Origin of the sequence: Chryseobacterium jejuense, from assembly GCF_017877355.1 — a bacterium.
In the GTDB taxonomy this organism is placed as follows: Bacteria; Bacteroidota; Bacteroidia; order Flavobacteriales; family Weeksellaceae; genus Chryseobacterium; species Chryseobacterium jejuense_A.
On record NZ_JAGIPR010000010.1, the window covers coordinates 57,672 to 115,342 of the forward strand.

Consider the following 57,671-nt stretch of genomic DNA (forward strand, 5'->3'; position numbering starts at 1 on the left):
TGGAGATATTATTATTTCTATAGGTCTTATCATGATTACTTTTTTATGGTTGTTTCTGATAATGATTGAAGGAAAGATAGCACGATTCGGGAATGTTTTGAAAAAAATTATTGCCCTTGTATTTATCATCCTCACCTTAATAGTTAGTTTTTTTTATGTATTCAGCGGGAAAGGTGCAGGCGTTGAATATTTTTATTTTTCACTTCTATTTGCTATTCCTTTCTTTTTTAATTATAAGGAAGATTATTTTTTTATATTTCTAATTGTAACATTCATAACAATCAATTTTATTGGTTCTATGTATTTTGAAATAGACTTTCTACCTAAAAGTAAGTTTATTAAACAGGAAGATTTTAAAGTGATAAAGCTTCTTAATATCCTTTTTGTGATTACTACATTTATAATTGACATTTATTTTATTTCACAAAAGAATAACCTTATCTATGGTCTGATGAAAGAAACCGAGATTAAGGATAGTACCATTGGAGCTCTTCAGAAAGTGAATCATGAATTGATGAAACAACAGATCATTACTAATAATTTGACAGAAGATAATATAACAGAAATTATAGAACTTGCCGAAAATGATTCTCCATTTTTTTTTGAAAAATTTCAGCTGTATTTTCCTGATTTCATTCCCAACATCTTAAATATTAATTCTAATCTTATATATTCTGAATTATATATCTGTGCTTTAATGAGGCTGAATTTTGATACCAAAAAAATAGCGTCATGTATAAACTGTAGTGTAAGAGCTGTAGAGAGTCGGAAATACAGAATTCGTAAAAAATTAGGAATTAGTTCCGATATTAATATTAATAACTTTATCCTTAAAATATAGTATTATCCTAATATTTTGCGAGTTTTAATACTCATGAGTAGTATTGCGTATGAATATTTTTTTGTTATAGGAATTTATTTGATATTTTTGCTTATATGATATGTTTTATTTAATTTTATGATAAATATATTGTCATAATTGGTTTTCACTATTTAATGAATAATTTTAGAACAAATAAAAATTGAATACACTATGAAAAAAAATGGAATAGTTCCCATGATATTTTTATCATGTAGTAGCATTGCTTTTGGTCAGACTATAACGGCCGGAAGCGTAGGGATTGGAATAACCGAGCCAAAATCTACCCTTCATATTGAAGGTAAAGCAGGATCTGCCTCAGTCCCTGATGGGTTAACGGTACCTAGACTAACCAGAGCACAACTTTCAGCAAAAAACAACGTTTACACTAGTGACCAAAATGGTACACTTGTTTTTGTTACAACATTGGACGGTGCTGCTATAGATAAAGTGGTAAATGTGACATCAGTGGGACTATATTTCTATGATGCACCAACAAATAAATGGTACAACGTGCGATATTCTTCTTTTGGCGTTGTAGAAAGTCTTAAAGTAATTACAGGTACCTATTCACCTGCAGCTCCTTATGTGGTACAACCTGATGATTATATTTTGCTATTGAGGTTTTCTACAGCTTCGACAGGAGGAAATTCTACAGCTAATATTAATAATACAGCTCCTTTTATTAATACTACTTCAAATTTACAATTGCCAGATCCGACAACTTGCCCAGGCAGGGTTTTGCACTTTATTAATGATAGTGATAGATTTGGAACAAATACAGGAGCTAACGTTTATACAAATTATCCCATGATTAGCAACGGTTCTGGTTCCGAACCTAATGCGTATAATATAAGAAGTAATAATAATAACTATCAGATTCTGTATGGATTGAATTATTCGCAGTGGAAAATCATAAGTGATGGAACACGATGGATAAGCTTACAGGTAGTTATTGTTTAAGTTATATTGTATTTAGGCCTGAAATAGAAAATTGATAATAGATAATAGATTTATCAACCTTAAAAACACTGATGATATAGAAATATAACATTGGTGTTTTTTTACAATTACAAACAGATGAATTTAAGTAATGTATTCCATATTTTTTTGGATCAAATCATGAAAAAAGAAAATAGATTTATCCTTTAATATACGGTTTTACTTCATCCAGTAAGCTCAATATGAATTCTACTGGTAAATCCTCTTCCACATCAATTAAAAGAATCTTAAACTTCTTCCTTCCATCTTGTGTAAGTTCCGGATAATCCAGCTTATCACCATGATAAAAACTCAGGTAGTGTTTTTTATATTTTTTGCTGTAATAAAAATAGCACAGCATTTTCTTTTTGTATTTGATGAAGGGAAGTCCAAAGCTGAAGGTTTCTGTAATATTTTCAGGATCTGAAGCCAGAATGGTTTCCCGTAAAAAAAGAAGAGTACTTCTTTCAGGCTCTTCGATTCTGTAGAAATACTCTTGTATAGGATTCATTTTTATAATGATTTAAAAATAATTAGTCAAAGTTTTGAAGTTCAACCAGTTTGTTGTACATGCCTTTTTTAGCAATAAGGTCATGGTGGGTTCCCTGTTCTACGATGGTTCCTTTTTCCATGACTACAATCCAGTCTGCTTTTTGGATGGTTGAAAGTCTATGGGCAATCACAAGTGAAGTTCTATTCTCCATCATTTTTTCCAAGGCGTCCTGTACAAATCTTTCAGACTCTGTATCTAACGCTGAAGTGGCTTCATCCAGGATCATAATCGGTGGATTTTTCAATACAGCTCTTGCAATGGAAACCCTTTGTTTCTGGCCTCCGGAAAGTTTATTTCCATCATCTCCAATATTGGTATCATACCCTTCAGAAAGTCCCGTAATGAATGCATCTGCATTAGCGATTTTCGCCGCTGCAATCACTTCTTCTCTGGTAGCATCAGGTTTACCCATCAGGATATTATTGTAAACAGAGTCGTTAAACAATACAGATTCCTGAGTTACCATTCCCAGAAGCTGGCGGTATTCCTGCAATTTTAAATGTTTAATGTCTACACCATCAATAAGAATTTGTCCTTCAGAAACATCATAGAATCTTGCTAAAAGGTTAGCAATAGTAGTTTTTCCGCTACCACTCTGTCCTACCAATGCAACAGTTTTCCCTTTAGGAATCGTTAAATCAAAGTTTTTAAGAATCAGATTGGCTTTATCATAGTAGAATCCAATATTTTTGAACTCAATATTTCTGTTAAGGGTTGAAATAGAAACCGGCTCAGCAATTTCTTCAATTTTTACATCAGCATCAAGGATTTCCAATACTCTTTTCAAAGAAGCTTCACCTTTTTGTACATTGGAAATGGATGTTGATAAGGTTTTTGCCGGAGGTAAGATCTGGAAGAACATTCCTAAGAATACCAGAAAACCTGCAGGAGATAAACTTTGGTCAACAATAATTTGTTTTCCTCCATACCATGCAATAATCAAGAAGGTAATAGAACCTAGAAATTCACTCATTGGCGATGCTAATTCTTTCTTTCTTCCCAAACTCATTGAGCTTGAAATCCATCTTCCCATAGATTGCATAAAACGGTTATCCATGATCTTCTCAGCATTAAATATCTTGATAACTTTTGAAGATTTCAGTGTTTCATCTACAATAGAAAAAATAGTTCCCAATTCATGCTGTGCTTCATGAGAGTCTTTTTTAAGACTTTTCCCAATCAGGGCGATCATTGTTCCCATTACAGGCAGTACCAGTAATGAGAAAAGAGTCATTTCTGGGCTTACAATAAATAAAGAGATCAAAGTACTGATCAACATAAAAGGAGCATTGATTAGCTCAACTAAGCTACCTAGAATGTTTCCTTCAACTTCTCCCACATCATTAGACATACGGGACATCATATCTCCTTTTCTGCTTTCTGTAAAAAATGAAACAGGCAGTGATAGTATTTTTCTATACATTGCACCACGTAGATCTTTGGTAACGCCTACACGGTAATTGATCAAAAGTAATGCTCCTAAATATCTGAAAATATTTCTTAAAAGGAACATAAAGGCTGTAATGATACACAACCAGGCAAGAACTTTCAGAGAACCATGCTCAGCAACTAAAGATTGTATATAGTAAGTGGAATATTCTTTTGCATAAGAGAAGAAATTTATGATCTCACCGGAATAAACAGGTTCTGTCTCTTGTTTTTCTGATCCGATAGTGCCGAAAAGCATTCCTAAAACCGGTAAAATAGTCCCCAGGGAAGCAATCTGAAATAAAGAATATAGAATATTGAAAAATAAACTTCCGTAGATATATTTTTGATGAGGCTTAGCGAACCTCAGAATTTTTTTATACTCATTCATTCAATGAAAAATTTGGATAGCAAAATTACGTAAAATTAGAAGATAAGACGTTCTTAATCCTGTTTTACTTTAATTGATAAGTTTCAAAATGAAGGTTTTTGTTACAACATGCTGAAATAAAGTGGAAAAGAAGTGCAAAACACTACAAATTTGAAGAATAAAGACATCAGAATTTCAGATAAAGTCAAAATAAAACCGCCAAATAGGCGGTTGTTGTATGAAGGTCAAAAATTAATTGAATTTTACCTGATCGTTATATTGGGGAGCAAAATTTTTAGGATCTAGTTTCTCCAATGTCTTTCCAAAATTATTGATGATTTGGGTCATATTATCTACATCCACAATGTTGATGTCATCATTTACGTGGTGATAGTGAGTTGCTTTAGTCATATCAACCGTTGAAAATGAATGAGCAATGATTTTCTTTTTTACAAAGCTGACATTATCTGAACGATAGAAGAGTTGCTGCTTTGCATACGGATCAGTATTGATTTTTAAACCATTTACAGCATATGTATTGAAGAGTTCATCAAGATCCGAAAAGCCGTCTCCAGTCATATATAATGCATTTTTTCCCCATTGTGATTCTGTGGCAACCATTTCAAAATTGAAAAGAGCCGTCATGTTTTTGTATATTTTGTCAAGATTTTTATCCTCAGAGATAGCTTTTGACCCAAGCATTCCTTTTTCTTCTCCATTGAAAGCCATGAAAGCCATAGAAAACTCAGGATCTTTATCTTTGAAATAATCTGCGATGCCTACTAATGTGGTAATTCCGCTGGCATCATCATCAGCGCCATTATAAATATTGTCACCACTTTTTTTGTTGGTTCCGATATGGTCAAAATGTCCTGAAAATCCGAGAGTTTTATCAGATTTACCTTTTTTTATACCACAAACATTATAAACTGTTTTACCATTATAGTCAAAAGGAATCAGGTACGAATTTCCTGTACAGTATTTAAGATTATTTTCTTTAAAAAGAGTGGCAATATAATTAGCTGCATTTTCATTTTCAGGAGTTCCGATTTCACGGCCTTTCATCTCATCAGAGGCCAAAGTGGAAATAACGGTTTTTACCCTTTCTTTTGAAATTTCCTGTGCAAAAACAGATATAGAGAATAGTGATAAAGTAAGATACGTTAGCTTTTTCATAGTTTTTAATTAAAAGTTATTGGATCTGTCGTCTTTTTTATTAAAATGTTGCAGGGAAGTTACATAAATTAATTCATCTGAGTAGATTACTGTTTGGAATAGCAGAATACAAATGGGTACAAATAAAAAACAGCTCCTAAAAGGAACTGTTCTCACTCAAAAAATCGTTGTAAGGTTATCGAAGTCTGTCTACAGATTTCACGAGCCTCTCATCTTTACGGATGTATACATTTGCTATAAGCAGACATATCATCGCGATTAATGGGAAAATCGGCTCAATACCCTTCTCAGGAAACTGAATTCCTCCGGATAAGCTTAGCAGCCAGTACGCCAATACACCAATCAACAAAGCGTTTATAATGATGCTGATGGTATTCAGCAAAATTTGTCTTTTTCTGTTTTTAAAACTGAAAATACTTAATGATCCAATAATGACAAGGATAATGCATCCTATATTAAGTACAGGAATACTGTCGGAAATCACAACATCCTGTCCTGTTATAAAAAGGAAAACAGCAGCTAAAACTGCTAATAAGGTCCATATAGTTTGTATTCTCTGTAGCATTGAATATTAAATTCTTGGCAAAAATAACATAAATTTTGCACAATTCAAAAATAAGTGTAGATTTGCATTATACAATGTACTTGAAAACCAAAGTCACCGGACTTACTTTTCTTACTCACAATTAATTACATTTTTACATTAAATATGTTTAACATAGAAACGTTAAGGTCAAAATCCGTAACGGAACTGACTAAAATCTTGAAGGATTTGGGCGTTAAAGTTGCAAGAAATAGCAATGATAATGACAAAATCTTTGCAATTCTTGACTTTCAGGCTTCCAACCCTAAAGTTGCAAAAGATTATTTCAACGCCACGGAAACCAGCTCCAATACTGAAGAAGCCCCAGCAGAAAAAACGGCAAAGGCTCCTGTAAAAAAAGCTGCTCCAAAGAAAGCCCCGGCAAAGCCTAAGGTAACTGCTAAAGTTCCGGAAGAACCGAAAGTAGAGGAAAAAGTAGAAGAAACAATGCCGGTTGCTGAAGAAGTAAAAGCAGAAGAACCTGAAGCTGAAGCAGTAATAGCAACAACAAATGAAGAAGCATCTGCAGCTAACTCAGCTAAGAAGAAAAGAAAAAGAGTTTCTCCCAATACAGGAAACATAGAAACTTCCCAGGAAAAACCTGAAGCTCCTAAAAACACAGAACCTCAAGAGCCTGTACAGGCAGAAGAAAAGCCTCATAACCCTCAACAACAACCACAGGCTAACAGACCTCAAAAGGGACACAACCATCCACAGAACAGTGGAAACCAGCATAAAAATCAAAACCAGCACCAGAATCCTAACCAAAATCAGAATCAAAACAGACATTCTGAAAAGGCAGAGGAACATCAAGACCATAAGAAGGAGTTCAACTTCGACGGAATGGTAAGCATTGAAGGAGTGTTGGAAATTTTACCTGATAACTACGGGTTTTTACGTTCTTCAGACTTTAGTTATATCTCTTCTCCTGACGATGTGTACGTTTCTACAGCACAGATCAGAAACTTTGGGTTAAAAACCGGAGATACTGTAAAAGGTATTGTAAGGCTTCCAAAAGAAGGTGAGAAGTATTTTTCATTATTAAAACCTACAGAAGTAAACGGACGTGACCTTGCATTCATCAAGGACCGTGTAGCTTTTGAATATCTTACTCCGCTTTTCCCTGAAGAGAAATTTAATCTAGCGGGAAGTGATTCTACAATTTCTACAAGAATTGTAGATTTATTTGCTCCTATTGGAAAAGGACAGAGAGCAATGATTGTTGCACAACCTAAAACAGGTAAGACGATGTTGCTTAAAGATATTGCTAATTCTATTGCAGCCAATCACCCGGAAGTATACATGATGGTTCTTCTTATTGATGAGCGTCCGGAAGAGGTTACTGATATGGAAAGAAGCGTAAATGCAGAAGTAATTGCTTCTACATTTGATGAAGCTGCTGAAAAACATGTGAAAGTAGCTAACCTTGTTCTGGCAAAAGCACAGAGAATGGTTGAATGTGGGCATGACGTAGTTATTTTACTGGATTCAATCACTAGATTAGCAAGAGCATACAACACCGTTACTCCTGCCTCAGGTAAAGTTCTTTCTGGGGGGGTGGATGCTAATGCACTTCACAAGCCGAAAAGATTTTTCGGAGCAGCAAGAAAGATTGAAGGAGGTGGTTCTTTAACGATTATTGCAACTGCACTTATTGATACAGGTTCTAAAATGGATGAAGTGATCTTTGAAGAATTCAAAGGTACAGGTAACATGGAACTTCAGCTAGACAGAAAAATTGCCAACAGAAGAATCTATCCTGCAATTGACTTAATTTCCTCAAGTACCCGTAGAGATGATCTTCTTTTGGATGAAGTAACTTCTCAGAGAATGTGGATCTTTAGAAAATATCTTTCTGAAATGAACCCAATAGAAGCAATGGAATTTGTAAGTAAAAACATCAAAGGAACTCTTAACAATGAAGAATTCCTGATGTCTATGAATAAATAAATTTAATATTGTTAAATAGAAAGCACGAGTCTCAGGATTCGTGCTTTTTAGTTTTAATAATTTACATGGTGAAAAAAAATAGAATTTAATTCATTCTAAATCAATATATCAATGTTAAAGATTTATTAAAGTAATCCCCAATCTTTGATAATACCTTAAATATTGGCTAATTTTGAAGTATAACATTAAAAATAAAGATTATGTCATTTGAATTACCAAAATTAGGATATGCATACGATGCATTAGAACCTACAATAGATGCAAGAACTATGGAGATCCACTATACGAAGCATCACCAAGCGTATATTGACAATTTAAATAAAGCAATTGAAGGAACTGATCTAGCAGGAAAAACTATTGAAGAAATCTGCAAGACTGGAACTGATAAACCAGCGGTAAGAAACAATGGAGGAGGACACTTCAACCACTCTTTATTCTGGGAAATTTTAACTCCTGGTGGAAGCAATGAGCCGGTAGGAAACGTAAAAGCTGCTATCGAAAACTACGGTGGTTTTGAAAAATTTAAAACTGATTTCTCTGATGCTGCTAAAACAAGATTCGGTTCAGGATGGGCTTGGTTAGTAAAAAATGCTGACGGATCTGTATCTGTTTCTTCAACTCCAAACCAGGATAACCCATTAATGCCTGTAGCAGACGTTAAAGGAACTCCGGTTCTAGGATTAGATGTTTGGGAGCACGCTTATTACTTAAACTACCAAAACAGAAGACCTGACTATGTTTCTGCATTCTTCTCTGTAGTAAACTGGGATAAAGTAGAAGAATTATTCAACAAATAATTTTCAGCTATTATAAAAATAAAAGGTTCAGAAAATTCTGAACCTTTTTTAGTTTGATATTTTTAAAATTTATCTTTTTATCATTTTCTGTGTGAACACTTCGTTCCCTGAATTTACTTTTACAATGTATGTATTAGATGGTAATGAGTGAATATCAACAGCTATTTCTTTTTCATTGCTAAAAGTCTTTTCAAAGACTACCTTACCATTGATGTCATTAATGTGTAATGATCCTGAACGTACTTTGTCAAGCGATACTATAAATACCCCATCGTTAGGATTCGGTGAAACCTGGATGTTTTTCTGCTGAACTTTTTCTTTAAGCATGGATTTCGTATTGTTAGGATCTGCATTAAGATCAATATGATACTCTTTATCTTTTGGTTTTGCAAATTTAGCTGCAGGATTGGAAATATTTGTGTTAGTACGCAAATTCTCACAGTACATGAAATCATATGAAGAGTTGATGCTGTTTTCGGCATGAACACCATCATTATTACCTCCCAAGGAATAAACAAACTCAATGATAAATTTATATTGCCCTGAAGGTGGGTTGGTAAGATCTGCCTGATTTACGGTAAATTCAAACTCATTAGGATTAGGGAAATTAACCGCAGCAGATGTTGGATAAACAGCACTTGTTGCGATATCTAAAAGTGATAATTGAAAGTTCACAATACTTGCTCCTTGTGGAATGGCATAATTCCCATTTACATGTAACGGAAAGCCCATAGGCTCTTTACAAGAGCGGGTCTGATAGGTGAAATCAACATAAGCTGTGTTCATTTTGCAGATGCTATTGCTTAGTTCTGCTATTTCTGTGTTAGTTAAAGTGAAATTTGTCTTATTCAGGTAAAATCTAGGGAGTAGATTATGGTCCGGGTCATCATTATACTGTTCAATAGGTCCGTTATATGAACCTCCGCGGCTTGCAATATTGGCTGCTGCTTCTATGTATGGTGAATAATCGCTTACGTGTACTACAATAAACTTCGCATTTCTGTCCATTTTAAACTTTGTAAAGGTTGCAAAAGCATTATCTTCATGTAGTCCGTTTGGAGGATTGAAATTAACCAGATAAGAACCACTGCTTAAGTTACCATTAGCTCTTTCAGCATCAGAGAACAAGACGATCACTAATGGTCTCTCACGATGTTTATCCAGGGTTTTTTGTGGGCTTACAATATCAGGATGAGGGTAATGATCAAGAGCTGCTCCTATTAAGTTAACCGCATCATGAAAATGATCGCCGTTTTTTAATCTTCTTGAGAACGCTTGGGCTGTTGCCAGATCACTGGTGAAATTAGATTCTATATAGATTCGTGGAAGAGAAGGACTCATGTCCATATAGTCTGTTCCATAATGAACAACAGAAACCCGATTATCACGATTGCACTTTAAAACCTGTTCCATAAGTTTCATGGTAGAAACAGTCATTTGATTGAAAGCTACGTCACTTATGGAACCACTGTTGTCCAGGCAGAAAATGATATCACTTCCTGTTTGTGAGTAGAGAGGTTTCCAGGATAATAGAATTGAAAACAGGATAAGTTTAATTGTATTTCTCATATTTCATTGATTTTAGCATTGTTAATTTGAGAATTGATTAAATCGCTTATCCGGTGATTTGATGTTTACAGAGTAAAATGTCTGTAGGATAGAACATGGCATGGCTGAAAAGCATGCGGTGCAAGATGTTTTTCTCATGGTTTTAAATTTTGTTATGGTTAGTAGACACTGAAATATAAAAATTCAGTGGTATACAAATATATTAAAACCTGAATAGAATGTTAAAAATATTTTTAAAAATTAAATAATTAGAGAATTTATTTTTGTTTTTCTTTTTAAATGAGCTTTTTTGTTAATATGTTTTGTTTTTGTATTAGAAGGATTGGTTTATCATCTTACCTCGCTTCCGGACAATCCATTCATTTTTAATCCATATTTCCAGCTTACGTAAGAAAATACTTGGTAAAGCTTGTACTCGAATTTTATCCCGTAATTTTCTCTGGGATTATAATCTATTCCGGATTCTATGATATTTCTATATTTTCCGGTGTTGTAATAGCTGTTCCATTCATTTACCAGGAAGGTATTTTTTGTTTTCAGAAAAGATTCTGAATATTGGCTGATAGGTTTAGCTATGGCATTGAGAAAATAATCAAATTGGGTATCCATAACAGTAAGATCCCATTCTCCGTCATCATTTTTAGACGGTTTCATCTCATGCTGTTCTTTATCCTTTTTAGAATTGTTTTGCTGTGAAAGACAACTGAAAGGAATAAGAGCAATAAACAGTAGTAGAATAAAATTTCTCATGACTCAATTATTTATTAAAAAAGCACTCCAATAAGAGTGCCTTTCTGTGTTATTTTTTAATATATTCTTTCTGAATTACGGAAACCGCAGGGAAGTGGTCACTGTATCCACCGGTGAATCTATCACCATCCCAAGAACGTAAAGGATATCCTTTCCATTGTCCTTCTTTGTTTACCAGGTAAGCCGGAGCATAGATCTCAGCTTTGAAAATAGTATAAGTAGGAGTAATTTTTTCAGGAGAATAAAGGTTTTTTGAAACAACAATCTGGTCAAACAAGTTTGGAGCATCTCTATAAGCAAGAGAAGCAACACCAGCCTTATATAATTTATACATTAAGTTATAATAAGGCGTTTTATCAGATAATTCACTTGGATCACCCACGGCTGCCAAATGTTTTTTCAAACTTGGGCTTACCGGGTCGTCATTATAGTCACCCATTGAGAATAATTTAATACCAGGGTTTTCAGCCGTTACCTTGTCCATTTCTTCTTTCAATACAGTAGCCGCTGTATTTCTTTTAGCAAGGGAAATAGCTTCTCCGCCTCTTCTGGACGGCCAGTGGTTCATAAAGAGTCCTACTTTTTCTCCATCTAATAATCCGATAGCTATCACAATGTCTCTGGTGTATTCTCTTTTTCCGTTTTCATCATAGATTTTAATTTCTTTTTTATAAGAATCTAAAACAGAGAATCTTCCTTTCTGATAAATAATGGCTACATCAATTCCTCTGGCATCATAAGAGTTGAAATGTACAATTCCATAGTTACTTTTTGCTAAAGCCGGCTGTTTGATAAGGTCTTCAATGACCTGTCTGTTTTCCACCTCAATCAATCCACAGATAGCAGGGTTATCGTTGGTGTATTGTCTTCCAAGTTCGGAAATAACCTTAGCTTCATTAGCTAGTTTTTGGTTATAATATTTTGTACCCCATCTTTTAGGGCTGTTCGCTGTAAAATCTTCAGATAAAAACTGTTTTCTGATAACTTTTTTTCCAATTAAAAGATCATCACTCCATTCCCCTTTATAATCTTCTGTTGTTTCAAGATATTTAAGAGAATCTACGGGTACACTTCTGTGGAATTTAGGGTTGGAACGCGGTAGGGTCCCATCAATATAATCTGCGGAAGGAATAGTGTCCCAAAGGTTTTCAACGTTCAGGAATGCTACAGCTGCTCTCTTTACCTGCCTCTGTTGTGAGAAAGCAGAACCAAAGCAAAATAAGGCGGCGATGATTAAATATTTTTTCATATTCTTAGTATATTCAAAAATTGAGGGGGTAAAATTACTAATTTTATATAAGAATAAAGATTAAAATAATCTGAGTTTAATTTAATAAAAGGTTAAGGTTGAGATGGAAAGTCTGAAACAAATGTAGTATCATTCATTATTTTGATATTGCGAAGTGTTATTTATTATTTATATAATGCTAAAAAATAGGCTGTTTGTTTGGGATAAAAAATATTCTATCATGATTGTTGAGTACTTTTCCTAAAATCTATTACCCTTTTTTGTGATTGATTAAAATTACCCCATATTTTTAGGATAATGAATGCGGGTTAAGAAAAATTAATAGAATAAATAGCTAAAAATGTTTGAGTTAATGAAAATAGTCCTAAATTTGTTGCCCCTTAAATAAAGAAGGAGTTAAAAATAAGTTTATTATGATTAAAAAACTATCCCTAATCTCTTTGTTTACTTTAATGCCTGCCTCTTTTTACTTTGCACAAACTACTGTTTTTGCGTATGTTAAAGATCAGGATGGTAAGCCTTTAGAGAAAGCAGAAGTAGATCTAGCACAGTCCACCGATGACACATCTGTGGATAAAATTGGATACTTCCAGTTTGTGGATTTAAAACCTGGCCACTATCTTATTACAGTAACAAAACCAAATTTTGAGTCTAAAATCTTAGAGTTTGATGTTACTGCAGATGAGAAGAAAAAAGATTTAGGTGTTATTACACTTAATTACAACTTAGGATCAGATGCAGGAGTAATAGTTATTGACGACTCTGCAAATGATACTGAAGATGGAGGCTCATCCATGCAGCCTACTGTAGGACTTTTAAGCTCAGGAAGAGATGCTTTCCAGAATGTTTCTGCTTTTGAACTTGGTGCTTACTGGTTCAGACCAAGAGGAGTAGACAACAGATTTGAGGACGTACTTTTTAATGGGGTATCAATGTCTAAAAATGATGATGGGAAAGTAGACTTTAATAACTGGGGAGGCCTTAATGATGTAACAAGATATCCTTATGAAAACGTTGATAATATCACCCCTTCAGAATATACTTTTGGTAATTTAGGTGGTGCTGTTTATTATAATACAAGAGCATCCAGCTACAGAAAACAAACTTCATTAGCCTATTCATTTACAAACAGAAGTTACTTACACAGAGCCATTGCTACTTATTCTTCAGGTCTTTCTAAAAATGGTTGGGCATTTACATTCTCAGCAAGTAGAAGATGGGGAGATAGAGCAATTATTGATGGAGTATATCAGGATGCCTATGCTTATTTTGCCTCTATTGAAAAGAAATTCAGTGACAGGCACTCCCTTAACTTAACTGCTTTTGGATCTCCAACGTACAGGGCTTCCAATGCTCCAAATACTCAGGAGGTTTATGATCTTATGGGTAAAAACTATAACTCATACTGGGGGTGGCAAGATGGAGAAAAAAGAAACTCCAGAATCAGAAATGTGTATGAACCGGTATTCATGTTAACGGATTATTTAAAAATAGGTAAGAACTCTAACTGGATCAATACGGTTTCCTATCAGTTTGGTAGCGATGCCAGAAGTAGATTAGACTGGTTCCACGCTGCTGATCCCAACCCTACATATTACAGAAAATTACCAAGCTACGGTCTTCTGACAGCTGATGAGTTCAGACAACAGGCTCAGATCGACTGGAATTATCTTTATAATACGAACCGTATCAATAAAACGAATATGGATGGTTCTGAAAGAGGGGCATCTTATACATTGATTGATGATGTGAATAAAGATAAAACTTTCAATTTCTCCTCTCACTTTGATACAAAACTGAAAGATAACTGGAAGTTAAATATTAACTTTAACTACCAGAACTTAAAATCAGACAACTTCAGAAGAATTAATGATTTATTAGGAGCAAACTATGCTAATAATCTTAATCCTTTTAATAATGACGTAAGATATAACCTTGATGATGAGAATACTAAAGTAAGAGTAGGAGACAGAACTCAATATTCTTATCAGTTGACAAGAAATCATTATTCATTAAACGTTTCTACTGAAATTGATTTCAGCAAATGGAATGTGGTAGCTTCCGTATTTGCATCACAGTCTGAGTCTTATAGAAATGGAGACTACAGAAGCGGAATTGCGCAGTTTACAAATAATTCTAAAGGAAAAAGTGCAGTATACAATGCTTTAGACGCTGGTATTAAAGGTAAAATTACCTATAAAATCAACGGTAAAAACTTTATCGTATATAACGGGGCTTTCTTTAGCCTGGCACCTACGCTTAATGAAATCTATATCAACCCTAGGGTTTCAGATTTCTTAACTCCTGGTGTTAAAAATCAGATTATCAACTCTAATGATATCAGTTATATCATGAGAGGACAGATCTTAAAATTAAGATTATCCGGATACTACACTACAATCAGTAATTCTACTGAATTAGCAAGATATTATGCAGCGGTTTCTACAGACTCAGGATCATACAATACATTGATTAATGAGGCTATGAGTGGAGCTGATAAGAGATATATCGGAGCTGAATTAGGTTTCGATGTGAAAATTACACCTACTATTAATGCTGTAGGGGTAGCAAGTGTTGGTGAATACAAATTTACAAACACTCCGCAAGTATATTCAGTTGATGACCTTAACGGTTTCAGAAGTTATGGTGCGGCTAATGTAAAAGATTATAAAGTTGCAGGTACTCCTCAGAAAGCTTTCTCTTTTGGCTTGAAATACAATTCACCTAAATACTGGTGGGTAGGAGCTTCTGCTAACTATTTGATGGACCAGTATCTTGATTTCTCTGCACTGAACAAAACAGCAGCAATGTATACAATTCCAGATTCAGGAGGTCTTATTTATGATGGAGCTACACCGGAAGTTATTCAGCAGCTTACTGCTCAGAAGAAGTTTGATGACCAATTTATGCTGAACGCTAATGCCGGTAAATCTTTCCAATTTGGAAAATATAGAATTGGAGTAAGTATTTCTGTGAATAACATCTTAAATAACAGAAATTATGTAACAGGTGGATTTGAACAGGGAAGAGCCGCTAACTTTACGGATGCCCTTGCAGAATCACAAAGAGCAACTCCTTATTTCGGACCAAAACTTTGGTATGACAGAGGAAGAACTTTCTTTACTAATGTTTATTTAAGATTCTAATAAAGACTACAATGAAAAAATATAATTCAATTTTAAAATATATTTTTATCACGGCAGCTTCTCTATGGATAACTGTAGGATGTGTACACGATGATAAATATGATGAGCCCAATCTTGAAGGTTATGCATGTGTTGCCGATTTTAAGGCTAATGTAACCCTAAGTGAGTTAAAAAAGAAGTTTACTGAAAATAATCCTTCAGGAGCTGCTTATGTATTTCCGGCAGATAAGCCTAATGATGCAAGTGATGATTTGTTTATCGAAGGATATGTTTCTTCTACGGACGAAACCGGGAATATCTATAAAACAATCTATATTCAGGATGCATTGAAAAATCCTACTCATGGTTTTACTATCAGTGTGGATATGGTAAGTTCTTATACAAGATTCCCTCAGGGATCTAAAATTTATGTAAAACTTAATGGTCTTGCAGTTGGTACTTACGGTGGCGTAGTTCAGCTTGGGGTAAAGACAGGTGCCGAATCTGCGGCAAATGGAGTATCCAGAATTCCTGAGAAATTAGCTCCAAGTGTAATTTCAAGATCTTGTACTACAAGAGGGGAAATTACTCCAAGAGTAATCTCTATAGCAGATCTTAAAGCTAATGAAGACCTAATTGGTTGTTTTGTGGAGCTGAATAATGTAGAATTTGATGCTAAAGCTTTATGCTCTAACTATGCACCTAATGGTGAGACTGTGGATAAGGTAATTGGTCAGAATTGGGACAAATTGGCCAAAGTTTATAAAAACACTGCAGTGGTAAGAAACAGTGGATATTCTTCTTTTGCAAATCAATATATTCCAGCTGGACAAGGAACTTTTAAAGGGATATTCAGTAAGTTCCAATCAGGCTCCAATACAACTTACCAGTTCTATATCAATAAAGTTTCTGATCTTGATATGGAAGGCAAGAAAAATGGTGAGCTTACAGATTCTCACTTCCCACGTCAGGATGAAATTCAGGAAAACCCTTGTAGATTCAGCAATGCAAACCTTACTGCTAAAACGATTGCAGATATCAAGCAAATTGGAGCTTCATTACCTACAACAGGATTGGTGTTAGCAGAGATTACAGGAGATTTCTATGTAAAAGCTCAGGTTACTGCTAATGATGAGGCTGGAAACTTATTCAGATATCTATACGTAGAGGATGCAACCGGAGGAATTAAGATCAATATCAATAAGACAGACCTGTTCCAGGATGCACGATTTAAAGTAGGAAAAGATCTTTATATTAAACTTAAAGGATTGTATTTAAGAAATGTTTCCGGAGAATTACAGCTGGGGTCTAATGAATCAGTATCTACTATTGGATACAGAATCAGAGAAGAAAATATATACAAACACTTATATGATTCCAATGAACCTGCCAGAGCAGTTGTTGCTTCTGAAAGAACGATTTCTCAGTTAACAACAGCAGATGTTGGAAGATGGGTCAAAATTAAAGACCTTGAGTTCATTAACGGAGATTTAGGTAAAACATATGCAGACGGCACAGCTGTTTCTAACAGAACATTGGAAGACTGTTCAGGAAAGACAATTACCTTGAGAACCAGCGGTCGAGCTATATTTGCAGGAAAAGCAGCAAGTACTATTGAAGTAGCAGGAGGAAAAGGTGATGTATATGCTATTTTAAGTGTATTCAATGGTATATATCAATTATGGTTCACAAAACTTCCGGATCTTCAATTAACTAATCCTAGATGTGATGGAAGCATTTATACTCCGCTTCCTGTTCTGTATAAGGATGATTTCGCTTCAGGCGGATTTAATAATACAGAGTGGACAGCCGTTAATAAAGTAGGACCAAACCAATTCTGGAATACATCAAACCAAGGAAACGGAACAAATTATTATGCCATGATGAATGGTAATGCAGGTGGTGCAGGTAACAATTTTGCTAATGAAGACTGGTTGATTTCTAAAGCTGTAAGCTTAGTAGGGAAATCTAAAGCTATAGTAACATTTACTACAGATGTAAGATATACAGGAAATCCTTTAGAGGTATATGCTACTGATAACTACACTGGAGATGTGGCAACTACTAACTGGACTAAGCTTCCGGCAGTACTTGATACGAATTCCAACGCATTTGGAGATTGGATCAGTTCTGGAAATATAGACTTAAGTGCTTTCTTAGGTAAGAATGTAAGAATCGCATTCAAATATACATCTACAACAGCTGCTGCTGCAACATGGGAAGTAGATGACTTCAAAATCAAAGGACAATAATTATTGTTTATATAAATGTAAACCGGTTCGCAAGAGCCGGTTTTTTTATGTTGTAATTTGAACATTTTTTTTGGTTAATTAATATTTCCCATATTTTAGTATTGGTTACCTAATTTATTGTTATAACAATGTATTTTTAAATAAATATGACAAAGCGAACGAAAATGATACTTGCAGTTATTGGCTTCTTAGCTTGGTTTCTATACATCTATAAATTTGTCTATATAGGGCCACCCAAAGAGGTGATGCTTAAAAATACAAAGTATACCATAGGAAAAGTAACATCTGAATATTATAATGCAAAACCAAATGGATACGGATATGATTATAGATTTAAATATGGATCAGAAGTAAGGAAAGGCCATCGCAATGGAGAATTTAAATTAGGAGGGCGATATCTTGTAGCCTATGATTCTACTAATATTAAAAATGGGTACGTAATACTAGACAAATTTGATGTAACAGATTCTCTTGTTAAATATCATATTGAACAAGAATATGGTGATTATCCTCAAGGCTGGTCTTTGGAAAAAATACCTTTTCAATATGATAAAAGTGATATTGAATATGAAGTAAGAATATATGTAATGAGTAAACAGTAATCATAGAAAATAAAAAACCACCGCTATTGGCAGTGGTTTTTATATTACAAAATTATTTATTTAAAAAGAAACCTCATTCACTTCTTTTCCTCTTTGGAAATTCATCATTTTCTGGCTGCCTTTATAGGCAATACTTACCAGGTTGATTTGCTTCGGAAAAGTGCTTAAAAGGATTGTATTTTTAATTTTTAAGGTACTGATATCTGAAACCCCGCCGGTCTCAAAATATACCCATACAGTTTCTCCGCTGATCTGACTTCCCGTGAAGGTAATTGTTTTGGGAGCACCATTGACAAATACATCAAAATTATTGTTCACATATTTTTTCACTTCAGCTTCAAATCCTGCTGTGTTAGGATTGATCTTAATAGCGTCCGAGATATGGCTTGTATTCATTTTTGTGGTAAACTTCAATGTCTTGCTTCCATCAATATAATCCACTTTGGTCATTGAAGAGAAAAAGTCTACATACATAAAACTCATTAACACAAAAAATGTTAAAATTCCTGATATATATAAAAGTTTTTTCATCTTAATTAATAGATTTACAATCATTCTTGCTAGTTATAGTTCACAAATAATATGCCAATTAAAAGTTTACGTTCACAGAATATTTATCATAGAAAGCCTTAATGTGTGCTACTGCCTCATCAGCAGTGTCTACCACTCTGTAAAGTTCAAGATCATCTTCTGCAATCATTCCTTCTTTAAGCAGGGTAGCTTTGAACCAATCTAATAATCCACCCCAGAATTCACTTCCTACCAAAACGATCGGGAATTTACCAATTTTATTGGTTTGAATTAAAGTCATGGCTTCAGTCAGCTCATCTAAAGTTCCGAAACCTCCGGGCATTACGATAAAGCCCTGAGAATATTTTACAAACATTACTTTTCTCACGAAAAAGTAATCGAAGTTCATGGAATAGGACTTGTTGATGTAAGGATTGAAATGCTGCTCAAAAGGAAGGTCAATATTAAGTCCTATTGATTTTCCTTTTGCATTGAAAGCTCCTTTGTTCCCGGCTTCCATAATTCCGGGGCCTCCACCGGTAATAATTCCGAAACCTAGTTTGGTAATTTTCTCTGCAATTTCCACAGCCATTTCATAGTATTTATTTTCCGGCTTCAGACGTGCTGAACCGAATATAGATACACATGGCCCTATTTTGGCCAATTTTTCATAGCCATCTACAAATTCAGCCATGATTTTGAAGACCATCCAGCTGTCTTTGGTAAGTGTTTCATCCCATGTCTTTTGTCTGAAACTATTGTGTAGCTTTGTTTCGTTGAAGTCTAATTGTGGGTTTACCAGGCTTTCATCCCTAATTCCATCCATTTCCATTTGCAAAAATTATTTAAAATGTTTTTCGGCTTCTATTACAGATTCTGGTCTTCCAACATCTATAAGAATGCTGTCATGCAGAAAACCATGTATATGTTCAGTCTGCATCAGATCCAGATATTCTTCCATAACAGAGAATTTGCCTTTTCTTTTTATTTTTTCAAAGATAACAGGGTTGATACAGTGAATTCCACTGAAAGCAAGAGCCTTAAACCCTTTATTGAATTCAGCTAGCCTCTGTTCTCCTGTCTGCACATTCAGCCAGCCTCTTAACACCATATCATCATTGAAAAGAAGCTTTCTCGAACTTTCACGGTCCGATACCGCTAAAGTAGCAAAATCTTTTATTTTTTTGTGATATTCTACCAATTCATTAATATTCAGATCAGTTAAAATATCGGCATTTAAAATTAAAAAATCTTCTCCATGATCAAGAAATCTTCTGGCAAAAATCAAGCCGCCTCCGGTTTCCAATAGTTCGTTGGTTTCGTCAGAGATTTCAATCTTACAGCCGAAGTTATCATTTTTATTTAAAAAATCAACAATCTGATCTCCAAAATGATGAATATTAATCACAAAATCCTTTATTCCATAGCTTTTCATATAATTGATATTTCTCTCCAGAAGGGGAATATCATTTACTTTAGCCAAGGCTTTAGGATGATGGTTTGTAAATGGCTTAAGCCTGGTGCCTTTTCCGGCGGCGAAAATAAGAGCCTTCATATTTTATAAATGATAATAGATGAATGATAATGTTTCTGTACATTAATAAATGAGCGTTAAAATTAAAGGATTACTTTATCATTTATCAATGATCGCTTATCCTTTATTGATTCAGTTGTGGTTGTTCGTCGTGATGAATAGTTATCAGAGTTCCGTTAGGGTATTTTTCTCTGATGAATTCAGCGATTTTTATAGCAGAATATACAGATCTGTGTTGTCCGCCAGTACATCCGAAATTGATCTGAAGATTTTCAAATCCTCTTTCCAGGTAATTATCAATATTGATAGATACAAGAGATTTTATGAGTTCTAAGAACTTGGGCATTTCAGTTTGGGTTTCAAGATATTCCTGAACGCCGATGTCATTTCCTGTCTGAGTTTTATATTCTTCAACTCTTCCGGGATTTAAAATTCCTCTGCAGTCAAAGGCAAAACCGCCCCCGTTTCCTGAGTTGTCTTTAGGGATTCCTCCTTTTTTATACGAAAAACTGTGTATGTCTATGTGTAGCATTTTCTTCTTTATTTTTATTATCTGGATTAAACCATTAAGATATTTTAAGTTTTTAAGGTAAGTTAAGATTTTGATAAATCAAAATTTAGTCAGGAAGTTCCCTGAAATATTCATTGATGAATGGTTTTTTTAATAAGCTCAATTTTTAAGCATTCTTCATAAACGCTTTCAAGAAGATCTGGACCAAGAATTTTATGGATTTTAATAACAAAGCCAGTAATTTCATATGATAGCTGTGTAATTTCTTTTTTGGTCATCCTCTTAATCCTCTTAAAACCTTAAAGCAGCTTAATGGTTCAAATTTAATATTTCTTTAATCTTCTGTTCTGTTTTATAAGAAGTCAACTGTTCTATGACTTTGTTAAGCTCCGGATAGTATTTGATATTCTCCCAGGATGAGGTAAATTCTGTGATATTTCGGATCCCCTTTTCAAGGCTTGCCATAAAATGGTGCTTCCTTTGAATCAGACCTCTGAAACCATACGCTCCTAAGACTTGTAAGAATCTCATCATCTGAATTGGTTTAACCGAATCTTTTAGTTGATGTTGAGTTTTTTGATCTTCAAATAGTTGAATGTAAAAATCCAACATTTCATTTTTAAAGCTTTCAGGAAAATCTGCTTTAGCCTGAAACAGAAATGAAATGACATCGTACATCAAAGGGCCTTTCATTGCCGATTGATAATCAATAAATGAAACTTCATCTTTTTCATTGACCATAATGTTTCTTGCCTGAAAATCCCGGATCATGATGCCTTTAGGCTCAAGGTTTTCTACCAATGCTGCAATTTTTTTAAATTCTTTCAGTAAGGTAGATTTATTATATTCCAGCTCCAGAACATCAGCTACAAAATTTTTAAAATAATACAGATCATGAATCACCGGAAGCTCGTCATAACTTTCGTATTCAAATGTTTTGGAAAAATCAATTTTATCCTGTGTCTGGATCTGTAATCTGAAAAGTTTTTCAAGGGTTTGTTCTACCAAAGATTTTACATGAGGTGATACGCGTTCTCTTGTAATCACCTCTGACAGAGTTTGTGCTCCTAAAAATTCCTGTACATACATTTTCCTGTCTGCTGAGATGGCAAGAATAGCAGGAGTATTAAGATTAAGCGCAGAAAATACCTCGGAATAATAAAGAAAACTTTCATTTTCCGGAAGGTTCTCATTGTAGGTGATGATGTATTTTTCATTATCGGTTATGGCCAGAAAGTTGACCCTCGCAGAACCGCTTTGAGCTAATGTGATGAATTCAGTGGATTTTTTGCCTAATTGGCTTTCAAAAAATCGATTTGCGTTTTCAGAAGTCATAATTAATATGGAAACAAATATAGTAATTTAACATGAATAGTTTTTAGGATGGAAGTGGAAAGCTGGGAGAGGGGAGAACTGAAGGTGAAAATAGTGGATGAAACTTGTTTCTATGAATTGGATTTGAATGATTTTGTTAAAAGAATCCCATCATTTATCACTTAATGAAGGACTTTATACTTTCTGTATCGGGCTTTCTGCTTTATATTTTAACTTTCTTGCTTCTTATTCAGGTTATTACAACCTAATTTTTATCTTTGTAGTATGTTAAAGGACTTTAAGCCGGTGTTAGGGATTTTACTGCGCTTCATCATTATCTATTTGGTGTTGCTTTTTGCGTATCAATTTTATCTGAATGCAAATAAGGATTCCGGTTTAGATCCTTTTTCTACAATTATTGCCAACCAGGTAAATGCGGTTCAAAATGTTTTAGGCTATCCCTCTCAACTTTACAACGATGTGAGTAACGAGCAGGTGTGGTTTTATGTAAAGAAGCAATATGTAACAAGAATGGTTGAAGGGTGTAATGCTATTTCTGTCATGATCTTGTTTGTGTCCTTTATTTTTGCTTTTTATAAAGGTTCAAAGACCTTTATTTTTGTTCTGGCAGGACTGGTTTTATTGTATATTATGAATCTTTTACGGATTGTAGGATTGAATATTGTAATGGCAGAACACAAAGAATATGGTAAAATGTTCCATGATTTTGTTTTCCCGGCAGCTATTTACGGCAGTGTTGTTTTACTTTGGTTAATCTGGATTAAATTCTTTGCTTTAAAACATGAAAATTCTTAGCTGGCTTCTTGTTATTTTAGGAATCTGCGGTCTGATAGGAGTCAGAGTGGCGGAAAATAAAATATTTTATGATCCGTTTCTGGATTATTTTCATGAGGGTAGTAAAAACATTAGTCTCCCGGCGTTTGAATGGGGGAAATTAATAGGAGGGCATTTGTTCAGATTTATCCTTAATCTGTTATTTTCCTGTGTTATTATTCAAGGGCTATTTAGAAATAAGCAATGGACAATGCAAGGTGCTTTAATGATGGTTATCGTTTTTGCGATTGCGTTTCCTATTTATTTGTTTTGTATTCAAAATAAATTCGAAATAGGGTATCTATTTTCTTTTTATATGCGAAGGTTTGTGATTCAGCCTTTAATCATACTTCTGATCGTTCCGATGTTTTATTACAGGAAACACATGGATGGGAGATAAAAAAGAAGGTTGAGGAAACAAATAGGACTAAAAATATTCCTGTATTTTGTGCTCTCAACCTTTTTACTTTCTATTCTATAGTATGTTTATCCACACTTGTTACATTTTCTGCGGTCCATTCCACTCTTTTTATGAAGTTCTTTTGACGAACAGGGCAGTTTTCTATCTGACATACCGGACATGAAATAGGTTTACAGTCATCCATATGAAAATTGAATTCAATGCTTCTTTTGATATTATTGGCTAAAAGAATAATGACTTTTTCCATTTCGTTATGGGCATCCCGAAGATCATAATACCAGGGTAGGGTGATGTGGGCATCAATATGCAGTGAGGCTCCAAACTGCTGGATTTTCATATTGTGAACATCAATCCATTGAGTTCTCCTGTTTTCTTCAAGGATTTTGATGATCTGATGCAGTATTTCCGGATCCTGTTCATCCATAATACCACTCAAAGATTTTCTAACGATTTTGTAACCTACAAATATGATATACAACCCAAATATCAAGGCAACAACAGAATCCAGCCAATAAATTTTGGTAAAATAAACAATTATTAAACTGGCAACCACTCCAAGGGTAGTGATGGTATCAGACTGAAGGTGTTTTCCAGAGGAAATAAGAACCAAAGAGTTTTCTTTTTGGCCTTTCTTTATAGAAATATATCCCAGCAAATAGTTGATAATGGCAGTAGCTGCAATGATCCAGATTCCCAAATCAATTTTGCTTAGGGTTTTCCCTACAATAAGGCTGTGTATACCTTCATAAATAATCATAAGACCGGCAATGGCAATTAAGGCACCTTCAATACCGGAAGTGACAAATTCGACCTTTCCATGACCGTAAGGATGGTCTTCATCTTTCGGTTTTGCTGCGAGATGAAGCGAATACAATCCCATAAATGCGCTGATGACGTTCACAATGCTTTCCATGGCATCGGAAAACACAGCATCGGAATTGGTGAGCTTCCATGCAATAATCTTTCCTACAAAAAGAATAACTCCAAATGCAGCAATGATTTTCTGGAATCCTATTTTTTCTTTGTGGGTACTCATAAATGTGTTTGATAAAAAAAAGAATCTCAATTCTGAGACTCTTTTTTATTTTGTTAGTTTATACTAAGTTATTTGCTACAAGATATTCTGCAATTTGTACAGCGTTTGTTGCTGCTCCTTTCCTCAGATTGTCTGCTACGATCCAAAGGTTGAGCGTTTTCGGCTGAGACAGGTCTCGTCTGATTCTTCCTACAAAGACTTCATCTTTTCCTTCTGAGTACAGCGGCATTGGGTAGTGGTTGTTTTTCACATCATCCATTACGACTACTCCAGGAGTTTCAGATAAAATTTTTCTTACTTCATCTAACTCAAATTCGTTTTCAAATTCGATGTTTACACTTTCTGAGTGGCCTCCCTGAACCGGAACTCTTACTGCAGTAGCCGTTAAATTGAATGTATCGTCACCCAGAATTTTCTTAGGCTCTTTCATCAATTTAATTTCTTCTTTAGTATAATCATCATCAGCAAATACATCACAATGAGGTAATGCATTCTTGAAGATCTGATATGGATATACTTTAGCAGCAGAATCATCCCCGTTAATTTCTCCGTTTAATTGGTCAACAGCAGCTTTCCCTGTACCTGTTACAGATTGGTAAGTAGAAACAACTACTCTTTTTAAATCATATTTTTTGTTCAAAGGTCCTAAAACCATTACCAACTGAATGGTAGAACAGTTCGGATTTGCAATGATCTTGTCTTCTTTAGTCAGTACATCTGCATTAATTTCAGGAACGACTAATTTTTTATCAGGATCCATTCTCCATGCTGAAGAGTTGTCGATAACTGTTACTCCAGCTTCTGCAAATAAAGGGGCAAATTCAAGAGAAGTAGAACCTCCGGCAGAAAAGATAGCAATATCCGGTTTGGCAGCTATAGCGTCCTTCATGCTTACAATCGTAAATTCCTTCTGTTTATACTTCACCTTTTTACCTACAGATTTTTCGGAAGCTACCGGAATTAATTCTGTTACAGGGAAGTTCCTTTCTTCCAAAACTTTAAGCATAACTTGTCCAACCATTCCTGTTGAACCTACTACAGCTACTTTCATTGATTTAATTAAAAATTTAAGATTAAACTATTTATAAATTATAACATATATAATTTCTTTGTCTTGTTTTTAAGCTCCAAAGACTTTTGCCCAAGGAAATGCAAATGCAAATAAACCTACTGCAATTAATCCCATAATGGTAATCCCCAGGGAAATTGTATCGTTTGATTTCACTTTTTTGTTGATGATGGTCATTAATACTGCTGCAATTAGCATAGAAAATGGGTGTTCAACAAATGTCTGTCTGCTGTAGGCATCCTTCATTAATGTTCCTGAATCTAATGCAGCTTTGAAACCTGGTGAAAATATGAATAACAAGCATATTCCTAATAGAAACTGAACATGGAAGAAAATCATTGTGAAGAGAGTGGTCTTCTTTAAAAATTTGTTCACTTTTCCACTGAAACCGAACATTGTAGCTAAAAGTGCAATAGTAAATAATGCCACTAAAAGTAGTTCTAAATATCCGAATCCTTTGTGTGCACTAAGAAAAATCTTGTAAAAATCCATAATCTATTTTTTTTGTACACAAAGATAACAAAAATCCCGGCTCAAAGCCGGGATTCATATTTATAAAATCTAATATTGTGATAATTAGAAGTTGGAATAATGTTATTGTTGAGCAGGTTCTTTAAAAAGTTAAAATACATGCTCTAAGAAGGTGTTTTTGTTCTAGTGTAGATTCCTTACTATTCTTATAATAACTTCATAAAAATATAAGTCAAATTAGGAAAAAGATGTATGTTAAGGATGTTGTGTTACAATGGTGGGTGGGTTACTTTCTGATTCCTTACCTTGTTTAAGAGCAACTAATTTTCCGCCTTTAAAAATTAAAATATTGGTTATTGAGCTATTTCCCATATTGAAATTTTCTTTATAAAATAAAGACTCTTGCAATTCTGTGGTTTCTTTATCTCCTTTGAATTCTGATTTGTAAGGTTTTCCAAATTTTGATATAACCTGTTCTTTGGTCATGCCGATATTTACTGATTCGGAAGTAAATTTACTGCTTGTTTTGCAAGAAATTACAAATAGTAATATCAGAAACATGCATACTGTGTGTTTCAAAAATAATCGCATAATTTTTTTTATTAAATATAAACAAAAATGAAAATCTTTGATTTTTAGTTTAATAAGAGTGTTCTAATTAGGATGCAATAGCTCATTTTAGGGTTATCGAAGGGTTTAGCTCATCGTTTTTGGGATATTTATATCATTTAGAATAGGTATTGGAAATCACTATTTTTATAGCCCAACCCCTATAATATCTATTATTGGAATGAAAAAATCCCGGCTTAAAGCCGGGATTCATATTTATAAAATCTAATATTGTGATAATTAGAAGTTGAATGATAGAGTAGCAGTCCAAGTTCTACCGAATCCGAAGAATACCTGGTTAGTTTGGCTAATTCCTTTGTAATTACCTGCTGCTTGGTAAGCCGCATATTCTTTAGCAAGACCCGCAACTGTTCCACCTTTGATTTCAGCATATTCCTGTGCTGTAAGGTTAGCGTGAGTATTTGTATTTGATTCAGCGATATATGTTGTATCAAATAAGTTATAAACGTTACCTCTGATCGTGAAATACTGTTGTTTGTTGTTTAGGTTGATTCTATATGAAAGACCTAAGTCAAACAAATTGTAGCTAGGTAATTCTAATGTACCTTTTTGGGCTGCAGCTTGAGTTCTGAAGTTGAATGCATCTAAGCTAGCATAAAGATTGTTGGTATTTCTCCAAGTAGCATCGAAGCTTAGGTTTCTGACAGGTTTTACTGTTGCTCCTAAAGCAGCAGTCATCTGAGCAGCATCACCTACTTTTGTTTTGTCTAAGTATAATGTAGCCTCGTTACTTGTACTTCCAGGGAAGTTAAGTGGTTGGTTTGTACTGTCTTCAAAAAGAGTAGCAGTAGCATTTCCTTTATAGTACCAATCTCCTAGAGAGAACATACCATTTACGGTTAATACCTTATTAAGAGTATAGTTAGCATCTACTTCCACTCCCATGTGAATTTCGTTCAGACCATTCATTTCAACATAAGCTGTCTTCCCTGCAACAACATCTCTTAGATTTGGTTTTCTAAGGTATCTATCATCCCAAGTTGTTCTGTATACGTTAACATTGGCATTGAATTTTGCAGATCTGAATCCATATCCTAATTCTACACCAAAGATTTTTTCATTCGTAAGATCCGGAGAAACGATGTTCTCGTTACTTCTGTATACTGCATTGAAGAATGGCTGCTTTTCATAGTATCCAACATTCCCGAAAACATTGTGTTGTTCGTTAATATTGTAGTTAACTCCAGCCTTGATGTTATATCCGAATAGATTTTTGAAACCAGTTTTAGTATTCATGATTTCTCCTTTCTTCGATTTTGTAACTCCATCAACAATGAAGTTATCAATTCTCTGGAATCCTTGGTTAGATACTGATCCTTGAACGAATGCAGAGATTTTATCGTTTGTATATTCAAACTGACCGAAAGCTCCGTACCAAAGTACTTCACCATCATTGCTGTACCCAATTTGATTATTTAGATTATCGATTTTCCCACCGAATGGATTCCAGCTAGCTTCTGGCTTAGACACTGCTGTTACTAGGTTAGGTGGAATGTTTTTGTTACTTTTATCAATATATCCGCTTGCACCTAATAAATCAGTTACTGCCTGATAGTGGTATCCATAATAGTATCTTGCATCAACACCCGCAGAGAACTTAAAGTTATCATTGATGGTGTGGTTGAAGCTTGAAATTAAACCAAACCAGTTGTGTGAATTGATAGATGCGTTTCTGATAAGTACTCCTTTATCTGGTGTAGAAGCTTGGTTAGCTGCATATACATTATCAAAGTTATATAATCCAGTAGTCTGATCTCTAAAAGTACTTAAGCTCTTTCCATTAGCAGAACCGGTAGTGTTTGTTCCTCCACCTCTACCAAAAGAACCATATAATACAGTGTTAAGTTTTGACTTTTCACTCATTGTCCAGTCCCAGTTTAGGGATAATACCGGCTTATGATAATAATTTACTCTTGCTGAATATTGTCTTCCGTTCAGATAACCCCAGTCTGAGTTATATTGTCTGTCTGGAGTTCCATCGTGATCAGGGTTGAATTTTATATAATCTGAAATAGCAATTGCATATGATCTTTGATTATGCCATTGAGGAGCTCCAGTAATTGTAAACTGAAAATCGTGGTTACCTCCCGGCTTTTTGTATCCTAATGCAAAATAGTAGTTATATCCTTCAAATTTAGTTCCGTCTGCGTACATAGAACCTGCAGTTCTGGACATTAAGAATGAAGAAGACCATCCTTTTTCAGATTTTCCTGTATTGTAAGCGAAAAGAGATTTTACATAGTCATTATTTCCAACTGCTAGAGAAACTATTCCTCCTTGTTTTTTGTCAGCGGCTCTTGTAAGAATATTTACAGTACCACCTACAGAAGCAATTGCTAATTTGGATGATCCAAGACCTCTCTGTACCTGCATTGCAGAAGTTACATCAGATAGTCCTGCCCAGTTTGACCAGTATACTGATCCTCCTTCCATATCATTTACTGGCATACCGTTTACCATTACGGCAATATTGTTTTGGTTAAATCCTCTAATATTTAATTTAGAGTCTCCAAAACCACCTCCACCTTTAGTAGCATAAACGGATGGAGTTGTGTTTAGGATCTCAGGAAATTCCTGGTTACCCAATTTCTCAACAATTTGTGCTTCTTTAATTGTTGAAACTGCTACTGGAGTCTTTCTATCTTTAGCGATATCGGCAACACCAGTTAATACAACTTGTTCAATATCATTGGACTTGATTTTTGTAGAGTCCTGAACCTGTTGTGCATAATAGACGCTAGCCGTAGATAAAGTAATTACTGCAGTTAGCATCGATTTGTTGATTAATTTCATAATCGTTAGTAATAATTAGATTTAATTTTCTGCAAAATTCGCAAAATATATTTTAACTATTATTAACTCAATGTTAATTTTTAATCTGTCTTAATAGTGTTAAGTGCTTGATTGTTAGCTTTATCAATGAAAAATGATTTTTTATATGAAAAAAGTCATGTTATTGAGTTTTTAATAAAGGGGGGGTGTTTTTGTTAAAAATTCAACGCTATTTCACGGCTTTGAGACTCAAATCTATATTCTCAGCCGAGTGTGTTAAAGCTCCCACAGAGATATATGTAACTCCTGTAGATGCAATTTCTTTAAGCATATCACGGGTAATTCCTCCTGATGCTTCAGACTCACATGAACCGTTGATCATTTTTACAGCTTTCTTCATGGTCTTAACATCCATATTATCAAGCATGATTCTGTCAACTTTTGCGTGGATGGCTTCCTGAACTTCTTCCAGATTTCTGGTTTCCACTTCAATTTTTAACTTTCTCTTTGTCTTTTTAACATAGTCTTTAGCCATTTTTACAGCATTGGTGATGCTTCCGTTGTAGTCGATATGGTTATCCTTAAGCATAATCATATCATAAAGCCCATATCTGTGGTTGGTTCCACCGCCAATAGCCACTGCCCATTTTTCACACATTCTGAAATTTGGGGTTGTTTTTCTGGTGTCTAAAAGTTTGGTTTTACTTCCTACCAATCTTGAGTCCCAGTCATGAGTTAGTGTTGCGATACCACTCATTCTCTGCATGCAGTTAAGAACAAACCTCTCGGTGGAAAGAATTGATCTGGCGCTTCCGGTTACAATAAGGGCAATATCTCCTACTTTACAAGGGGTACCATCTTTGATGAAAGTTTCAACCTTCAGTTTTTTATCAAAAGCTTTAAAAATAATTTCTGCCAATTCTACACCTGCGAGGATGCAATCCTGCTTTACTAACAATTTAGCGCTTTGCTGAAGATCTTCAGGGATCGTGGAAAGGGTAGAGTGATCTCCATCTTGGATATCTTCTTCAAGGGCATTTTTTATAAATGTTTTTAATGCTTTATCTGTAACGTAGCTTGGTCTTTTCATTGTGTTATGCTTTTAGGCTAAATCTTTATTGTAAAATGCACCTTTATTCTCCGTCATTTCCATAGACTGGGTAATGATGAGGTTGGCAACAGTTGTTAAGTTTCTTAATTCTGATAATTGTGGAGAAAGAATAGAATAGTGGTAGATTTCATCAACGGCTGCTGCAATTTCCTGGTGTTTTTGTAAAGCCATGTTCAGACGTCTGTTACTTCTCACAATTCCAACAAGATCGCTCATCATTTCCTGAAGCTGTTTTCTAAGGTAGCTGATGATCACCATTTCATCCATGATTTTCATTCCTTCTTCATTCCATTCCGGAACCGCTTTTAAATCATCAAAATTGAATAGATTTTCATTAAGAAGAGATACTGTTTTTATGGCAGCGTTGTGTCCGAAAACCAATCCTTCAAGTAAAGAGTTTGAAGCTAATCTGTTGGCTCCGTGCAATCCGGAATTTGTACACTCTCCTACGGCAAAAAGATTTCTGATGGAAGACTGTCCGTCTCTGTCTACTTCAATACCACCCATCAGGTAGTGGCAGGCAGGGACAACAGGAATTAATTGAGTGAAGGGATCAATACCTTCGTCTTTACATTTTTTATAAATATTGGGAAAATGTTCAAGAAATTTTTCCTGATTCATTTCGTGACAGTCCAGACCTACATATTCGTCTCCTGAAATTTTCATTTCATTATCAATGGCTCTGGCTACAATATCTCTGGAGGCTAATTCTTCACGTTCATCATATTTCTGCATGAACTTTTCACCTCTTTTGGTTCTTAATTTGGCACCGTCTCCTCTTACTGCTTCAGAAATAAGGAAAAGCATTCCGTCAATCTTACTATAAAGGGCCGTAGGATGAAACTGGTAATACTGCATATTGGAAACCTTTCCTTTTGCACGGGCTACGAAAGCAATTCCGTCTCCTGTTGCAATAGAAGGATTGGTTGTGTTTTTATAAACATGTCCGGCTCCACCTGTAGCAGCCAGTGTGATTTTGGATGTGATTTTTTTGATGGTTTTGGATTTTTCATCCAATATATAGGCACCGTAGCAGTGAATATCTCCTTCATTAAGTTCTTTCCCCGGAACATGGTGCTGTGTAATGATATCAATTACATAGTGGTGGTCTAGAATTTCAATATTCGGGCTGTTGTTGGCCGTTTCCAATAATGCTCTTTCAATTTCAAAACCTGTAATGTCTTTATGATGGACGATTCTGTTTTCGGTATGGCCTCCTTCTCTTCCCAGTGCAAATTTACCATTTTTCATATCGAATTGGGCTCCCCATTCTACAATTTCATTGAATCTTGCAGGGGCTTCCTTTACTACCATTTCTACAACATCACGTTTGTTTTCACCGTCTCCGGCACGCATGGTATCTTCTATATGTTTTTCAAAATTATCGTTCTGAAAGTCGGTCACTACAGCAAGACCGCCCTGTGCGTATTTGGTATTGCTTTCGTCTTCATCAGACTTTGTTACAATAATGATTTTGGCATCAGGGAGTTGTTCAGAAACTTTAATGGCATAAGAAAGTCCGGAAATGCCGGAACCGATTACTAATACATCCGCTTTTATCATGTGCTTGCTTTAGGTACAATCATTTAAATATTAAATAAATTTAAACAATTTTTCGTTTGGTTTTCTTACTTTTTTCATGTGTTGGAAGTGGTCTTCCTCAGAACGGTAGCCTAAAGCGAGGGTAACGGTTACTTTTTCTGTTTCGGGATTGATGTTCAGGATCTCTTCTATCAGATCTTGTCTGAAACCTTCCATAGGGCATGAGTCTATATTTTCAATGGCAGCGGCATACATCAGATTGGCTAATACGATATAAGATTGTTTTTCTGCCCAGTTGAAAATTTCATCCTGTGTTTTTTGATTAATATGCTGATTAATGCTGCTCTTGAATGGATCAAGTTTCTCAAGAGGAGTTTCTCTTACCTCAGAAATATGTTTAAAATATCCTTGGATATAATTTTCTTCAATGTTTTTCTTTGAAATAATCACAACAAGATGAGAGCATGTGGAAATCTGGGATGGATTATAAAAAGCAGGAATCAGTTTTTGTTTCATTTCCTCACTTTCAACAATGATAATTTTATAAGGTTGAAGTCCCAGAGAGCTTGCAGACAGTTTTCCTGACTCAAGAATGTTATGAAGGATTTCCTGAGGAATAATTTGATTATTAAATTTTTTCACAGAATATCTTCTGCTTAAAGCTTCCAAATAATTCATAGCACAAATTTAAGAATTGAATATGAATAAAGGGGCTTTAAAATGAAATATATCCTCTTAAATTAATACAAAAAATCACCCCGCATAACGGAGTGACTCTTCTAATATGAATGATAAACGTGATTAATTTCTGTTTTTAACAATAATCCAGCCTGCAAAGTTGATAGGTGTTGTTCTGTTCATGTTGTTTTTTTCATTCCATGAAACGGAATACCAATAACTTCCTGTAGGAACCCTTCTGCCATTAGCTGTGCCATTCCATCTGTATCCATTGCTTTTGTCCGCTCTGAAAACCTGTACACCATACCTGTCGAAAATATTAACTTCAAGATTAGGTTTGATAGCCAGTGCTGAGTAATCAATAAAATCATTGATGCCATCATCATTAGGAGTAATGATATTAATGAGGTTAGGTATAGTGACATTAATCATAATAGGCTCACAATTATAACTGTCTTTTACATATATTTTGGCAACTCCTCTTGTAACATTAGTGAATATATTAGAATCCTGCCAGGTGATATTGTCTGTTGAATATTGATAAGGAGGCATTCCGCCGTTTACATGTACAGTAACGGTTTCTCCTGAAACATCTATACTGGATATAACGGGGCTTTCCGCTGGAAATACCGTTACTGTTTGAGTAGTGATACATTCCCCGGTTTTTAGTTTTACCCAATAAATACCAACGCCCACATCTTTAATAGATTGTGTAGTGGCTCCGGTACTCCATTCATAACTTTTGAATCCTGGGCCGGCATCCAGTGTTGTTTTGCTTTCTACACAAATAATTTTGTCTTTTAAAACCCTGGACGGAGCCGGAGCTTTGACTGTTAGAGTAACTTTAGCAATTGAAAAACATCCGGTGGCATTGAAAACTTTAACATAGGCTACCCCATTGGGAGCAATATAGGCACCCGGGGTAGTTATTTCATTGGTTCCGTTAAGGGCGTCTGTTATAGATGGATAGTACTTTTTTGTAAATCCAGCCGGGTTTGGAACAACGGCAGCATTAATAAGATTAAAAGAGGCTGTTAATGGATTGCTTTCTATAAAACATGATTCTATTGGAACGTCATAAACGGTTACAACCGGATGGGTATTTAGTGTGATTTTAGCAGTGCTTATACATCCCTGTGCCGTAATAACCCTTACATATATAATCCCAGGAGGAGAGACATAGGCAGTGGGTGTTGTGATCTGATTTGTGCTGGCATTCAGATCGTGTATGCTCGGATAGAACTCTTTAGTAACTCCCGTTAATGTGGTTACTGCCGCAGTATTGAGATCAAAGATGCCGACTCCTCCATTATTATTGTTACATTCAGTAAGACTGGCATCGGTTGCTGCAAACGGGGTCGGATTCAGTTCTATAATGCCGTCTCCATTATCACAAAGTGTTGAGGAGGGATCTTTAACAACAACTTTAATGGTTGTATTTCCTGTATATTGAAAACTAGTAGGGTTGGCGATAGGAGTAGCAACTCCCAATAGGTAATAGGTGAAAACATAATTTCCAGGATTGTTTACAAATTGGGTATTGTATGAAGTGAGGTCTACAGTGCCGCTTCCAGTTGCAGGGTTGGTGCAAACGAAAGGTTTTATGGTATTATTTAAAATAGGAACTTTATCTACAAAAACTTTGGCATTTTGGATAGAGTGCCGAGCGCTGGCCCCTCCTGTTGCTGCAGAAAATCCAAAATATCCTTGTGTCATCCCTACAGCATTCCCGGAAGGGGCAAATGACTGATCGGCAATAAGCACTCCGTCTATTTTAATTTTAATAATCCAGTTGGTAGGATTAGTAAGATCTGTTTCTCCGTTTACTTCAACGTGTTTGTAGTTGTTGCCTACAAATGGCTGAGTGGGATTCAGATCTGGAGAGTGAAAAGTACTTCCGGGAGTATTGTTAAATTCTATATTGTTGCCGGTGGTATTGTTTGTGCCATATAAAACATGTACTTTACTCATCTGGCCTTCAGTGGTATTGTTAAAAATATCAAAACCAACCATTAATCCTGATGCGTTGGCGGGTATCCCAAGACCTCCTCCTGATACGAATCCTGTTGGAGGGTTAGCAAGATACCAGAATGTAAAACCGTCTCCGCGCCCAAACTGGGTTGTACCGTTTCCATCTATTCTGAAATCAAATTCTACTTTCCATTTATCACAATAACTTAAGGTAATTGGAGTGGATAGTTTTATAGCTCCATACTTGCTTGTTTGGTCTGTGGTAAGTCTTATGAAATCTCCGCTTACAACAGCATCGGAAACAAGATCCCAACCTGTAGTGTTTACAGGATTTCCGGTAAGTTGATAGGTTTGTGAGTACATTTTTCCTGACAGACATAATAAAATACCCAGCAGAAAAAAGAGTAGATTTTTTTTCATAGTGGAAGGATTGTGATGTTGTTATTTGTATTAATGTTTATTCCATATTTTTTACCAATACCCAACCTGAGTATTTTGTTTCAGTGTTATTTTTATTGTTTTCATTCCATGAGATCGTATACCAATAAGTAGCGGAAGGAATCTTTTTACCATAAGCCCTTCCATCCCAGGTGTAATTTCTTATTTTGTTAGCTTCATACAGCTTGTTTCCATATCTGTCATACACTGTGAAGATTAGGTTTTTCTTGTATGCCAAAGCAGAATAATCAATGAAGTCATTTTTGTTGTCTCCGTTAGGTGTGATGGCATTGATGAGGTTAGGAACGGTAACCTGAACTTCAATAGGGGAGCAGTTATAAAAGTCTTTTACAAAAACCTTTACTTCTCCTCTGGCCAGACCTGTGAAAATATTGGATGTCTGCCAATGAGTTCCGTCCAGTGAATATTGATAAGGTGGTTTTCCACCTACCACGTTAACTACAATTGTATTGTTATGGATATCAATGCTGGCTATTACAGGATTGGGAGACGGTTGTACGTTGACAATTTGTGTAGTGGTACAGTTTCCTGTTCTGAGTTTAACCCAATAGGTTCCTACACTTACATCTTTAATAGCGGGAGTTTTAGCTCCAGTGCTCCATAGGTATTCATCAAAACCAGGGCCTGCGTCCAAATCGGTTTTATTTTCTATACAGATGGTTTTGTCTTTAAGAAGTGAAGATTTAACAGGTGGAAGTACCACAAGGTTAATTTTGGCAATAGCAAAACATCCGTTAGTGTCCGTTACTTTTGCGTATACAGCTGTGCTTGTTGAAGTGTATTGATAAATATCGGCAATCTCGTTGGTGTCATTAATAGCATTGGTAATGGTGGTGTAATATTTTTTAATGATCCCGGTAGTAAGTGAAGTAACATTGGCCGTTGTTAAATTGAACACGCCATTAAGTACATTGTTTTCAATAAAACAAGATTGGATGGTGGCTTCTTTTACTGCTGTTTCAGGGTAAAAAGTAAGATTAATTTTTGCTGTACCTGTACATCCTAGCGGAGTAGTTACTTTTACATAAACGGTTCCTTGTGCAGATAGATAAGTGTCCGGATATAAAATTTCATTCGTTCCGGAATTTAAATCATTGAGTGTTTTGTAATATTTCTTTGTAACACCAAGCACATCTGTTATGTTAGCGGAATTTAAATTGAATGTAGCGGTACCCGCTTTATTGTTATTACACTCAGTAAGTGTTTTGTCATTAGCTTTAAAAGGAGCCAGGTCCAACTGAATTTTTCCATCGGGATTGTCACAAAGTACTCCGGCGTTATCCTTAATAACTATAATTACTGTGGTGTTGGTGTTAAATTCATAATTGGAAGGATTGGAAATAGGGGTAGAACTGCCTTGAGGATAATATTTGAATGTGTAATTTCCAGGATTAGCAACAAACTGAGCATTGAAATCGGTTAAATTTACACTGCCATATCCGTTAGTAGGATTGGGACAGAAAGACTGGGTTGCTAAGTTTTTTAGAATTGATACTTTATCAGTGTATATTTTTACATTTTTAATGGAATTTCTTGCTGAAGCTCCACCTGTAGATGCTGAGAAACCAAAGTACCCCTGGGTCATTGTAGCAGCTCCGGCTGAAGGAGCGAATGATTGTGAGGTAATAGTTGTTCCATCCATTTTTACGGTAATAATCCAGCTTGTAGGGTTAGCGGGATCTGTTTCACCTGTTACTTCAACGTGTTTATAGGTGTCTCCTACAAAAGGTTGGGTTGCGTTGAGGTCTGCGGAGTGAAATGAACTTCCGGGAGTGTTGAAAAATTCAATATTGTTAGTGTCTGTAGTGTTGGGAACTACCCCGTAGGCAATGTGTACTTTGCTCATTTGAGCACTGGTTGTATTGTTGTAAATATCAAAACCAACCATAAAACCAATTGCATTCTGTGGAATTCCTAATCCTGATCCCTGTTGGCTTGTTACAGGCGGATTGGCAAGATACCAAAAGGCAAATCCATCACCTTTTCCAAATCCTGGTATTCCATTTCCATTAATTCTGAAATCGAATTCCACTTTCCATTTATCGCAGTATTTCAGATTAATGGGATCATTAAGTTTTATTGCTCCGGATTTGCTTCCTACATCATCAGTTAGCATTATGAAATCACCACTTGTGGTAGCGCTGGGCACAACAGTCCAGCCTGTAGTGTTAATGGGATTTCCGGTGAGTTGATAGGTCTGGGCGAAAGATGCACCAGATAGGGATAGTAAAATAATTGAGAAGTAAAATAATAAATTTTTATTCATTTCACTGAGAATTTAATTCATGGTAAATATATTAAATCCCAAGTAATAAATGGTTATTTTGTGTTAATTTCGTTAAAAAAATTAATTATTATTCAAAAAATAATATTTATTATGATAAAGTAGTAAAAGTTGTACGCGTTATTTCGGATTTGTATTAATTAAATTAAAAGAGAGAATTATTATCTAATCCTTCAAAATAAGTATCAATTTCAAGATTGGGAGAACTGGCAGCTGCTACTGCTAATTTGTCGCAAAGTTCATTTTCGAAATGGCCTGCGTGTCCCTTTACCCAATGCATAGTAGGTTTGTGTTGGTTATAAAGCTCAATGAATTTTTTCCAGAGATCAGGGTTTTTTACATTTTTCCACCCTCTTTTGATCCATCCGGTAATCCAATTCTGATTAACAGCATCCGCTACATACTTGCTGTCTGTATACACATGAATGTCGTTTTCTGTTGACTTTAGCTTTTCCAGAGCAGAAATTACAGCGAGGAGTTCCATTCTGTTGTTGGTGGTTTTTCGGAAGCCTTTAGAAAAAGTTTTCTGATAGTTTTTTTCAGGAACGCGCATAAGAATTCCATATCCCCCTTTTCCGGGATTTCCACTGCATGCACCGTCTGTATAAATTTCGATTCTCAAATCTGCTTTATAAAATTGAATTATTTAAAACGGGAAATCATCATCATCATCAAAATCATTCATAGAAGATCCTGAAAGTTTCGAACTGTCCGGAAGATCAAATGCTGCTCCAGGCTGAATAGTTGTTTTGATTTTGTCAAAACCACTAGGTTCACCAAAGTTCGATGGATAGCCGCCTCCCATACCGCCGTCAAGGGCAGCTTCAATATCACCGAATTTTGCAAAATGTTTTAAGAAAGATAATCTCACGTCAGCTGTAGCACCATTCCTGTGCTTTGCGATAATTAATTCGGCCTGGTTTTCTGTAGAAGTTTCCTGTCCTTCCTCATCATTATCCCAAACGGTGATTTTATAATACTCCGGTCTGAAAATAAAAGATACGATATCTGCATCCTGCTCAATCGCTCCGGATTCCCTTAGATCTGAAAGCTGAGGCCTTTTTCCGGGACGTGTTTCCACACTACGCGAAAGCTGGGAAAGTGCAATTACCGGAACATTCAATTCTTTTGCAATCGCTTTTAATGAACGAGAGATCATGGAAATTTCCTGTTCACGGTTTCCAACTCCTTTTCCGCTGCTACCAGCGGTCATCAGTTGAAGGTAGTCAACCATTATCAGTCTTACTCCGTGTTGCATTACCAGTCTTCGGCATTTTGCACGGAAGTCGAAAATGGACAGTGATGGAGTTTCGTCAATATATAAAGGAGCATTTTCCAATTCGGATACGTTGGAGAATAGTCTTTGCCATTCTTCGTCGTCAAGAGTTCCTTTTCTTAATTTTTCGGATGAAATTCTTGTTTCAGAAGCAATCATCCTGGTGATAAGCTGTACCGAAGCCATCTCGAGAGAGAATAAAGCCATTGGGATTTTGTGACCTACTGCAATATTTCTTGCCATCGAAAGAAGGAATGCGGTTTTTCCCATCGCGGGACGTGCTGCAATAATAATAAGGTCGGAATTCTGCCAGCCTCCGGTTTCTTTATCTACATCCCGGAATCCTGAAGGAACCCCCGAAAGTCCTTGTTTGTCCTTTAAAGATTTAATGGTGTCAATCGCTTGTTTTACCAATGAGTTGGCGGTATCAAATCCTTTTTTAATCGTTCCGTTGGTGATCTCAAAGAAAGACTGTTCTGCTTTATCCAGAAGTTCAAATACATCAGTTGATTCTTTATAGGAAGAATCAATTACATTCGCGGAAACGTTAATAAGACTTCTTAAAATATATTTTTCAAGAATAACACGAACGTGATATTCAATATGGGCAGATGAACTTACTCCCATGGTAAGGTCAATAATATAATGGTCTCCTCCTGCCTGGCTTAGTTTGTCCTCTTTTTTAAGATCTTGGATAATGGTCATTAAATCTACCGGATGATTACCTTCATAAAGCTTTAAGATGGTAGAAAAAATAACCTGGTGTCTGGGATCGTAAAATACTTCCGGAGTAAGGAGGTCAATGGAATGGTCAAGACCCTTTTTGTCAATCAAAAAAGTTCCGATAACAAGTCTTTCGAAGTCCACTGCATTAGGAGGCATTTTCCCATCCGCAATAGATAGCTCTTTTGCAAAGTTTCCGTGGGTAAGGGATGATAATGTTTCTTTCTGCGCCATGGTGCAAAGATAGTTTATTTAAAAAATATTTAAAAAATAGTATTCAACAAATTATTAGTAGTCTTTGTGAAAATGCGGTTAATAGGGGATTGGGTATGTTGATAAAAAAAATCACCTCCATTGAGGTGATTTTTTATGATATGATTGAGGGGGTTACTCTCTGTTTTTCACAATGATCCATCCTGAGAATTTGAATGGGGTTTTCTTGCTGTTATTCTCATTCCATGTTAAAGAATACCAGTAAGTGCCTGTAGGTATTTTCTTACCTGCAATGGTTCCGTCCCATTTGTATCCGTTAGATTTATCAGCCTGGTGAATTTTTACACCATACCTGTCGAAAATATTCAATGTCAGGTTTTGCTTACCTGCAATTGCAGAATAATCAAGAACATCGTTGATACCGTCTCCGTTTGGTGTAATAACATTTACAATATTTGGAACTATTGCTTCAATGATAATAGGATCACAATCGTAGGCATCTTTTACATATATCTTATAATTACCTCTTGGGACATCATTAAATACATTAGAATCCTGCCATACAACATTGTCTATGGAGTATTTATAGTCAGGTGTTCCGCCTGTTACATCTACAGTGATGTTCGTAGTAGATACATCAATGCTGGAGATAACCGGCTGTTCAGAAGGATATACTTTTACAGTTTGAATAGTAGTACATTCTTGAACTTTAGATGTTAGTTTTACCCAGTATGTTCCTACTCCTACATCACTGATGCTTTGGGTGGTTGCTCCGGTGCTCCATTCATATTTTTTGAATCCTGGTCCTGCATCCAGAGTGGTTTTGTCTTCCATACAGATGATTTTATCCTGAAGTACACTGGATTTTACCGGAGGAAGTACTTGAAGTGTTATTTTAGCAACAGTGAAACATCCAAGGTCATCATATACTCTTACATATACTACGCCATTAGGTGCCATATAGGTTTTGTAATTTGTTATTTCATTGGTAGCATCTACTGCATCAGCCATTGAAGGGTAGTATTTTTTCTTCGTGCCATCAGCTGGTACTGTAATCGGAGCGTTGTCAAGATTGAACATACCCATAGAAGGATTTGTTTCCAGGTGACACTCGGTTATTGTAGGATCAGGAAGAGCTTTTACCAGTGGGTGGAATTTTAATTTAATTTCTGTAATGGTAATACATCCATATTCATTGGTTGCTTTTACAAAAACTGATCCTTCTGCCGAAACATATTGATAAGGATTGGTTATTTCGTTGATGGCATGATCGAGATCATACATTGAAGGGTAGTACTTTACATTAAGGTTAGGAGTTAGTCCTATATCAGCTGATGATAAGTCATATAGAGCTGTTCCTGAGTTGTTGTTACTACATGAGGTAATTTCCCCAACAGTCAGTTTGAATGATCTGTCAAAAAACCTGATATCTCCAAATTCCCTACATTGATTTAAAAAGGTGACAGGTTTAGTAGGGTCAGCGTAAGAAATAGAATAGGTATATTGAGTAGTAGTATTAACAGGAATAGGAGTTGTTATAGGATCGTAATCACTCGCTGCATCAGCTGCACTGCGATAATATTTTATAACAAAATTTGGATTGTTGTTTCTGATGTGATTTGATAGGGTAGCAAAGTCAAAAGTTACAGGATTGCCACAAATGTCAATGTTTCCATCATTTTTTGCACCAGGTTTTAAGAATGGGAAAGGTTGGTAAATTTTTAATGAATTATTATCGAATGGGGTAAGCAATGTTGCTGTTCCGCCAAAGCTTAATTTAAAAGGTGCAATTTCAGTGGAATAGTTATTTAAAAGCAAATGATATACTTCTCCCGGAAGTACATCAATATATTTTACAAAGCCAATTCCGCCACCGCCTTCTGTGGTATCTGTGGCGGTCATACTAAGACCGGTAAGGGGTCTGCTTATTAAATTGCCCATTCCAGCATAGGAGCATCTTAAAGGGAGTTCTCTGATGTTGTTACAGTCGTGATTGGGTCCATATAATGCGAAATCATAATCAATGTCGTAAGCGTTGGGTCCCATAGGGGTAATAAGGAAGGTTAATGTTCCTGCTGTTTGTATGCTGAAGGTGAACCAGATAGAGTTACTTTCGCTGCTTAAACAACCGCTTCCTTCTTTTACGCTTCCGCTTCCATTAGGCTTTAATGAGATTTCTGCGTCGCTGCATATAGGGATAGCAGTGATGCAGTCCTGTTGTGCAAAAACCATTTGGGTGATGAAAATTAGAAAAATCAGTAGATATTTTTTCATTTTTTTGACCGATTTAAAATTGAATACTTAAAGTAAATTATTTGTTTCCAGAGATAAGTTGCTTACCCCATCCAGGTACAGAGCTCAAGGTTGTAAATCCTGTTGCTGCTTTTTGATATTGGGCTTCAGCTTCGGTCATGTTGCCAGATTTTTCAGCTGATTTTGCTTTTAGGATCGCTAATCTTGGATTGTTCGGATCAGAACTTTCTGCTTTTGCAATATATTTTAAAACCTCTTGTGTCGCTTTTGCCGGATCATTGTAAACTCCTAATTGTATGCTTTGCAATGTAATAAGTCCCAGAAGGATATTGTTTTCCGGATTGTTAGGTTGAGAAAGTGATCCCCCAAGAGCAAATTTTTCGGCTGTAACACTTGCAGGAATAGCTGATGCAGTAGATTTTTTTGATAAAAGTTCCGCTTTAAGATACATAGAAACAGCGGCATAATAAAAAGCCTGCCATTTTTCAGAAGTATTAGTTTCTGTAAATTTCTTAAATAGTTTGTCGTAATCACCTTCGGTATTGGTGGTGTTGAGCTGTGAAGCGCTTTGTTGTAAAGCTTTGTCGGTAAAAGTCTGAGCGCTTGCCCAGAAACCGGTCACGAAAAAGCTTAAAATAAATAAAATTTTATTCATAAAGGGGATATTTGTAGCAAATATATGAAATTATTAATGTTTGGTGATGTATTTTGATATATATTTAAATAATGTGTGTTCTTGTTTTGTAATACTGTATTTTTATTGTTAGGTTATAATATGTGAAGATTGCAATGGAAAGATGTTTGTGGTTTTTGATTTGAAATAGGAATAGTGGATTGTTTTAAAATAAATCAAGTATAAAATGAAAATAAGGATAGAAAATCTTCTGTCCTTATTTTGTATATATTTAATTTTAATTGATTTAGGTGTCTTTAAATCAATTGATGATAAGTTTATTAATATTGCATCTTTCTTAGCTTTGGGTTGGTGCTTCCAACAATCAGAGCAATCAGAACGGTCATGCATCCACCAAATACTACAGAACGAACCACTCCCAATACTTTAGCCATTAATCCACTTTCAAACTGTCCCATTTCATTGCTGGACATGATGAATATGGAATTCACACTCAATACACGTCCTCTTATATGGTCCGGTGTTTTAAGTTGTACAATCGTTCCTCGGATCACTACAGAAATGCCGTCAAGCATTCCGCTTAATACCAGGAACATAAACGAAAGCCAGTAAAGTTTGGATAACCCAAATCCAATAATACAGATTCCAAACCCTGTAACAACTGCAAGAAGAATTTTTCCCTGGTTTTTTCGTAAAGGAACAATAGATAAAAGAGTAATGATACACATAGAACCAATATCAGAAGCGGCATTCAGTAAACCGAATCCTTCTGCTCCTGAATCCAGGATGTCTGTTGCGAATACCGGGATCATCGCTACGGCCCCTCCAAAAAGTACAGCAAACATATCTAGGCATAAGGCTCCCAGAATTTCCTTTGTCTTAAAGATATAGGAGATCCCCTCACGCATGCTCTCCACAACATTTACAGTCTCTTTTTTATATTCTGAATATTGTTTATTGAGCTGCCAGAAAAACAGAGAGGCAATAAATATCAGTGATAAAATCGCAACCAGTGTCCATTGTACTCCAATATATCCGATAAGAAGTCCGCCGATGGCGTGTCCACATACAGAAGAGATAAGGAATGTAGCCTGATTAAGGGTAACAGCGTTCGGAAGGTTCTCTTTCTTTACAATTTTAGGAATCATAGAAGGAACAATAGGGCCAATAAAAGCTCTGGCAATTCCGGTGAAAAATATAACTCCATAGATGTAATAAGTGATCTCGTGTCCTGTAAAGTGCATTTGTACATTGAAGAAAGCGGGAATTAAAAGAAGTGCGATCAGAAAAATATAGGTGTAATTGCAGATCAGCAACAGCTTCTTTTTTTCATTCATATCAATAACGTGTCCGGCATATAAAGCACAGCTAACAGCAGGAATAACCTCGGAAAGTCCGATAAGACCAATTGAAAAAGGATCTTTGGTTAATTGATATACCCACCATCCCAATAAAGTGGCAAGCATTCTGAAAGCTAAAACAATAAAAAATCTCCCGGTAAGAAGATTTCTGAACTCAATATTTTGTAAAGTTTGTAAAGGGGTAAAGGAAATCATGAACAAAAATAGCCCTAAAAATTTATTTAGGGCTATCTGTATTTCGTTTTTTAACAGATATATTAAATGTATATCAAAAGATAAAATCTATTTTAGTCTGCTCTTGAAGAACTAAGAACAATAGCAGCAACACCTGCCGCCCCGATAATAGTAGCGCCTGTCGCAATTCTTGCTTTTCTTCTGTCTTTCACAGCTGCTACCTTAGACTTAGGAATAATTACTTCTGTACTGTCTTTTTTTCCAGCTGTACCTACAAGATTATCTCCAACAATGTTTCTGAATAATATTTTTTGTTTCGGAGACCCGTCTCTCATGGTTACTTTGTAAACTTTTCCGGCTTCCAGATTGGAATAGTTGTTTTTTGAAATATCCTCGCTGTATTTTGTAGTAGCGCAAGACGTAATCACAAATAAAGACGTTAATAAAGACGATTTCAACAGTACAGATGCTTTCATTATTTTCGTTTAGTTTTTCAAATTTATAATTTTTTTCGAATATACGTTTTTGGAATTGAAAAAATATCTCTAAAATTTGTAAATTTCTAATAAATCTGCGATATTTCTGTCATTGGCTAATCGTGGAGTCTTATTTTGCCCACCCAGCTTTCCCTGAGACTTTGCATATTCATGGAAGGCATTTTTCTTCAGTTTTGTAATATGAAGCTTTTGAAGAATATTTCCGGAAATCAGATCATCATAATAAGTGTTTCTGTTTCGAAGCTGCTGATCCAGCTCATTTCTAAATGCTTCCCCATTTTCAGGATCCTTTTCAAATTCAATCAGCCATTCATGATAAGGAAGACCTTCATTTGGGTTAACCTGCGGTGCCAGATGGAATTCAGTAATCTGTGCCGGATATTTTTCTAGAGTTGCTTTCAAAGCTTCCTCTACCTCAAAAGCAATTACATGTTCTCCGAAGGCAGATGTGAAATGTTTGGTTCTTCCGCTAACCAGAACTCTGTAAGGATTTTTATCAATAAATCTCACAACATCACCAATGGAGTAAGCCCATAACCCTGAATTGGTAGTTAAAATCAGAGCATAATCTTTGTTAAGCTCAATTTCTTTTAGGGTTAATCTTCTTGCATTGGGTTTTCCATATTCCTCCAATGGAATAAATTCATAGAAAATACCATGGTTGGTTAGCAGTAAAAGTCCTTCCTTCGTATAGTCGTCCTGAAAAGCAAAAAATCCTTCAGATGCAGGAAATGTTTGAATAATATCTACTTTTCCACCCAGTAAATCTTCCATTTTATCGCGGTAAGGTTCATAATTTACTCCACCTGTAACAATAAGCTGCAGGTTAGGGAAAAGCTGTTTTATTTTTTTTCCGTGTTTCTCAGTCAGTTTTTCAAAATACATGATAAGCCAAGGTGGTATTCCTGAAATCAAGGTCATGTCCTGATGTTCTGTTTCTCCAATAATCTTGTCTATTTTCGCTTCCCAGTCTTCCATAATATTGGTTTCCCAGCTTGGTAATCTGTTTTTTTGAAGATAGTTAGGGATATGGTGTGCTACAATTCCGGATAATCTTCCGGTTTTAATCCCGAAAACTTCTTCTAGTTCCGGACTTCCCTGCAGAAAAATCATTTTTCCGTTAACAAAATCCGCATTGTTCTTTTTGCTTATATAATGGAATAAGGCACTTTGAGCTCCTGCAATCTGATAAGGCATTCCTTCTTTAGATATAGGAATGTATTTTGATCCAGATGTTGTTCCTGAAGTTTTTGCAAAATATTCAGGAGTATCCGTCCAAAGAATATTCCCCTGTCCTCTTTTTACTCTTTCAATGTAAGGTTTTAAATCTTCGTAGTCGGACACAGGAACTCTGTCCTGAAAATCTTTTACAGAACGGATGTTTTCAAAATCATGCTCCCGCCCGAAAAGTGTTTTTTGAGCTGTGATGACAAGTGAAATCAATAGGTTCTCTTGGTTTTTCTCTGCATTTTTTTTGAATTCCTCCGCCTTTTGAACATGTTTTTTTGCCCAGATAAGCGCCGCGTTTTTCTTGAAGAAGTTTAACATGGTTCAAATTTATAAATAAGTAGAGAACTATGGAACCATTTTTAGAAGGTAAGACATAAAAAAAACCGATGAAATAAATCCCATCGGCTTTTCTCGAAATTTGATTATGAAAATAACAACTATATGTTGATGTTATGCTTATTTGTTTGCTTTGTACCTTTTGTCCGGAGTGCCATCTTTTTTCAGATGTTTGTTTTCTTTGTATCTCTTATCCGGAGTTCCGTCTTTTTTCATTTTAGCAGCAGGGGCAGGCTGAGCCGGTTTCGCTGTTTTAGCAACCATTGGTTTTGCAGCTTTTACTTCTGCTGGTTTAGTGGCTGTAGTTTTTACAGGGGCAGGAGTAGTGTGGGTAGCGGGAGCAGTCTGCTGAGCAGTAGCAAGGCCTAATCCTAAAACTAATGACATTGCTGATAATAATTTTTTCATAGGAATATTGTTTATTTTTTGTTGAATAAAGATATACAAAAAGCAGGCTAAAAATTTTGGTTTTTTAAACTTAACTAAAGTTTATTACAGCTTAAAAAAAAATTAAAGTCATTTTTTGAAGAATAAAAAAAGCCTGTTTTCGGCGAAGAGAACAGGCTTTTACATAATTAGTGAATGATTTAACGTGTACAGTTAGCTGTCCATGTTTTACCATCCTGGATGTATAAAATTTTCAATGTATTATTATCAATTCTGATATAAGATGTTGCAGTAGATCCTACCATTACTAAAGTGTTATCTCCTTGTTTAGTGAATTCTATTCCGTTTAGACTTGGAATACTGTTTGAGAAGGTGAAGTTGTACTTCGTGCCACTGGCAATCTTTGTTACAAATACACTTCCGGCATCGGTACTAATATTGGTAGAGCCTCCATCATTATAAGATACGCTCCCTTTGTAGGTTCCTGCAAAAAAGTCGTTGTCTGCAGGATCATCATCCTTGCTGCACGACGAAAAAGATAATGCTGTAAAAACAAACAGCATCAACAATCCTAGAATTTTCATTGCTTTTTTCATAATACTACTTTTAATTAATGTTTGGTTTATTTAAAGTCCCAAACACTATGCCATGAGAAAATATTCGGGTTTTTTTAACACGCAATTAATTAAATTAATAAAAAATTAAGATTTAAATGGCTAAGTAATTCATTTTAAATCTGAAAGTCTGATAGGTTGGGATTCAAAGAAAAAAATATTCTTACCTTTGTATAGTATTAAACGATTTCGGAAAACTCCCGAAATCGCTTTTGTCGTTTATACCATTACTATTTATGCAGTTAAAATCCATCAACGAAAAGTTCCTTCCGGATCTGATGCAAAAAGAATTCGGGAAAGAAATTTTTACCCAATTAGAAAATAGTGAGCATATTGCCGTGAAGGGAAGTGCGGGATCTTCAGTTTCTGTTTTTGTGGCTGAGCTTTTTTTGGTTCAGAAAAAAAATATTCTTTATCTGGTAGATGATAAAGAAGATGCATTGTATGCCAATACCGAAATGGAAGACTTGCTTGGGAAAGAAAAAGTACTGTACTTCCCAGCTACTCACCTTGAGCCTTATCAGGTAGAAAAAACACAGAATGCTAATCTTGTGTTGAGAACTGAAGTGTTGAATAAAATCAATTCCGGGAGATCTCCAAAAGTAATTGTTGCCTATGCCGGAGCTTTATCAGAAAAGGTATTGAAGAAAGAAGATTTTAAAGCTATTTCTCATCATATAAAAGTAGGGGATCAGCTGGATTTTGATTTTGTGGATGAACTGCTTAATCATTATCATTTTCAGCAGACTGATTTCGTTTCAGAACCCGGAGAATTTTCTGTTAGAGGAGGAATTGTGGACGTATTCTCTTATTCCTATGAAAAGCCCTACAGGATTACGTTCTTTGGTAATGAGGTGGAAAGTATTAAAACGTTTGATATAGAAACTCAGCTTTCGGTAGATAAAGTGAAAGATTTTCAGTTGGTATCTAATATGAATTTCTCGGTTACGGGAAGCAGGGTTTCATTGCTGCAGCTGCTGCCTAAGGAAAGCTATGTGATTTCCAAAAACGGAATGATAGGAATGCAGAAGATTAAAACATTCTATGAAAAGTCCCTGGAAAAGTTTGAAACGTTAAGTAAAGATATTGCTCATAGAGCTCCGCAGGAACTCTTTATTTCTGATCAGGAGTTTTTATTTGATTATAAAAAATTCAGAACGATTGACTTTGGAAATGCTGTTATTGAAGGATTAAAGGATATTGCTGAAATTAAAATGGAGCAGCTTCCGCAACCTTCTTTCCATAAAAACTTTGAACTTTTGATTGAAGATATGGAAGAAAAGCAGAAAGATGGATTTGATACCTGGATTTCATTTTCAACGGAAAAACAGAAAGAAAGGCTTGAATCTATTTTTGAAGAACTTGAGCATGAACTTCCTTTTAAAAGCTTTAAATCTGAACTGCATGAAGGGTTTGTAGACAATGGACATAAATTGTTAGTGTATACCGATCACCAAATCTTTGATCGTTATCAGAGATATAAGGCGAAAAATACCTTTGCGAAATCAGAGCAGCTGACTCTGAAAGACTTGATGAGCCTGAAGATAGGAGATTATATTGCCCATATCGATCATGGAATCGGAAAGTTTATGGGATTGGTGAAGGTGAACAATGATGGAAAGATTCAGGAATGTTTTAAACTGACTTATAAAAACGGAGATTTATTATATGTGAGCATTCATTCATTACATAAGATCTCCAAATATAACGGACCGGATGGAAGAGAGATTGTGTTAAGCAAACTTGGTTCTCCAACTTGGAAGTCGTTAAAACAAAAAACAAAAGCTAAGGTAAAGCAGATTGCATTTGACCTTATACAATTATATGCCCAAAGAAAAACGGCAAAAGGATTTGCTTACACACCAGATTCTTACCTACAGAATGAGCTGGAAGCAAGCTTTATTTACGAAGATACTCCGGATCAGGAAAAAGCTACTGTAGATGTGAAAAAAGATATGGAAGCGGATACGGTAATGGACCGGCTGGTTTGTGGAGATGTAGGGTTCGGTAAAACCGAGGTGGCAATTCGTGCTGCATTTAAAGCGGCAACAGATGGTAAGCAGGTGGCAGTATTGGTTCCGACTACTATTCTGGCATTTCAGCATTACAGAAGTTTTAAGGAAAGACTTAAAGATTTTCCGGTAAATGTTGCCTATGTTAACAGGTTCAGAACGGCTAAGCAGAAGTCTGAAACTCTGGATGCATTGAAAAACGGAAAAGTTGATATTATTATTGGAACGCATCAGCTGGTGAGCAGTTCGGTTAAATTTAAAGATCTTGGATTATTGATTATTGATGAGGAACACAAGTTCGGTGTTTCTGTGAAAGATAAGCTGAAGACCCTTAAAAATAATGTGGATACGCTTACATTAACAGCAACCCCGATTCCAAGAACATTGCAGTTCTCTCTGATGGCGGCAAGAGATTTATCTGTCATTAAAACTCCACCACCCAACAGGCAACCGGTAGATACCCAACTGGTAGGATTCAGTGAAGAGATACTTCGTGATGCTATTTCTTATGAAATTCAGAGAGATGGGCAGGTGTATTTTATTAACAACAGGATTGAAAACCTTAAAGATATTGCCGGACTTATCCAGCGTCTGGTTCCTGATGCAAGGGTAATTACAGGACATGGCCAGATGGAAGGTAAACAGTTGGAGAAAAATGTTCTGGATTTCATGGAAGGAAAGTATGATGTACTTGTTTCTACTACCATTGTTGAAAGTGGGGTAGATGTTCCAAATGCCAATACAATATTTATCAATGATGCTCAAAGATTCGGAATGGCAGATCTTCATCAGATGAGAGGAAGGGTAGGGCGAAGCAACAGGAAGGCGTTCTGTTATCTAATTACTCCGCCTTATGATATGATGACTGCTGATGCCAGAAAACGTTTGGAAGCTATTGAACAGTTTTCTGATCTTGGAAGTGGTTTCCAGATTGCAATGAAAGATCTTGAGATTCGTGGTGCGGGAGATTTATTGGGTGCAGAGCAGAGTGGGTTTATCAACGAGATGGGTTTTGAAACCTATCAGAAATTAATGCAGGAAGCTCTTGAAGAATTGAAAGATGATGCTGATTTTGAAAATTTATTTGAAAACGAAGAAGACAGACAAAAACTTTTCAAATCTGTAAGAGATGTTAATATTGATACAGATTTGGAGCTGATGCTTCCAGATTTCTATATTTCTAATACAGAAGAGAGATTGTTGCTGTATCAGAAAATTGCAGAGATTAATAATGAAAAAGATCTTCATCAGTTTGAACTTGAGCTGATTGACAGATTTGGGGCATTGCCGAAAGAAGCTGTGAATCTGTTGAAAAGTGTTTCCTTAAAATGGCTGGCTGCTGATATAGGGTTTGAGAAGATTGTAATGAAAAATGGGGTATTCTTGGGATACTTCCCAAGCAATCCTCAGGATAAATTCTATCAGACAGACAGGTTTAGGCATATCATTAATTATCTGACAAAAAATCCTGCTGAAGCACAGCTCAAGGAGAAAGCCGGTAAGGAAGGGAATCAGCTGATGATGAGAAAAGAAAGAGTGAAAAATGTAGATGAGGTAAATATCTTACTAAAAGCTATCATTGAACATAATTAAAATATAGTGCTCAAAAATTAACAAGTTTTCTGTAAACAATACTAAACCATATAAAAAGAATGAATTTTTATATGGTTTTTTTGTGATTCTTATCATGTTTTTTCTTCTTAATATTCCTTTTAATGAGAATTAAGCCCTTTTAGGTAGGGTTAAAGTCACTTTTTAATGAGAAAATACAGGTAGATAAACCACGATTTAATGGTGGTTTGAGTGGGTGTGTAATTTTATTTTAACTTTTTACGGGCATGGATGTAGAAATAATTCTACTTTTTTGTATAAATAATTCTATTGCGTAATGTGTTTATTTCTATAGGTTTAAGTATTGTTAGTGGTTTTTTTTACGATTCGTAATTTGTACCTTTGCAGTCCTTATTATGAAAAAAATTATATTTAGTTGTGTAGCTGGGTTATTATCCTTCTATGCCAACGCACAGGTGGGAATCGGGACCCCGAAGCCAAAATCTACACTTGATGTAAACGGTAAAACCACCTTAAGAAAAGAACTTAGAGTAGGCGGAACTTCAACCCAAGCAGGAAGTGCAGGGTTGAACGGGCAGGTATTGGTTTCTCAGGGAGAAGGCTTACCTCCAGTATGGAAATCCCTGAACGTGTCTTTTATGGAAGAAGGACAGTATAAATTAATCAATTCATACCTGTCATCAGATCAGACAGGCATTATCGCTCTTTCTAATGGTGTTCAGGGAGATGGTGTTTCCAAAAATAGTGTAGGAGATGATATCAATGACACTTCGAAAGGTAAATGGGTGAAAATTGACGGTCTTAAAAATACCTTTACGATTAAAAATGGTAAAAACAGGCTTACGTATCAGTTTCAGGCCGGAATTGAAATGAAAGCTCCAGTATCTACCACTTCTGAGAATGTCCGTTTTGCATGTGGTGTTTTCAGAAATAATAAACTTGTAGCTATGCGTCCAGATAGAGTGGCTTCAAATAATAATAGCGGAAAAGCAGGGCTTCAGGATTATATCTTTACCCTTAATTATACAGAACTTAATGTTCCGGTTGGAATACAGAACCTTGAAATTGCTTGTAGAAAAATTAGTACTTCAAATTCAAATTCTCAGTTTGCCATAGGACGTGATGTTCAAAGTTCTAATGGGGCATCCAATGCATTTACATTGGAGTCTAATATGAAGATTGATGTCATTGAATATGTAACTTATAAATCTAACTAAACCAACTGATGAAAAATATATTTTCGACAATACTTCTTGCTTCGGGATTGATGTTATCAGCCCAAGTGGGTATTAATACGGAATCTCCGAAAGCAAAACTAGATGTAAATGGAGACTTGAATTTAAGAGATAAAATTGCTGTACTTGATGTAACAGATAATACGCTTTCTTTGGGAAATAATGACCAATTATTGGTTTCTCAGGGAGAAGGATATCCTCCTATCTGGAAAACCCTTCGTATTCCTGAATATGAACCCAATAAATTTTATCTGATTTTTAATAATTCTTTTTCAGATAAGATAGGAGTTACTTTTTCATATGCAGAGCAACCTGCTACAACTACTTCCAAAGCAGCAACTTTTACAAAAGGAGCTAATTTTTCCAGTCTTAGCGGATTTAAGAAGATTAATGGTTTATCACAGAAGATCAGTGTTTTCAGTACTGAGAGTAAAGCTTATTTTCAGTTTGAAACGGTTGTACAAGCTAATTTTGCAGCTAATGGAACAACTGATACATCAATAGATTACGCATGTGGGATCTTTGTAGATGATAAGCTAATTAATTTAAGACAAAGTAATTTAAAAGCGAGTAGTGCTCAATTTCCTTTCCTTACCCATAATCAAATAGGTTTTGTAACCAATCTTTCTAAAGGAGATCATACCGTAAGCGTTGCATGTTCAAGACTTGCATCATACGGAAATTCAACTAATCGAAATCTGGCAATAGGAATAAATACAAATAATAATATTAATGATTTTATTGCTCAATCATCTTTGAAAGTAGAGGTATATGAAGTTCCACAAGTATTTAATCCGATAATAAAATAAAGCAACTATGAAAAAAATATTTTTTATTCCATTTCTATTGATTATCGCATTATTTAAGGCTCAGGTGGGAATTAACACTTCTACTCCTGTTAATAAATTGGATGTGAATGGAGATATCAGTATTAGAAAAGAGTTAAGAACTGCTGGTACTGATTTATTGAAGGGATCGGCTGGTAATGCCGGAGATATCTTTCATAATAACTCGGAAATGACTGCAAATGATTGGAAAAGCATTAAAATTGCTGATGGGCAGGGAAGCATGTCTCTCTTCTCTATTAATACAGTTGCAGATCAAACGGGGATTTCGTTCTATAGTAGTGGGGATCCTATTCCTTATGATGAAGATGATAATTTGCAAGGAAACTGGACGGTGATACCTCAGGCTATTGATACTTTTTCTGTAACAAATGATTCAAACAAAGTAACATTCTCATTTCAAACTATGGCTCAGAAAGTAAATTATGGTTCTGCATCAGCAAGTTTTGCTTGTGGCGTTTTTGTAGATGATAAACTTAAAGCAGTGAGAACGGATGTATTACAGGGAGACAGTGGAGCCTATAAGATTTTTAACCTTAATGCAACACTTGAGAACCTTCCTCGTAAAAATAAATATTCTGTGAAAGTGGCTTGTATAAACAGGACTTTAAACAATACAACACTTGGGATTGGGAGAGCTGTAGATACTAATGCTCTGAACAATGATATGGCACAGTCTGTTTTAACAATATCTGTACTACAGCCGTATTAATTTTCATATCCATATAATAATTAAGAATCTAAAAGCGTTATGTTTTTAGATTTTTTTATTTATTGGTTCTATTCTTTGTGAATTTGTTGATTGAAATACTCTGTGTTGTACAAAATTGAATTATATTTGAACAAATTAAAAATATATGGTAAAAAACTATTTTCTTAATGTGATTGCCGGTATTGTTCCGTTTGGTTTGCTGGCTTCACTTCATACAATACGAGAATATCGAAATCCACATCCAATTGTGATGACAGGCCTCAGAATCTGAAGTTTATCTATTAAAATTTATAGATGAACTATTATTGTTAATCTTATCAGAATATAAATAATTATATAATTTTTATGCAAAAAAAAATTATATTTGTGAAAAAATAATCAATTACCAGGAAATGAAACAAATTTTCTATTTTATCTTATTAATTGCAGGCTTTTCTTCAATACATTCCTGCAAAGATTTATTGGATGAAGACGGGAATCCTCTTTTGGATCTGAATAATACAGGCGGACTGAGTGGCCCAAGAGCTTTATATAAAGAAATTACGGATAAAACTACTCTGGCAGAATATCAATACAGCGGATTACTTGTGAACAGAGTTATCACAGACAGTGCTTCTATTACTGATATTATGTACAGCGGAGACAGAATCAGTCAAATCAACTTCAGAGGTTTTCTTGATCTTAATGGGAACGGAAAACTGGATAAAGACAGTATATCTTATGATAGACAGTTTAATTATGGAAATAACAGCCGACTGCAGTCAATTTCTGAAACCCGTTCGGTTTTCAGAAGACCACCTCCGGTTCCACCTTCCACTAAACCTGGACCTCAAACCTTATTCGCTTCAGAAAAATACATCCATACCTTAACGTATAATGCCGGTACTTCAAAATTGGAGTCTATTACTACAATAAAAGGAACGGAAACTATGGGAGGTCCTATTAATTATGCAGAATATTCAAAATCAGAGTTTACTTATGTGGGGGATAATGTGTCCAAAGTACTTAATGTTTCTGGACCGGTAACATCCAATAACCCAATTGTGTATGGTGCTCCTACAAAAAAATATGGCTATGAGTATTATGCTTACGATCAGCAGATCAGCCCGTTTACTCTATTGCCACAGGTATATAAAATCTCACGATTATTAGCTACTGAAAATAGTATTAAAGAGAGTTTAATTCTATCTCCAAATAGCCCTAAGAGATGGTCAGTAACAGATCTTACGGCAAATATTCCACAACCTATTGTTATGAGTACAAATTATGTATATGATCTACAGACTTACATGACAAAAGGCTATGGTGTAAACTATATTTATAAACCACAATAGAAAAGTTTTCAACAATATTTAAACTCAATCTTCCTAAGGTTGAGTTTTTTATTTTTTATCTCTTAATTTTGCAAAAAATTTCTGATGAAATATTTAATCGTTGGGCTGGGAAACAAAGGCTCGGAATATGAAAATACACGACATAATATAGGCTTTAAAGTTGCTGAAAAAATAGCTGAAAAACTAGAAGTATCATTTAATACTGCTAACTTCGGCTGGATGGCAGAAGGGAAGTATAAGGGCAGAAAAGTTTTTGTTCTTAAACCGGATACCTATATGAATTTATCCGGTAATGCTGTGAGATATTGGATGCAGAAAGAAAATATCCCTTTGGAAAATGTACTGATTGTAACAGATGATCTGGCACTGCCTTTCGGAACTCTGAGACTGAAAGGTAAAGGTTCGGATGCAGGTCACAATGGGCTTAAGAATATCAATGAAGTTTTACAGACTCAGAACTACGCAAGACTTCGCTTTGGAATTTCAGCAGATTTTTCTGCAGGGCGCCAGGTGGATTATGTATTAGGAACATGGAATGAAGAAGAAACAGAAAAGCTTACAGAAAGAATCGATACTTTTTCAAAAGCCGGTCTTTCCTTTGTTTTTGCAGGAATCAACAATACAATGTCCGGATTTAACGGGAAGTAGTTCATCATTTTTCTGTTTCAGTTTTTATAAGAATAAATAAAGGCCATCGGATTTCCGATGGCCTTCTGCTATGCATTTAAATTAATTTCCAATCAATTTATCTGAGCTATGTTATATACTTTTTTAATAAGTAGCTTGAGACTCTTGATTATTCTATAACCAGCTTACTGCGCCTGTTTCAACATCGTAGTTAGCACCAACAATCTTAATTTTTCCTTCTTCTTCAAGCCTTTTAAGTGTTGAGCTTTGTTTACGGATGTCTTCTATAGCACTTTTTACATTCTGGTGATTAAGTCTTTCTAAAAGAGAACTGTTTTTTGATGAACGTTCTTCATTTTCTTCAATGATGTCATTGATAATTGGGTTAAAATGATTGATTAGGTGGTTTAGGTTGTCCATACCCATACCTTCAATCTGTGCTGCATCAAGACCTCCTTTCAGAGCTCCACATTTAGTGTGTCCTAAGACCACGATCAGTTTAGAACCTGCCACATTACAGCCAAATTCCATAGAACCTAAAATGTCCTGATTTACAAAATTACCAGCAATTCTGATACTGAAAACGTCACCCAATCCCTGGTCGAAAATCAATTCTGCAGAAGTACGGCTGTCTATACAGCTCAAAACTACTGCAAAAGGCCACTGTCCTTCACGGGTTGCATTTACCTGCTCCAGAAGATCCCTGTTGGCTTTAAGATTATTAACGAACCTTAGGTTTCCTTCCTTTAAAAATTCTAATGCTTTTTCAGGAGTAATGGTAGACTGAGTTTCGTATGTATGTGCTTTCATATAATTTTAGTTGTTTGTTGAATTGTTAAGTTTAAAATAAAATAGGTTTGAGCTTACATAGCTCTTTTGTGAGTAATCAAAATGTGAGAATCTTCGCTTCTTTCATAATCTTTGTATGAAGTTTTAAAGCCTAGAAGTTCTACATTGATATCTTCTTCTTTTGCGCGGATGTTAGCAAAATCCTGGATCATTTCCAGTACATCTGTCGCGATATATGAAGTTTCTCTTGCGTCAATAATTACATTAGAGTTAGATTTAATGTTTTTCAATGTTTTTTTGATGGCTGCTTTATTTAAGAATGAAACTTCTTCAGCCAGTTTGATCTTGATGCCATCTGCATCATTCAGCTTTTCTCTGCTCAGATAATAAGCTCTTTTCATATTTCCCTGAAGGATATAGAATACAGAGATTGCAAGACCAATTCCAACCCCTTTTAACAGGTCTGTTGCTACAACAGCTACAACTGTTGCCACAAATGGTACAAACTGGAATTTTCCAAGATGCCAGAAATGTTTGAAGGTTGCAGGCTTTGCCAGTTTATAACCTACAAGGATCAAAACAGCAGCAAGAGTTGCCAGTGGGATCAGGTTCAGAATAAAAGGAATGGTAAGTACACACACCAATAGAAGAACACCGTGGATCATTGCGGATGATTTAGAAGTAGCTCCTGCGTTGGCATTGGCAGAACTTCTCACTACTACGGAAGTCATTGGAAGTCCACCGATAAATGAACTGATTAAGTTTCCTATTCCCTGTGCTTTAAGCTCAAGATTGGTATCTGTAATTCTTCTTTGCTTATCTAATCTGTCCGAAGCTTCAATACAAAGTAATGTTTCAATAGAAGCTACAATGGCAATAGTTGCTCCCACGATCCATACTTTAGGATTGGTAAAACCTCCAAAATCCGGCATGGTAATCAGATTCTTAAAATCATCCAGTGATTTCGGGACAGGTAATGATACTAAGTGTTCTGTACCAATAGCTAAAGAGCTGCCTGATAATTTGAATAATTCATTTAACAATATTCCGGCAACTACTGCTACTAAAGCTCCAGGAAGCATTTTCATTCTTTTAAGGGCCGGAAATTTATCCCATGCAATAAGAATTCCTACAGATACTAGTGTTACAAGAATAGCTCCAGGATGAATAGCTCCAAATAGTTCTGTAAAATAATTGAAATTCAGTCCATTGCTGAACAAAGATTGGTTTCCTTCATAATCCTTATCAAATCCCAGTGCGTGAGGAATTTGTTTTAAAATAATAATGATACCGATGGCTGCAAGCATTCCTTCAATAACGTTATTGGGAAAATAATTGGAAATACTACCAGCTCTCACAAAGCCTAAGATCAATTGAATTAAACCGGCAATGATTCCGGCACATAAGAACAGTTCAAAAGCTCCAAGATCGGTAATTGCGGTAAGTACAATAGCGG

At 35.4% G+C, this 57,671-nt stretch carries 49 protein-coding genes (2 of these 49 cut by a window edge); 15 read left to right on the forward strand and 34 right to left on the reverse strand.

The genetic code is table 11. From position 1 onward, the window contains the following. A protein-coding gene (locus J2772_RS18480) for a helix-turn-helix transcriptional regulator (protein ID WP_209919304.1) crosses the window boundary here: on the forward strand, nt 1-841 show its 3' portion. Its footprint begins 152 nt before the window's first position; the window shows 841 of its 993 coding nt (coding positions 153-993); its start codon lies off the left edge, out of view; it ends in the stop codon at nt 839-841. 192 nt (nt 842-1,033) lie between these two features. Next, on the forward strand, nt 1,034-1,822 hold the full coding sequence (locus tag J2772_RS18485; RefSeq protein ID WP_209919306.1) for a hypothetical protein: 789 nt from the start codon (nt 1,034-1,036) through the stop codon (nt 1,820-1,822). 178 nt (nt 1,823-2,000) lie between these two features. Here the strand turns inward: J2772_RS18485 and J2772_RS18490 are convergent, their stop codons facing one another. The 4 genes from J2772_RS18490 to J2772_RS18505 all read right to left on the reverse strand — a co-directional run bounded on the left by J2772_RS18490 (nt 2,001) and on the right by J2772_RS18505 (nt 5,932). Then, nucleotides 2,001-2,351, reverse strand: a complete 351-nt coding sequence (locus J2772_RS18490) for a DUF1801 domain-containing protein (protein WP_209919308.1) — start codon at nt 2,349-2,351, stop codon at nt 2,001-2,003. 22 nt (nt 2,352-2,373) lie between these two features. Then, nucleotides 2,374-4,212 carry an ABC transporter ATP-binding protein gene (locus J2772_RS18495; protein ID WP_209919310.1) on the reverse strand — a complete coding sequence of 613 codons (1,839 nt, stop codon included), beginning with the start codon at nt 4,210-4,212 and terminating at the stop codon, nt 2,374-2,376. A gap of 231 nt (nt 4,213-4,443) precedes the next feature. After that, nucleotides 4,444-5,367 (reverse strand): M28 family metallopeptidase, encoded by a 924-nt coding sequence (locus tag J2772_RS18500; protein WP_209919312.1) that lies wholly within the window; start codon nt 5,365-5,367, stop codon nt 4,444-4,446. Between the two features lie 175 nt (nt 5,368-5,542). After that, a complete protein-coding gene (locus tag J2772_RS18505) occupies nt 5,543-5,932 on the reverse strand; it encodes a DUF4293 family protein (protein WP_209919314.1) in 390 nt (129 codons plus the stop codon). Between the two features lie 144 nt (nt 5,933-6,076). Here J2772_RS18505 and rho point away from each other — a divergent pair, with 144 nt between their 5' ends. Beyond that, nucleotides 6,077-7,900: a transcription termination factor Rho gene (gene rho / locus J2772_RS18510; protein WP_209919316.1), complete on the forward strand. Its 1,824-nt coding sequence runs from the start codon at nt 6,077-6,079 to the stop codon at nt 7,898-7,900. Nucleotides 7,901-8,100: 200 nt separating this feature from the next. Then, nucleotides 8,101-8,697 carry a superoxide dismutase gene (locus J2772_RS18515; RefSeq protein ID WP_209919318.1) on the forward strand — a complete coding sequence of 199 codons (597 nt, stop codon included), beginning with the start codon at nt 8,101-8,103 and terminating at the stop codon, nt 8,695-8,697. Nucleotides 8,698-8,766: 69 nt separating this feature from the next. Here the strand turns inward: J2772_RS18515 and J2772_RS18520 are convergent, their stop codons facing one another. The 3 genes from J2772_RS18520 to J2772_RS18530 form a co-directional block, all read right to left on the reverse strand. Beyond that, entirely contained in the window at nt 8,767-10,266 is a 1,500-nt protein-coding gene (locus tag J2772_RS18520; RefSeq protein ID WP_209919320.1) for a T9SS type A sorting domain-containing protein, read from the reverse strand. Nucleotides 10,267-10,596: 330 nt separating this feature from the next. Next, nucleotides 10,597-11,016 carry a DUF6146 family protein gene (locus tag J2772_RS18525; protein WP_045491559.1) on the reverse strand — a complete coding sequence of 140 codons (420 nt, stop codon included), beginning with the start codon at nt 11,014-11,016 and terminating at the stop codon, nt 10,597-10,599. Between the two features lie 49 nt (nt 11,017-11,065). After that, nucleotides 11,066-12,265, reverse strand: coding sequence for an endonuclease (locus tag J2772_RS18530; protein ID WP_209919322.1), 1,200 nt, complete (start codon nt 12,263-12,265; stop codon nt 11,066-11,068). 413 nt (nt 12,266-12,678) lie between these two features. On the opposite strand from J2772_RS18530, the gene J2772_RS18535 reads away from it, so the two are divergent. The 3 genes from J2772_RS18535 to J2772_RS18545 all read left to right on the forward strand — a co-directional run bounded on the left by J2772_RS18535 (nt 12,679) and on the right by J2772_RS18545 (nt 18,244). After that, nucleotides 12,679-15,411: a TonB-dependent receptor gene (locus J2772_RS18535; protein WP_209919324.1), complete on the forward strand. Its 2,733-nt coding sequence runs from the start codon at nt 12,679-12,681 to the stop codon at nt 15,409-15,411. Nucleotides 15,412-15,422: 11 nt separating this feature from the next. Beyond that, entirely contained in the window at nt 15,423-17,642 is a 2,220-nt protein-coding gene (locus tag J2772_RS18540; RefSeq protein WP_209919326.1) for a DUF5689 domain-containing protein, read from the forward strand. Between the two features lie 146 nt (nt 17,643-17,788). After that, nucleotides 17,789-18,244, forward strand: coding sequence for a hypothetical protein (locus J2772_RS18545; protein WP_209919329.1), 456 nt, complete (start codon nt 17,789-17,791; stop codon nt 18,242-18,244). 60 nt (nt 18,245-18,304) lie between these two features. Here J2772_RS18545 and J2772_RS18550 read toward each other — a convergent pair whose 3' ends face one another. The 6 genes from J2772_RS18550 to J2772_RS18575 form a co-directional block, all read right to left on the reverse strand. Then, nucleotides 18,305-18,775, reverse strand: coding sequence for a DUF6702 family protein (locus J2772_RS18550; RefSeq protein ID WP_245365266.1), 471 nt, complete (start codon nt 18,773-18,775; stop codon nt 18,305-18,307). A gap of 58 nt (nt 18,776-18,833) precedes the next feature. Further along, on the reverse strand, nt 18,834-19,586 hold the full coding sequence (locus tag J2772_RS18555) for a TIGR00730 family Rossman fold protein (protein WP_410494441.1): 753 nt from the start codon (nt 19,584-19,586) through the stop codon (nt 18,834-18,836). A gap of 9 nt (nt 19,587-19,595) precedes the next feature. Then, entirely contained in the window at nt 19,596-20,309 is a 714-nt protein-coding gene (locus tag J2772_RS18560; RefSeq protein ID WP_209919335.1) for an NDP-sugar synthase, read from the reverse strand. Between the two features lie 103 nt (nt 20,310-20,412). Beyond that, a complete protein-coding gene (locus J2772_RS18565; RefSeq protein WP_084220908.1) occupies nt 20,413-20,820 on the reverse strand; it encodes an RNase adapter RapZ in 408 nt (135 codons plus the stop codon). 110 nt (nt 20,821-20,930) lie between these two features. Then, complete coding sequence (locus tag J2772_RS18570) at nt 20,931-21,077, reverse strand: GxxExxY protein (RefSeq protein ID WP_245365267.1); 147 nt, start codon at nt 21,075-21,077, stop codon at nt 20,931-20,933. A gap of 31 nt (nt 21,078-21,108) precedes the next feature. Next, nucleotides 21,109-22,134 carry an aminoglycoside phosphotransferase family protein gene (locus J2772_RS18575; RefSeq protein ID WP_209919337.1) on the reverse strand — a complete coding sequence of 342 codons (1,026 nt, stop codon included), beginning with the start codon at nt 22,132-22,134 and terminating at the stop codon, nt 21,109-21,111. Between the two features lie 264 nt (nt 22,135-22,398). Between J2772_RS18575 and xrtF the strand changes: the two genes are divergently transcribed. Both xrtF and J2772_RS18585 read left to right on the forward strand, forming a co-directional pair. Next, nucleotides 22,399-22,929 (forward strand): exosortase family protein XrtF, encoded by a 531-nt coding sequence (gene xrtF / locus J2772_RS18580; protein ID WP_209919339.1) that lies wholly within the window; start codon nt 22,399-22,401, stop codon nt 22,927-22,929. Continuing rightward, the gene (locus tag J2772_RS18585) at nt 22,916-23,347 is read left to right on the forward strand and encodes an exosortase F system-associated membrane protein (RefSeq protein ID WP_209919341.1); all 432 of its coding nucleotides are present in this window, start codon (nt 22,916-22,918) and stop codon (nt 23,345-23,347) included. Before xrtF ends, J2772_RS18585 begins: the two co-directional genes overlap by 14 nt. A gap of 70 nt (nt 23,348-23,417) precedes the next feature. Here the strand turns inward: J2772_RS18585 and J2772_RS18590 are convergent, their stop codons facing one another. From J2772_RS18590 to J2772_RS18680, 19 genes are all read right to left on the reverse strand, one after another. Next, nucleotides 23,418-24,404, reverse strand: a complete 987-nt coding sequence (locus tag J2772_RS18590) for a cation diffusion facilitator family transporter (RefSeq protein WP_209919344.1) — start codon at nt 24,402-24,404, stop codon at nt 23,418-23,420. Between the two features lie 58 nt (nt 24,405-24,462). Next, nucleotides 24,463-25,455 carry an aspartate-semialdehyde dehydrogenase gene (locus tag J2772_RS18595; RefSeq protein WP_089734887.1) on the reverse strand — a complete coding sequence of 331 codons (993 nt, stop codon included), beginning with the start codon at nt 25,453-25,455 and terminating at the stop codon, nt 24,463-24,465. A 69-nt stretch (nt 25,456-25,524) separates the two neighbouring features. Beyond that, a complete protein-coding gene (locus J2772_RS18600) occupies nt 25,525-25,965 on the reverse strand; it encodes a hypothetical protein (RefSeq protein ID WP_209919345.1) in 441 nt (146 codons plus the stop codon). Between the two features lie 234 nt (nt 25,966-26,199). Next, nucleotides 26,200-26,430, reverse strand: a complete 231-nt coding sequence (locus J2772_RS18605; RefSeq protein ID WP_245365268.1) for a DUF2845 domain-containing protein — start codon at nt 26,428-26,430, stop codon at nt 26,200-26,202. A gap of 363 nt (nt 26,431-26,793) precedes the next feature. Further along, complete coding sequence (locus tag J2772_RS18610) at nt 26,794-29,367, reverse strand: TonB-dependent receptor (RefSeq protein WP_209919350.1); 2,574 nt, start codon at nt 29,365-29,367, stop codon at nt 26,794-26,796. A 208-nt stretch (nt 29,368-29,575) separates the two neighbouring features. After that, nucleotides 29,576-30,436 carry a carboxylating nicotinate-nucleotide diphosphorylase gene (nadC, locus tag J2772_RS18615; RefSeq protein ID WP_209919352.1) on the reverse strand — a complete coding sequence of 287 codons (861 nt, stop codon included), beginning with the start codon at nt 30,434-30,436 and terminating at the stop codon, nt 29,576-29,578. Nucleotides 30,437-30,448: 12 nt separating this feature from the next. Continuing rightward, the gene (gene nadB / locus J2772_RS18620) at nt 30,449-32,020 is read right to left on the reverse strand and encodes an L-aspartate oxidase (protein ID WP_209919354.1); all 1,572 of its coding nucleotides are present in this window, start codon (nt 32,018-32,020) and stop codon (nt 30,449-30,451) included. A 30-nt stretch (nt 32,021-32,050) separates the two neighbouring features. Continuing rightward, nucleotides 32,051-32,677 carry an NAD(P)H-dependent oxidoreductase gene (locus tag J2772_RS18625; RefSeq protein WP_209919356.1) on the reverse strand — a complete coding sequence of 209 codons (627 nt, stop codon included), beginning with the start codon at nt 32,675-32,677 and terminating at the stop codon, nt 32,051-32,053. 123 nt (nt 32,678-32,800) lie between these two features. Next, nucleotides 32,801-35,068, reverse strand: a complete 2,268-nt coding sequence (locus J2772_RS18630) for a T9SS type B sorting domain-containing protein (RefSeq protein WP_209919358.1) — start codon at nt 35,066-35,068, stop codon at nt 32,801-32,803. A 37-nt stretch (nt 35,069-35,105) separates the two neighbouring features. Beyond that, nucleotides 35,106-37,373, reverse strand: coding sequence for a T9SS type B sorting domain-containing protein (locus J2772_RS18635; RefSeq protein ID WP_209919360.1), 2,268 nt, complete (start codon nt 37,371-37,373; stop codon nt 35,106-35,108). Nucleotides 37,374-37,536: 163 nt separating this feature from the next. Then, the gene (gene rnhA / locus J2772_RS18640) at nt 37,537-38,013 is read right to left on the reverse strand and encodes a ribonuclease HI (RefSeq protein WP_209919362.1); all 477 of its coding nucleotides are present in this window, start codon (nt 38,011-38,013) and stop codon (nt 37,537-37,539) included. Between the two features lie 24 nt (nt 38,014-38,037). Then, nucleotides 38,038-39,624, reverse strand: coding sequence for a replicative DNA helicase (gene dnaB / locus J2772_RS18645; RefSeq protein WP_209919363.1), 1,587 nt, complete (start codon nt 39,622-39,624; stop codon nt 38,038-38,040). Between the two features lie 153 nt (nt 39,625-39,777). After that, on the reverse strand, nt 39,778-41,877 hold the full coding sequence (locus J2772_RS18650) for a T9SS type B sorting domain-containing protein (RefSeq protein WP_209919365.1): 2,100 nt from the start codon (nt 41,875-41,877) through the stop codon (nt 39,778-39,780). Between the two features lie 37 nt (nt 41,878-41,914). Then, on the reverse strand, nt 41,915-42,511 hold the full coding sequence (locus J2772_RS18655) for a tetratricopeptide repeat protein (RefSeq protein ID WP_209919368.1): 597 nt from the start codon (nt 42,509-42,511) through the stop codon (nt 41,915-41,917). 299 nt (nt 42,512-42,810) lie between these two features. After that, nucleotides 42,811-44,046, reverse strand: a complete 1,236-nt coding sequence (locus tag J2772_RS18660; RefSeq protein ID WP_209919370.1) for an MFS transporter — start codon at nt 44,044-44,046, stop codon at nt 42,811-42,813. A 92-nt stretch (nt 44,047-44,138) separates the two neighbouring features. Next, entirely contained in the window at nt 44,139-44,501 is a 363-nt protein-coding gene (locus J2772_RS18665) for a hypothetical protein (protein ID WP_209919372.1), read from the reverse strand. A 69-nt stretch (nt 44,502-44,570) separates the two neighbouring features. After that, the gene (locus J2772_RS18670; RefSeq protein ID WP_209919374.1) at nt 44,571-46,070 is read right to left on the reverse strand and encodes a GH3 auxin-responsive promoter family protein; all 1,500 of its coding nucleotides are present in this window, start codon (nt 46,068-46,070) and stop codon (nt 44,571-44,573) included. A gap of 138 nt (nt 46,071-46,208) precedes the next feature. Continuing rightward, nucleotides 46,209-46,496, reverse strand: a complete 288-nt coding sequence (locus J2772_RS18675; protein ID WP_209919376.1) for a hypothetical protein — start codon at nt 46,494-46,496, stop codon at nt 46,209-46,211. A 179-nt stretch (nt 46,497-46,675) separates the two neighbouring features. Then, on the reverse strand, nt 46,676-47,071 hold the full coding sequence (locus tag J2772_RS18680) for a hypothetical protein (protein ID WP_209919380.1): 396 nt from the start codon (nt 47,069-47,071) through the stop codon (nt 46,676-46,678). Between the two features lie 254 nt (nt 47,072-47,325). Between J2772_RS18680 and mfd the strand changes: the two genes are divergently transcribed. From mfd to pth, 6 genes are all read left to right on the forward strand, one after another. After that, entirely contained in the window at nt 47,326-50,694 is a 3,369-nt protein-coding gene (gene mfd / locus J2772_RS18685) for a transcription-repair coupling factor (RefSeq protein ID WP_209919382.1), read from the forward strand. A gap of 374 nt (nt 50,695-51,068) precedes the next feature. Further along, entirely contained in the window at nt 51,069-51,890 is an 822-nt protein-coding gene (locus J2772_RS18690) for a hypothetical protein (RefSeq protein ID WP_209919383.1), read from the forward strand. Between the two features lie 8 nt (nt 51,891-51,898). Further along, nucleotides 51,899-52,717, forward strand: coding sequence for a hypothetical protein (locus J2772_RS18695; RefSeq protein WP_209919385.1), 819 nt, complete (start codon nt 51,899-51,901; stop codon nt 52,715-52,717). A 7-nt stretch (nt 52,718-52,724) separates the two neighbouring features. Continuing rightward, nucleotides 52,725-53,465, forward strand: a complete 741-nt coding sequence (locus J2772_RS18700; protein ID WP_209919386.1) for a hypothetical protein — start codon at nt 52,725-52,727, stop codon at nt 53,463-53,465. Nucleotides 53,466-53,857: 392 nt separating this feature from the next. After that, complete coding sequence (locus J2772_RS18705; RefSeq protein WP_209919388.1) at nt 53,858-54,799, forward strand: hypothetical protein; 942 nt, start codon at nt 53,858-53,860, stop codon at nt 54,797-54,799. An 84-nt stretch (nt 54,800-54,883) separates the two neighbouring features. Beyond that, nucleotides 54,884-55,447, forward strand: coding sequence for an aminoacyl-tRNA hydrolase (gene pth / locus J2772_RS18710; RefSeq protein WP_209919390.1), 564 nt, complete (start codon nt 54,884-54,886; stop codon nt 55,445-55,447). A 153-nt stretch (nt 55,448-55,600) separates the two neighbouring features. Here pth and J2772_RS18715 read toward each other — a convergent pair whose 3' ends face one another. Next, nucleotides 55,601-56,236, reverse strand: coding sequence for a carbonic anhydrase family protein (locus tag J2772_RS18715; RefSeq protein WP_209919392.1), 636 nt, complete (start codon nt 56,234-56,236; stop codon nt 55,601-55,603). A 53-nt stretch (nt 56,237-56,289) separates the two neighbouring features. Next, nucleotides 56,290-57,671, reverse strand: the 3' portion of a protein-coding gene (locus J2772_RS18720) for a SulP family inorganic anion transporter (RefSeq protein ID WP_209919394.1). It continues 211 nt past the right edge of the window; 1,382 of the gene's 1,593 nt are visible here — the last part of the coding sequence; the start codon falls outside the window, past its right edge; it ends in the stop codon at nt 56,290-56,292.

Bases quoted from the DNA above. Each gene is read 5' to 3' on its own strand.
- J2772_RS18485 (WP_209919306.1), top strand. From the start codon at position 1,034: ATGAAAAAAAATGGAATAGTTCCCATGATATTTTTATCATGTAGTAGC.
- J2772_RS18490 (WP_209919308.1), bottom strand. From the start codon at position 2,351: ATGAATCCTATACAAGAGTATTTCTACAGAATCGAAGAGCCTGAAAGA.
- J2772_RS18495 (WP_209919310.1), bottom strand. From the start codon at position 4,212: ATGAATGAGTATAAAAAAATTCTGAGGTTCGCTAAGCCTCATCAAAAA.
- J2772_RS18500 (WP_209919312.1), bottom strand. From the start codon at position 5,367: ATGAAAAAGCTAACGTATCTTACTTTATCACTATTCTCTATATCTGTT.
- J2772_RS18505 (WP_209919314.1), bottom strand. From the start codon at position 5,932: ATGCTACAGAGAATACAAACTATATGGACCTTATTAGCAGTTTTAGCT.
- rho (WP_209919316.1), top strand. From the start codon at position 6,077: ATGTTTAACATAGAAACGTTAAGGTCAAAATCCGTAACGGAACTGACT.
- J2772_RS18515 (WP_209919318.1), top strand. From the start codon at position 8,101: ATGTCATTTGAATTACCAAAATTAGGATATGCATACGATGCATTAGAA.
- J2772_RS18520 (WP_209919320.1), bottom strand. From the start codon at position 10,266: ATGAGAAATACAATTAAACTTATCCTGTTTTCAATTCTATTATCCTGG.
- J2772_RS18525 (WP_045491559.1), bottom strand. From the start codon at position 11,016: ATGAGAAATTTTATTCTACTACTGTTTATTGCTCTTATTCCTTTCAGT.
- J2772_RS18530 (WP_209919322.1), bottom strand. From the start codon at position 12,265: ATGAAAAAATATTTAATCATCGCCGCCTTATTTTGCTTTGGTTCTGCT.
- J2772_RS18535 (WP_209919324.1), top strand. From the start codon at position 12,679: ATGATTAAAAAACTATCCCTAATCTCTTTGTTTACTTTAATGCCTGCC.
- J2772_RS18540 (WP_209919326.1), top strand. From the start codon at position 15,423: ATGAAAAAATATAATTCAATTTTAAAATATATTTTTATCACGGCAGCT.
- J2772_RS18545 (WP_209919329.1), top strand. From the start codon at position 17,789: ATGACAAAGCGAACGAAAATGATACTTGCAGTTATTGGCTTCTTAGCT.
- J2772_RS18550 (WP_245365266.1), bottom strand. From the start codon at position 18,775: ATGAAAAAACTTTTATATATATCAGGAATTTTAACATTTTTTGTGTTA.
- J2772_RS18555 (WP_410494441.1), bottom strand. From the start codon at position 19,586: ATGGAAATGGATGGAATTAGGGATGAAAGCCTGGTAAACCCACAATTA.
- J2772_RS18560 (WP_209919335.1), bottom strand. From the start codon at position 20,309: ATGAAGGCTCTTATTTTCGCCGCCGGAAAAGGCACCAGGCTTAAGCCA.
- J2772_RS18565 (WP_084220908.1), bottom strand. From the start codon at position 20,820: ATGCTACACATAGACATACACAGTTTTTCGTATAAAAAAGGAGGAATC.
- J2772_RS18570 (WP_245365267.1), bottom strand. From the start codon at position 21,077: ATGACCAAAAAAGAAATTACACAGCTATCATATGAAATTACTGGCTTT.
- J2772_RS18575 (WP_209919337.1), bottom strand. From the start codon at position 22,134: ATGACTTCTGAAAACGCAAATCGATTTTTTGAAAGCCAATTAGGCAAA.
- xrtF (WP_209919339.1), top strand. From the start codon at position 22,399: ATGTTAAAGGACTTTAAGCCGGTGTTAGGGATTTTACTGCGCTTCATC.
- J2772_RS18585 (WP_209919341.1), top strand. From the start codon at position 22,916: ATGAAAATTCTTAGCTGGCTTCTTGTTATTTTAGGAATCTGCGGTCTG.
- J2772_RS18590 (WP_209919344.1), bottom strand. From the start codon at position 24,404: ATGAGTACCCACAAAGAAAAAATAGGATTCCAGAAAATCATTGCTGCA.
- J2772_RS18595 (WP_089734887.1), bottom strand. From the start codon at position 25,455: ATGAAAGTAGCTGTAGTAGGTTCAACAGGAATGGTTGGACAAGTTATG.
- J2772_RS18600 (WP_209919345.1), bottom strand. From the start codon at position 25,965: ATGGATTTTTACAAGATTTTTCTTAGTGCACACAAAGGATTCGGATAT.
- J2772_RS18605 (WP_245365268.1), bottom strand. From the start codon at position 26,430: ATGACCAAAGAACAGGTTATATCAAAATTTGGAAAACCTTACAAATCA.
- J2772_RS18610 (WP_209919350.1), bottom strand. From the start codon at position 29,367: ATGAAATTAATCAACAAATCGATGCTAACTGCAGTAATTACTTTATCT.
- nadC (WP_209919352.1), bottom strand. From the start codon at position 30,436: ATGAAAAGACCAAGCTACGTTACAGATAAAGCATTAAAAACATTTATA.
- nadB (WP_209919354.1), bottom strand. From the start codon at position 32,020: ATGATAAAAGCGGATGTATTAGTAATCGGTTCCGGCATTTCCGGACTT.
- J2772_RS18625 (WP_209919356.1), bottom strand. From the start codon at position 32,677: ATGAATTATTTGGAAGCTTTAAGCAGAAGATATTCTGTGAAAAAATTT.
- J2772_RS18630 (WP_209919358.1), bottom strand. From the start codon at position 35,068: ATGAAAAAAAATCTACTCTTTTTTCTGCTGGGTATTTTATTATGTCTG.
- J2772_RS18635 (WP_209919360.1), bottom strand. From the start codon at position 37,373: ATGAATAAAAATTTATTATTTTACTTCTCAATTATTTTACTATCCCTA.
- dnaB (WP_209919363.1), bottom strand. From the start codon at position 39,624: ATGGCGCAGAAAGAAACATTATCATCCCTTACCCACGGAAACTTTGCA.
- J2772_RS18650 (WP_209919365.1), bottom strand. From the start codon at position 41,877: ATGAAAAAATATCTACTGATTTTTCTAATTTTCATCACCCAAATGGTT.
- J2772_RS18655 (WP_209919368.1), bottom strand. From the start codon at position 42,511: ATGAATAAAATTTTATTTATTTTAAGCTTTTTCGTGACCGGTTTCTGG.
- J2772_RS18660 (WP_209919370.1), bottom strand. From the start codon at position 44,046: ATGATTTCCTTTACCCCTTTACAAACTTTACAAAATATTGAGTTCAGA.
- J2772_RS18665 (WP_209919372.1), bottom strand. From the start codon at position 44,501: ATGAAAGCATCTGTACTGTTGAAATCGTCTTTATTAACGTCTTTATTT.
- J2772_RS18670 (WP_209919374.1), bottom strand. From the start codon at position 46,070: ATGTTAAACTTCTTCAAGAAAAACGCGGCGCTTATCTGGGCAAAAAAA.
- J2772_RS18675 (WP_209919376.1), bottom strand. From the start codon at position 46,496: ATGAAAAAATTATTATCAGCAATGTCATTAGTTTTAGGATTAGGCCTT.
- J2772_RS18680 (WP_209919380.1), bottom strand. From the start codon at position 47,071: ATGAAAAAAGCAATGAAAATTCTAGGATTGTTGATGCTGTTTGTTTTT.
- mfd (WP_209919382.1), top strand. From the start codon at position 47,326: ATGCAGTTAAAATCCATCAACGAAAAGTTCCTTCCGGATCTGATGCAA.
- J2772_RS18690 (WP_209919383.1), top strand. From the start codon at position 51,069: ATGAAAAAAATTATATTTAGTTGTGTAGCTGGGTTATTATCCTTCTAT.
- J2772_RS18695 (WP_209919385.1), top strand. From the start codon at position 51,899: ATGAAAAATATATTTTCGACAATACTTCTTGCTTCGGGATTGATGTTA.
- J2772_RS18700 (WP_209919386.1), top strand. From the start codon at position 52,725: ATGAAAAAAATATTTTTTATTCCATTTCTATTGATTATCGCATTATTT.
- J2772_RS18705 (WP_209919388.1), top strand. From the start codon at position 53,858: ATGAAACAAATTTTCTATTTTATCTTATTAATTGCAGGCTTTTCTTCA.
- pth (WP_209919390.1), top strand. From the start codon at position 54,884: ATGAAATATTTAATCGTTGGGCTGGGAAACAAAGGCTCGGAATATGAA.
- J2772_RS18715 (WP_209919392.1), bottom strand. From the start codon at position 56,236: ATGAAAGCACATACATACGAAACTCAGTCTACCATTACTCCTGAAAAA.